This window comes from Chelativorans petroleitrophicus, assembly GCF_025398195.1.
Classification (GTDB): Bacteria; Pseudomonadota; Alphaproteobacteria; order Rhizobiales; family Rhizobiaceae; genus Chelativorans; species Chelativorans petroleitrophicus.
In genome coordinates, this window is record NZ_JAODNV010000006.1 from 110,001 (window position 1) to 166,511 (window position 56,511).

Sequence of the window (56,511 nt, forward strand, 5' to 3'; positions counted from 1 at the left end):
TATAACGGTCCTAAGGTAGCGAAATTCCTTGTCGGGTAAGTTCCGACCTGCACGAATGGCGTAACGACCTCCCCGCTGTCTCCAGCAGAGACTCAGTGAAATTGAATTCCCCGTGAAGATGCGGGGTACCTGCGGTTAGACGGAAAGACCCCGTGCACCTTTACTATAGCTTTACACTGGCATTCGTGTTCGCATGTGTAGGATAGGTGGTAGGCTTTGAAGCCCGGGCGCCAGCCTGGGTGGAGCCGCCCTTGAAATACCACCCTTGTGGACATGGATGTCTAACTGCGGCCCGTCATCCGGGTCCAGGACAGTGTATGGTGGGTAGTTTGACTGGGGCGGTCGCCTCCTAAAGAGTAACGGAGGCGCGCGATGGTGGGCTCAGAACGGTCGGAAATCGTTCGTCGAGTGCAATGGCATAAGCCTGCCTGACTGCGAGACAGACAAGTCGAGCAGAGACGAAAGTCGGTCATAGTGATCCGGTGGTCCCGCGTGGAAGGGCCATCGCTCAACGGATAAAAGGTACGCCGGGGATAACAGGCTGATGACCCCCAAGAGTCCATATCGACGGGGTTGTTTGGCACCTCGATGTCGACTCATCGCATCCTGGGGCTGGAGCAGGTCCCAAGGGTATGGCTGTTCGCCATTTAAAGCGGTACGTGAGTTGGGTTCAGAACGTCGTGAGACAGTTCGGTCCCTATCTGCCGTGGGTGTAGGAACATTGACAGGATCTGTCCCTAGTACGAGAGGACCGGGATGGACGTACCTCTGGTGGACCTGTTGTGGCGCCAGCCGCAGTGCAGGGTAGCTATGTACGGACGGGATAACCGCTGAAGGCATCTAAGCGGGAAACCCACCTGGAAACGAGTGTTCCCTGAGAGCCGTGGAAGACGACCACGTTGATAGGCCGGGTGTGGAAGCGCAGCAATGCGTGAAGCTTACCGGTACTAATAGCTCGATCGGCTTGATCGTTCTCATTGCTTGTGCCCATCGCAGCACGATGGTGGGTGAATGGAATAGCAGGCCGCAAATAGAACGCGCGGTTTGGGTGTGTATCTATTCGCTATTCGTCAATTCCAGCTTCTCGATACAGAATATGCGCTTGGCCGACCTGGTGGTTATGGCGGGGTGGCTGCACCCGTTCCCATTCCGAACACGGCCGTGAAACGCCCCAGCGCCGATGGTACTTCGTCTTAAGACGCGGGAGAGTAGGTCGCTGCCAGGTCTGCCAAACGCATGTTCTGTTGTTCTCTTCTTGAGCGGTTTGAACTTATTTTGCAGTCATAGCTGCACGACGCGGGGTGGAGCAGCCCGGTAGCTCGTCAGGCTCATAACCTGAAGGTCGCAGGTTCAAATCCTGCCCCCGCAACCAAATTCGCCAGGAAATCAGCAAATTAGAAAGCCCGGCCCATGCCGGGCTTTGTCGTATTGGCGTTCTGGTGTTTGCCGTATAACCCACCGGGCGGAGGACGCCCGAACCGTGGGATATCTCCGCCTGGGTTGCCGCGCAACGCGGTGACGCGGCGCTCCGCGTCGCCTGTCGGCTGCCTGATTACGGTGTTGCTGGTAATTGCGGCCCCTGTTGCGGCTTGTTCATGGGCGGATCTGCCGCGTAGCTGCTTCTTGTTGGATTGGGGAAGAGGCAAAGTGTAGCCGGCCCGGAGCAGCCATGGCTTCCGGAGCCTTCCGCCCGCCTGTGTATTCATGCGCATAATGCTTAATGAGCGTTGCTTCTTTGCCCAATCGAGGCGGCCGTCCTGCTCCGCCCACCGCAGAAAGCCTACGCCCGACGAGGATCCCCCGCGGCATGGGCTCCTAAAAGAAGCAGTGCCATGGCCTCGTCGATGAAGTCTTCAAGCGGCACATAGCTCGTCGCGTGTAGACCGGGCGGGTGGCCAGCCGGCGCGAACCGCAGGCGGCGCAAGCTCCGCGTCCCCCGCCATCGAGCGGGGGCGTCAGAGCCTGTCACTGCCTCTTTGTGAAAGGCTTCACGATCAGTCGTCCACCGCGGGAATTTCCACCCGCCGCTGTGCCACAGCCGGCAGAATTGCGGTCACGATGATGACGATGGAAAGCGCGAGCAGCGAGAGGGTGAGCGGGTCGCTCAGAAAGGCAATCACGTCGCCGCGCGCCAGAACGAGCCCGCGCCTCAAGTTGTTTTCCAGCAGGGAGCCGAGCACCAGTCCAAGAAGCAGTGGCGCCGCCTCCAGTCTCAGCTTTGAGAGCAGATAGCCGGCCAGACCGAATATCGCCACCTGGATCACATGCGCCGGCTGTAGTCCGACCGAGAAGATGCCGACGCAGCACACGAAGACTATGGCGGGAAACAAAAGCCGGTAGGGCACGCGCAGGAGCCGCACCCAGATGCCGATCAAGGGCAGGTTGATGATGACCAGCATGGCGTTGCCCAGCCACATGGAGGTAACCACGCCCCAGAACGTGTCCGGGTGCTGGTCCATCATCTGCGGGCCGGGCAGCACGCCGTGCAGGGTCATTGCGCCGGCCATCAAGGCCATGGTCGCTGTCGCGGGCAAACCCATGGTAAGCAGAGGCACGAAGGCGGTCTGTGCTCCCGCGTTGTTGGCTGCCTCGGGCCCCGCCACGCCCTCGATTGCTCCTTTCCCGAAGCGAGAGGGATCCTTCGCGATACGCTTTTCAAGCGCATAGGAGGCGAAGGACGAGAGGATAACGCCATTGCCGGGCAGGATGCCGAGAATGGCGCCTAAGACCGAGCCGCGTCCGATCGCTCCGGCCGATTGGCGGAAATCTTTGCGATCGGGCAGCAGCTTTCCAACCACTGGCGTTATTGCCGGGCGCTTGTGCTGCAGTTCGAGATTGCGCAGGATTTCGGCAATGCCGAACAGGCCCATGGCTACGATGCCGAGGTCGAAGCGGTCGTAAAGGGTCTGCAGGCCGAAGGTGAGCCGCGGCTCGGCGGTGAGCGGATCCGCTCCAACCAGCGCCATTGTCACACCGATGACAAGCATGCAGCCAGCCTTGAGCAGAGACCCGCCCGCAAGTACCACGGCGAGCGTGAGGCCCAGCACCATCAGCGCGAAGAAGTGGGCGGCGGTGAAGCTGAGCGCGATGGCGGCAAGCGGCGTGGCGAGGGCAGCAACCACCAGCACGCCGAAGGTGCCGGCAATGAAGGAGCCGATCGCAGCAATGCCCAGCGCCTTGCCCGCGCGCCCGTCCTTGGCCATGGCATGGCCGTCGAGCGTCGTGACGACGGAGGACGCTTCACCCGGCATGTTGACAAGGATGGCGGCCGTGGAGCCGCCATATTGCGCGCCGTAATAGATGCCCGCCAGCATGATCAGCGCTCCGACCGGATCGACGCTGTAAGTGAGCGGCAGCAGAATGGCGATCGTCGCCAGCGGCCCGATGCCGGGCAGAACCCCGATGAGCGTGCCGACCAGGCACCCCAGGAGGCAGAGAAGCAGGTTCTGGAAAGAGAAGGAGATCGAGAAGCCGAGGGCAAGGTGGTCGAACAGCTGTTCCATTATTGATCCGCCTCCTTCATGTCCTCGCTATGCGAATTGTCGGCAGCGCGGAAAGCCCAGGCCAGCCCGCCCGCAGCTGAGAGGAGGATAATTGCAGCGATGCGCGGTGGCCAATCGATGCCCCAGCTCTGTGGAATGCCGCGCTCGATGAAGGAAGGCAGCACGGGAAGGGCCACATTAAGAAGGTCCACGAAGACGAGAATGCCGAGGCCTGTAAGCCCGAGCGCCAGCACGATCAGCTCGCCCGGGCGGGCCTCGACGGTGCCGAAGCCCGAAATGAAGATGGAAAGCGGCCCCGCCACCACCAGCCCCAGCTGCGGAATGGTCAAAGGCCCGACGGCATAGCCCTTGATCGTCAAGGCGAAGATCAGAATGGCGAATCCGACGAAGAACGGCCCCCGCACGGCGAGGACAAGCTTCTCAGCTTCCGAAGAGGGTTGCGTTACTCCGCGAAAAAGCAGGCTCAGCCCGCCGATCAGCAGCGCCGCGGCGCATACCCTCGGCATGAAGCCGGAGCCGAAATAGCTGAGTTCCCCTACGGGAAGAGGGACCGCCTCGTACCAGATGAGTACCGCAAGCGCGCTGAGCAGAATACCTGCCACGATATCGATGCGCATGAGAAATTCCACGGCCTGTTCTTTACGATTCAAAGGCGCCCCCCTCAGTCTGGTGTGAAAAACGTCCTGGCGATGTGACGCACCCCGCCGTTCATCTGGATGGGATCGTCGGCGGTGTTCATGTAATAGATACAGAGCAGCCGCCCCGGCTCGACTTCGATGACGCGCGGATAGCCGAGGTCCCAGCTTCCGCCGTCGTCGCGCAGGATGAGCTCACCACCCCATGTTTCGCCGCCGTCCTCGCTGACGCGGGCGCGGATGCCCCACGGCCTGACGCGATAGCCGTAGACGCAGACGACCCTGCCGTCCTGCATCTGGACGAGGTCGCCCGGCGCGCCCCAATCGGTCACGCGCGAAAGAAAATGCCATGTCAGACCGCCATCGCGGGAACGGTAGATGTCCGTCCAGATCACGTCGCGCGCCTCGCGCTGAAAGCGCACTGAGGCAAGGATCGTCCCGTCATGAAGCTCGATCAGGCGCGGGTAGAATTGGCGGATGGCTCCGAAAATGAAAGGTCCGGCGCGGTCGCTGACAGCGGAGCCTTCATCGCCCTTGGGCGTGATGAAGGAGAGGAAGCGCCACTCGACCCCATCGCGGCTCCCATAGACCAGTGGCCGGTTCACCCAGCCGCCGTCGGTGGTCATCGCAAGGCCGATGAGGTTCATGCCATCGGAACGTACCATCGAGGATCCGTTGCCTGAAAGGCTGGGCAGCCCGCAATTCGGCAGCAATATGTGACGCCGCCACGTCCGCCCCCCGTCGGTTGAGGCGCGAAGCCAGGCCTGGCTGTCCGGCTTGAGGAAAGCGGGAACCGCGCCCGTCATGATTAGCGTATCTGGGCTCGTCAGATCGAGCGGCCCTTCGGGCTCATAGGAGCGGGGACCTTGGGCCAGTATCTCCTCGGCGGTGATGTCGAGCCGATGCACGTGTGAAAGTGTTTCCTGAGGCCACGTGCGGCCGTTGTCGGATGAGCGGATCAGGTAAAGGTCGCCGCGGCGAAAGGTGAGTTTCTCGTGTGAGACCGCTTCGGGTTCGCCATAGGTATTGGCGATGCGCTTGAAGCCGGCGACAATGTCACCATTGGCGATCCGCCACAGGCCGCAGTAAAACGGCCAGCCGGAAAACTCATTGTCATTTCTGTAGACGATACCGTGGTCGCAGTCCTTTGCCGGCCGCGGCATCGGTTGACGGTAGGTTTTCACGTTCTGCCTTCCGGATGAAAAAGCCGGCCGCGTTGCGCGCGCGGCCGGCGAAACCGTCACTTGACGGAACTGACTTCCTCGATCGCCTTCTTCCAGAGCTCGCTCTGATCGGCGACGAACTTTTCCCATTCCTCCGGGCTCCAGGTGTAGACGTCGGCGCCGAGGTCGGCGAGGCGGGCCCGCACCTCCGGATCGGAGAACACCTTGTTGGTTTCCTCGTTCAGCTTCGCCACGATGTCATCGGGCGTGCCGGCAGGGGCGAACAGGCCGGCCCAGGAATTGACGTCGACATCCTTGACGCCCGAGTCCCCGAAGGACGGCAGGTCGGGCAAAAGATCGGTCCTGTTGGCGCCTGTCACCGCCAAGGCCTTCACGTCTCCAGATTCGACGAAGGGCCGGGCGGAGGTATAGTCCAGTGTGGCGAGCGCCGTCCGGCCCGCCACGAGGTCGTTCATCGCAGCCACCGCGCCGTCATAGGGCACCTGCTGGATTTCAATACCTGTCCGCAGGCTGAACAGCTTGCGGGCGATTTCGCCGGTGGACGTCCACCCGCCCCAGGTCAGCTCTCCCGGGTGCTCCTTTCCATAGGCGATCAGCTCCTCGATGCTGTTCACCCCCAGTTTCGCGGATGCGACCAGGATCCAAGGCGTATAGGCGAAAAGTGCCACCGGTTTCAGGTCGGTTAGCGGCTGATAGCCGATCTCGGCACCCATCACGTGCGGATTGATGGCGATTGTCGAGGCCGTGCCCGCCACCACCGTATAGCCGTCAGGTTCGGCGGCGATGCCTGCCTTGGTGCCGATGGCACCCGCCGCGCCAGGCTGGTTCTCGACAATGAAGCGCTGCCCCAGCGCCTTGCCCATACCCTCGCTCCAGATACGGGCGAAGATGTCCGTCCCACCGCCGGCGGCGAAGGGCACGATGATGCGGACAGGCTTGTTCGGGTAATCCTGTGCGGCGGCCGGAGCTATCAGCGGCAACGACAGCGCCACTGCCGCGCCGGCGGCTACGATGTGCCTCAAGAGTCGCGAAATCATATCAAATATCCTCCCAGTTGTTTCCCGGGCTGTGCAGTGCCTGTCGCATTCTGGAGCAGACAATCCGGCATACAGAGCCCTCCCGCCGGCAAGTGTGCACCGGACCGGCTAGTAGAAGGCAGTTCGACGGGCGTTTTATTTCGCTTGCGACCGACCGGCCTAGCCTTCTCAATGAAGCGAGACTATGGCAGTTGCTGCGGGTCCTCATCGCCCCAATAAAACTATTTCAAGTACCGAAACTGAGGTTTTGCGATATTGCGCGGCGCGCGCAGGAGGTCGCGCACCCTCCTTGATTGCAGGATGGACTCGGAATCCGGGCTTTGTGCGATCGCCCGCGAATGGACGAACGCGTGCTGTCTCTCCGCGCCGATTCAGCGGTCAGTTCCTGTCCGCCCGATCCTGCGCGCGAAGATGGGCCACCAGAGCGGCGAGCCGCCGGTCGCGCCAGGCCGAACGCTCCGGGATCTTTTCAAGCGGCAGACTTTGCCGCCTTTCCTCCGTCACCCTGCGGATCAGATCGGCAGACCAGCCGCGCGGTTCTGTGCGCGAAAGCGCGATGCTGTGATAGAGCGGTGCAAGCCGCTCGGCATAGTCGGCCACGCCGCCCGGAGCGTTGAGATCGATGGTCTCGAACGGCCCCATGAACGCCCAGCGCAGGCCGAGTCCGTGCGACACCGTCGCGTCGATGTCCTCGATGCTGGCATAGCCCTCCTCGTAGAGCGCCCATGCCTCGTTCAGCAGGGCGCCCTGGAGCCTGTTCAGGATAAAGCCCTCGATCTCGCGCCGCACCTCTACCGGCACCTTGCCCATTGCCGCCAGCGCGTGACGCACGGTAAGCACGACATCGGGCGCGGTCCAGGGCGCGGGCACCAGCTCCACGACCGGCGCCAGATGCGGTGGGTTCACGGGATGGGCGATCAGAAACCGCTCGCGCTTCGGCACCTCCTGCGTGAAAGCCGATGCCGGGATGCCGGAACTCGAGCTGCCAACAATGGTTTGCGGGCCGATAAGCGCCCCGATGTCTTTCGAGACGGTAGCCTTCACCTCCACACGTTCGAACACGCTTTCCTGTACATAGTCCGCGCCGTCGAGTGCTTGCGCCAGCGTTTCGCAGACGCGCATGCGGCTGAACGCTTCCGCCGTGTGGTTGGCAAGCCCGGCCTTCTCCAGATCATCCAGCATGCCGCGCAGGCGCTCGGGAAGATTCTGCCGCGCCTCCGCGCGCTCGTCATAGAGGGTGACGGTTGAGCCCGCCAATGCGAATGTCACCGCCCAGCCGCAGCCCACCAAGCCGGCGCCGACGATGGCGGTATGCCTGAATCCATTTTCCATGTGCCTCCCTCCTCAGGGCTAATGCGCCTGGCGTTTTGAACTACGCGCGGCCGGAGAGAGGCACGACAGCGATGGCAACGATTTTCAGGCTACGAAACTGCTGCGGGCCAGAACCGTCAACATTGGCCCTGAATTTCACCTCTCGAAAATGTGCCGCAACATGCCCCTCATGATGAAGCGCACGTTATTCTAGGTGTTCCGCTCCACTTGAAGGAAAGATCATCGTCATGCCGACCTGGTTCATTACAGGATGCTCTACGGGCTTCGGCCGTGAACTTGCAAAGGCTGTTCTGGCACGCGGCTGGAACGCAGTGGTCACCGCACGCGATCCCGCTTCCGTCGCCGATATCGTGGCGGATTACTCTGACACCGCGATTTCCGCGCCTCTCGACGTGAGGGACAAAGGTCAGATCGGGGAGGCGGTGAGCGCGGCGGTCGAGCGGTTCGGTACCATCGACGTGCTGGTCAACAATGCAGGCTATGGCTATCGCGCCGCGCTGGAAGAGGCTGAGGAAGACGAAATTCGCCGTCTTTTCGATACCAATGTCTTCGGAGTGATCGACGTTACACGGGCCGTGCTGCCCATCATGCGGCGGCAGCGCAGCGGCCACATCGTCAATATTTCCTCTGTTGCAGGCCGCGTCGCAAATCCCGGCTCGTCGCTTTATTCCGCCACGAAATTCGCGGTCAATGGCCTGTCCAAGGGGCTCGCCAAGGAGGTGAAGCCGCTTGGCATCAAGGTGACGATCGTGGAGCCTTCCGGCTTCCGCACGGACTTCGCCGGGCGGTCCATCCGGGAGACCAAGCGGTCGATGGAAGAATATGCGGATACCGCCGGCAAGTTCCGCGCCACGACCGCGGCGCAGCACGGCAAGCAGCCGGGCGATCCGGTGCGAGCGGCCGAGGCAATCATCAAGGCGGTCCAGCAGGCGGAGCCGCCGCTGCATCTCCTGCTCGGCGTCAACGCGGTCGAGCGCACGCGTGCCGAGCTTGAAGAACGCATGGCCGAGCTCAAGGCATGGGAGGATATCTCCCGCGGTGCCGATTTTCCAGCCGGCTGAACCGAACCCGCCGGGGAGGACGATGTAGCGGAAACTGACGGCTTCTTCCCCGCGCATCTCCATATGTGCCAGGTCAATCTGCAGGGACACCTTCATGCCTGAAGTCGTTATCGTAACCGGCGCTAGCAGCGGCATCGGCGCGGCAACAGCACGATTGCTGGGCGCCTCCGGCGCAAAGGTGGTGGTGAACTACAAGAGTTCTCGGGATCTCGCCGAGCAGGTGGTGGCAGATGTGAAAGCCGCTGGCGGTGAGGCGATCGCGGTCGGTGCCGACATGGGCAAGGAGGCGGACATCCTCCGCCTGTTTGAAGAGACGGACAGGGCTTTTGGCCCTCTCACTGGTCTCGTCAACAATGCAGGCATCAACAGCTCGCAACATCGCTCCGCTCACAATTACGATTTTCAGGAGACGATGGACATTCTCGCCGTCAATACGGCCGGAGTGCTCATTGCCTGCCGTGAAGCCATCAAGCGCATGTCCACACGGTTCGGCGGCAAGGGCGGGAGTATCGTGAACATCTCGTCCATCGGGGCGCTCACCGGGTCGCCCGGCCGATTTGTTCACTACGCCGGGTCGAAAGCTGCCGTCGACACCATGACGAAGGGTCTCGCCGTTGAGGTCGCCCGTGACGGCATCCGCATCAATGCGATCCGCCCGGGGATGATCGATACGCCCATTCATGCAAAGGCCGGGCAGGCCGACAGGGTAAAGGAGTTCGCATCGAAAACCCCGCTGGGCCGCGCGGGCCGTCCCGAAGAGGTTGCCGAGGCCATCGTCTGGCTGCTTTCGGACAAGGCATCGCTGGTTACCGGCGCTGTTCTCGATGTGATGGGCGCCCAGCGATAAGCGTACGGGACCGTTTTCGAATGCGACCTGTCAGCTGGGCAGGGTGACGACGGCCGGGCCGTTTCGGGTCACCACTACCGTATGTTCATACTGCACGGTCGGGGCATGAGGGTCGCTGAACAGTGTCCAGGGATCGTCGCCGTCGATGGCCCGTTCTGCGCCCAAGGAAAGGAACGGCTCTACCGTGAAGACGAGCCCTTCGTGCATTTTTCTGCGTTCCGAAGGGTCCGGCCAGGTGGCGACTTCGCTCGGCTCTTCATGCAACGAACGGCCGACGCCATGGCTGGCCAGATTCTGCACGAGCGTATAGTGGTGCTTGCGCACGAAGGCACCGATTGCGAAACCGATATTCGCTAGAGGTCTGTTGGGGGCGATCTGCCTTATGCCCGTCCACATGGCGCGGCGCCGGCGATTTCAGCCCTGTCGCGCCGCGCGCTGCGGCTGTGCACCCTACTGGCGTCAGAGGTTTCCGGCACCTAAATCGGAACAGGCGGTGCTTGCCTGATCCGCACCTTCCTCACCCATGCTCGCCTCGAGCGACTTACGGGCCGCGGCGATGTGGCGGCGCATTAGCATCTCCGCAAGATCGCGATCGTGATCGGCAATGGCATCGACAATCCGCTCATGTTCCAGGAGCGCGCGCCTGGCGCGGCCGGGCACCAGCCGGTGCTGCATGCGGTAGAGCCGGAACAGCGTGTAGTATTCGCCCGAAAGCAGTGCGAAAAGCTGCTCGTTGCGGGCGATGCGGGCAATGAGGAAGTGAAAATCCGAATTGGCCCTCGCCTGCCAGTAAACCATGGCATCGGGGCGGGCGAGCGCCTGCCCGTGCTGCCTGAGCATGGCTTGCAGAGCCTCGATCTCGTCCGGCGTAGCGTGGCGTGCGGCTTCTCGGGCGGCAAGACCCTCCAGCACCTCGCGGATGTGGAAGAGCTCGACGGCGCGCTTGCGCGAGGGCACGATCACGCGCACGCCCTGGCGCGGGGTGCGCGTGACGAGCTTGCGCTCCTCAAGCCTGCGGATCGCTTCGCGCAGCGGTCCGCGGCTGACGCCGTATCGCGCGGCAAGGCGCGGCTCGCTGAGTTTGGCGCCGGGAGAGAACTCGCCGCGGACGATCGCCTCGCTCAACTGCTCGAACAGCGAGTCGGAGAGCGACCGGAAATCCTCCTCCGCTTCGAACGTCCCGGCGTGGTTTACCATCAGGCTCCGTCCGTGGAATAGCGCTTTTCGAGCTCGTCGAAGAACGGCTTGTTCACAAGCCGCTGGCGCTCCTTGAAGCTCGCCACCGGCCCGGATTCATCTAGCCTGCCCTCGGCCTTGAGCTTCTCCAATGCTGCCTGCATGCCATAAACCGCGCCCTGCAGGCTGACATTGGCGTAAAGCACGAGGGAAAAGCCCATGTCTCCCAGCTCGTCGAAACCAATGATCGGCGTGCGGCCGCCGACCACGAGATTGACAAGCTGCGGCGTGCCTTTGAGGCGGGCCGGAATGGCGCGGATTTCCTCTATGCTCTCGGGCGCCTCGACGAATGTTATGTCCGCGCCGTCCTCGATGAAGGCCTCCGCGCGCTCGATCGCCGCATCGAAGCCCAGGGTCGAGCGCGCATCGGTACGGGCGAGAATGAGGAGGTTTTCATCCTGCCGGGCATCGACGGCGGCCCTGATGCGGCTGCGGGCCTCGGCAAGGTCCACCACGTCCTTTCCGGAAAAGTGGCCGCAGCGTTTCGGGCTCACCTGATCCTCGATCTGCACCGCACTCGCGCCCGCGCGCTCTAGGGTGCGGATGGTATGGCGCACATTGAGCGCGTTGCCGAAGCCCGTATCGGCATCGACCACGATGGGCAGGTCCGTCGCATCGCGAATGGTCGCCGTGTGCTGGGCGATCTCCGGCAGGCTGATGAAGCCGAGATCGGGCATTCCCAGGAAAGTGTTGGTGAGGCCTGCACCCGAAAGATAGATCGCCTCGAAGCCGAGATCGGCGATGATGCGCGCGGAGAGGGCGTTCGCGGCTCCCGGCAGAAGGACCGGCCCGCCCTCCGCCAGCCGCTTCCGGAACGCCTTGTTGATCTCGTGATTCAGCATGGGACTGCTCGCGTGCTTGGAAAACGAGGAACAGCGGGTGTCATCGTCAAGCGTCCAATCCGCGGTCGAAGATGCCTTCGCCCGTGGGCCGGGAAGGCGTCACGGTACCCTCCGGCAGGGCCGGCACGAGCGCATCGAGCGAGCCGGCGGGAAGATTCGCCACATCCCTTGCGGCGGACAGGAACGCGTCACGCTCGGCGGAGTCTATGATCTCGCCGGTGAGCCCGTCGAACTTGCCGACATAGTCCGGCCAGGTCCAGGGCCGCGCGCCGTTCGGGTGCGCGTCGGCCACCGCGCGTTCGCCCGTAATGACGCGGCCATCCTTCATGGTGACGATCAGCCGGCCGCCGAAGGCGCGCTTGGCAGGGTTGGGATCGTGATAACGCGCTGTCCAGGCCGGATCCTCCACCGTCCTGATCTTGTGCCAGAGCTCCACGGTCGAGGGGCGCCTTGCGCGTTCGCGCGTGTAGGAATCCACATGGTGCCATTTGCGGTCCTCAAGCGCGACGGCGAGGATATACATGATCGAATGGTCGAGCGTCTCGCGGCTTGCCTCCGGGTCCATCTTCTGTGGATCGTTGGCGCCGGTGCCGATCACGTAGTGGGTGTGATGGCTGGTCTCGAGAAGTACGTCCTTGACCTCTGAAAGATCGCCGATCTGGCCGGAAAGCTCGATGGCAAGATCGATGAGCGCCTGCGCCTGATATTCGGCCGAATGCGCCTTCGTATAGGTCTCGAGGATGGCCCGCGGGCTTTCGCCCGGCTCGGGCAGAACGACCTCGTAGCTCGTCTCGGGTCCGCCCAGCATCCATGCGATGACCGAGTCCTCCCCCTCGTAGATGGGCGAGGGGGCAGCTTCGCCGCGCATGGCGCGATCGATGCATTCGATGGCGAGCTTGCCGGAAAAGCCGGGCACATAGGCTTTCCAGGAGCTGATCTCACCCTTGCGTGACTGGCGCGTGGAGAAGGCGAGGTGGACCGCCTGGTTGATCGCCTGAAAGATGATCTCGGTGGGAAGCCCGAGCATGGTGCCGATGCCGGCGGTGGTCGCCGGGGCCAGATGGGCCACGTGATCCTTCTTGTACTTGTGGAGGGAGATCGCCTTCACCAGTGCGACATGGATTTCGTAGGCGGCCGCGATGCCGCGGGCAAGGGCCGCCCCGTCGAGGCCCATTTGCTGAGCCACGGCAACCAGCGGCGAGATGGAATCGCCAGGATGCGAATAGTCGGCCGCGAGGAACGTGTCGTGGAAGTCGAGCTCGCGCACCGCCGTGGCATTGGCCCAGGCCGCCCATTCGGCATCGACGCGGGTCCGCGCCGGAAGGCCGAAGAGCGTGGCGCCGCCCTTGCGCGGGTGGGCGAGCGCCATTGCCCGTGCGGCGGCGACGGGTTTGCGGTTGATCGCCGCGAGCGCCACTGCCGCGTTGTCGACGATGCGGCAGGCGATCATGTCGATCACGTCGGCGTCGAGCGGGCCGCAATGGGCGGCGAAATCCGCAATGCGCCAGGCAAGCTGCTCTTCGCGCGGAAGCCGCGCGGCGGACGGATGAACCTTCACCAGATACTTTTTCATCTTACCAGAACGATGCCTTTTGTTCTTGTTGTTCAAGCATTGGCCCGCAGACGGCGGATGAGAACCGGCGCGAGCAGGAAGAGTGCCGCGATCACCAGAAAGACCACCGAAAGCGGCGTGGAGACGAGCACGAGCGGGTTGCCCTGGCCCGCCGCGAGCGCGGTGCGAAGCTGCTGCTCGGCCATGGGGCCCAAGATCAGTCCGATCAGCACGGGCGCGATGGGAAAGTCATAGACCCGCATGACATAGCCCGCGATGCCGACGAGCACCATGACGACCAGGTCCACCACGGAATTGGCCACGCCCCAGATGCCGATGGTCGCGAAGACGAGAATGCCGGCATAAAGCTGCGGCGCGGGAATGGAGAGAAGCCTCACCCATATGCCGACAAGCGGCAGGTTGAGCACCAGCAGCACCGTATTCCCCACATAGAGCGAGGCGATCAGGCCCCAGACGAGGTCCGGGTTCGAGGTGAAAAGAAAGGGGCCCGGCTGCAGTCCGTAGTTCTGGAAGGCCGCGAGCAGCACGGCCGCGGTGGCGGATGTCGGCAGCCCAAGCGTCAGGAGCGGGATGAGGATGCCGGCGGCAGCCGCATTGTTGGCGGCTTCCGGGCCCGCCACGCCCTCGATTGCGCCCTTGCCGAACTCCTCCGGATGCTTGGTGAGCTTCCGCTCCAGCGTGTAGGAAAGCATGGTCGGAATTTCGGAGCCGCCGCCCGGCAGTGCGCCGATGGGAAAGCCGAGCGCCGTGCCCCTCAGCCAGGGTTTCCAGGAACGTTTCCAGTCCTCGCGCGACATCCAGACCTGGCCGCGGATGGGCGTCATCTCGGAACCGTCCTTGCGGTAGCGGCTGGCGACATAGAGGATTTCGCCCACGGCAAAGAGTGATACCAGCACCACTGTAAGCTCGATCCCGTCGAAGAGAGCGGGGATGCCGAAGGTGAGGCGCGCCTGGCCCGTCATCTGGTCGATGCCGACAAGTCCGAGGGCAAGCCCGAGGAAAAGGGAGATGAAGCCGCGTACGCGTGACGTGCCCATCACCACCGCGACGGAAGTGAAGGCGAGCACCGTCAGCGCGAAATAGTCCGCGGGGCGGAAGTAGAAGGCAAGTTCCGCGATCGCCGGAGCGCTGAAGGTCAGAAGCACGGTGGAGATCGTGCCGGCGATGAAGGAGCCGATCGCGGCAGTGGCAAGCGCTGCTGCGCCACGCCCAGCGCGGGCCATCTTGTTTCCCTCCAGCGCCGTCATCATCGATCCGGCTTCGCCGGGCGTGTTGATCAGGATCGAGGTGGTGGAGCCGCCATACATGGCGCCGTAGAGCACCCCCGCGAACATGATGAAGGCGGAGGTGGGCGCGATGCTGATCGTGACCGGCAGCAGAAGCGCGATGGTGAGCGCCGGGCCGATGCCCGGCAGGACGCCGATCGCCGTACCGAGCAACGAGCCGAGAAAGGCCCAGAACAGGTTGATCGGCTGAAGGGCGATACCGAAGCCCTGAAGGAGAAGCGAAAAGGTTTCCATCTAGATCCCCGCGAAGGGCATGAACCCACCAAGCTGCAGGCCGAGCCGCGTGAAGAGGAACCAGGCAAGGCTCCCCAGGATCGCGCCTGTTGCGATGTCGATCATTGTGCGGCGGGAGCCGAAGGCCCGGGCGACGAGCGTGAAGGAGAGCAGGGCCGTAAGGGGTACGCCGAGCGCTCGCATGGTGAGCACCGGCACGGTGGCTGCCGCGAGCGCGGTGAGCAGGGCTGTCAGATTGGCTTTCTCGGAACCCGAGGCGTCCTCGGTGTCCTGGGGCGTAAAGGTTTCGCCCTGCGCGATCTGGATGAGAAGGAGAAGGCCGAGCAGGACCAGGCCGCTTCCCACCAGCGTAACGAAGAGCCCGGGTCCTATACCGGCATAGCGTGCCACCTGCGGCAGGCTGAATGCGCCATAAAGGCAGAGGCAGCCGAGCGCGACGACGAGGCCGCCCAGCCACCAGGGGCGGGGGACAGCCGCCTTCGCGCTGTCCCCGACCGCTGCGGCGTGCCCGCGTTCATTCGGCAAGGCCGGCCTCTTTCAGGATGGCGCCGATCCGCTCGTTTTCCTCCTGGATGAAGCTGCCGAACTCCTCGCCCGCTATGAAGAACTGGTCCCAGCCCTGCGTTTCCAGCACCTTCGCCCAGGCCTCGCTCTCGTTCAGCTGCGTGAAGCGGTCGACCCAGGTTTGATAGTTGTCTTCCGGCATGTCCGGCGAACCGAGGATACCGCGCCAGTTGGCGATCTCGATGTCGTAGCCCGCTTCCTTGAAAGTTGGGACATCAAGCCCTTCCTTGCGCTCGGCGGAGGTGATGCCGAGGATGCGGATGCGGCCCTGTTCGGCGAACTGCTGGAATTCCGAAATGCCGGAGATGCCGGCCGCCAGCGTGCCGTTGACGATGCCGGTCACGGTTTCCGCGCCGCTTGCCTGCGGGATGTAGTTGAGGTCGCTCACCGGAATGTCGGCCGCTTGGGCGAGGAGGGCCAGCGCGATATGGTCGACGCCGCCCGCCGAACCGCCGCCGATAGGCGTTGCGCCCGGATCGGCCTTCATCGCCTCGACTAGATCCTGAAGGGACTGATGCGGCGAGCTGTCGGCAACCGCGATCACCAGATACTCCGCCGTCAGGCGGGCAACCGGGCGGAAGTCGGCCAGATCGATGGGCGACTTGTTGAGGATGATCGAGCCGACGGTGATGGCGCCGAACACCGCGAGCGCGTCAGGCTTGCCGGTATACGCGCCCTGAAATTCGGCAAGGCCGATGGTGCCGCCGGCACCGCCCTTGTTGGTGAAATTCACGGCGCCGGTATAGATGCCGGCATCGTTCATTGCCTGGAATGCCTGGCGCCCGGTTGAATCCCAGCCGCCGCCGGGATTGGCCGGCAGCATGACATTGACCTGAGCCTGGGCGCTGCCTGCCACCATGGCGGCAAGCACGGCAAGCGGCAGAAGTGCCTTCCTGAAATTCATTGCGATTTCCTCCCGTCGAACAGGGTGGCGGCAAGACCTCTTGCACGCCGGTTTGTCGATTTCGACTGATATGTCGACAACTGCGCTTGAGAGTAGAACAAATCGCCCAGGAAAGGTCAAGGACCGAAAAATTCTGTCGACAAAATGAGAGGATGCCGTTCGCGCTTTGCTCCGCCAGCGCAGCGCGTTCAGGCTCGCCTACACTTACAGCATCAGTTGCACCAGCACTACGCCGGGCTCTTCGGGGTGTGGCGTAAGCTCGAACCCGAACTGCCGCGCCATGGCAAGCATCTTCGTATTTTCCGCAAAGACATAGCCCTCCATCTGCTTCAGCCCGTCCGCGCGCGCATATTCGATCAGATGGTGGAGGAGAGCCCATCCGATCCCTCGCCCCTGCAGGTCCGTGCGCACCAGAACGCCGTATTCCGCCTTCTGGCGGTCGGGATCGGCGGAAAGTCTCACGATGCCGCAAAGCTCGCCCGTGTCCTCGCGAAGGGCAAGGAACGCCATCTCCCGCTCGTAGTCGATCTGGGTCAGGCGCAGGAGCATCTCGTTCGGGAAGTGCTTGCGCGGGGCGAGGAAGCGGAAGCGGATGTCCTGCGGCGAGACCTTGGCCAGAAAATCCGGGTACAGCGCCACGTCCGCAGGCTTTACCGGCCGGATGAGGAAATCTTCGCCACCCAGCGTGGCGCGCGTTTCCCACTCGGTCGGGTAGGGCCGGATGGCGAGCGCCGGATTGGGGCCGGATTGTTCCACCGTCGCCGGATCGATCTCAATCCGCGCATCGAGCGCGATCACCCCGTTTCTGTCGGCCAGGAGCGGATTGATATCCATGGAGATAATGGCGGGAAAGTCCACCACGAGCTGCGAGAGTGCGTTCAGCGCGCCGACGATAGCCGCGCGGTCGGCGGGCGGACGGTCGCGGTAGCCGGCCAGTAGCCGGCCGATGCGGGTGCTGTCGATCAGGTCCCCCGCCAGCACGCTGTCGATGGGCGGTAGGGCGATGGCCGTATCGTCGAGCACTTCGACCGCTGTTCCGCCGGCGCCGAAAAGCACCGTCGGGCCGAAGATTTCGTCCTGGCCGACTCCCAGGATGAGCTCGTGGGCATCCTTCCGCTCGATCATCGGCTGCACGGCGTAGCCGTCCACCGCGTCGGCCTTTCCCGCCGCAGCCAGCCTGTCGAAGATCGCCTGTGCCGCCTCGGCCGCTTCCTTGGCTCCGGCAATGTTCAGCACCACGCCGCCCACATCGGATTTGTGCGTGATGGTTCTGGACAGAAGCTTGACGGCGACCTTCTTCGCATTGGTCAGAAGCTTCGCCGCGGCCTTTTCGGCTTCCTCCGGCGTGCGGGCGACGATGGTTTCGGGAACGGGAATGCCATAGGCGTCAAGCACGCTCTTGGCCTCCGGCTCGGTCAGCATTCTCCGTCCTTCCGAAGCAGCCTTACGGAACACCGCGCGCACCCTATCGATGTCGCCGCGGGCATCCTCGCTGCGGGTCGAGGGAACGCGCAGAAGCGCCTTCTGGGCGCGCGACCAGCCGCTCAAATAGGAGACGGCTGCGGCCGCGTCGCCAGGCGTGGAAAAGCTCGCAAGCCCCGCTTCCTGCAAGATGCGGCGACCCTTTTGCGCCGTGGCTTGGCCGAGCCAGCAGGTTAGCACCGGCTTGCCGTCGATCATGCCGTTGCGGGTGAGACCCGCGACCGCGCGTGCCGCATTCGCGGGCGAGGAAACGCCAGTAGGGCAGTTCATGACCAGAAGCACATCCGTTCCGGGGTCCGCCGCCACGGCTTCGACCGCTGCAGCATAGCGCTCCGGCGGCGCGTCGCCGATGATGTCGACCGGGTTGGCGCGGGACCAGTTCGCGGGCAGTCGCGCGTCGAGCCGGGAGAGCGTTTCCGGCGCGAGCTCGGCAAGTTCACCCTTGATGTCCATCAGCCGGTCGATGGCGAGCACGCCCGCACCGCCGCCATTCGTCACGATGGCGATGCGCGCGCGTTCGAGCCGCGGGAAACGCGCCACGATCTCGGCGGCGCCGAAAAGTTCTCCGAGCCCGGTGACACGCAGGATGCCGGCGCGGCGCAGGGCGGCTTCCATTACCTTGTCGGAGCCCGAAAGCGCCCCGGTGTGGGTGGAGGCCGCCTTTGCGCCTGCGGCATGCCGGCCCGCCTTGACCGCGATCACCGGCTTCACGCGGGCTGCCGCCCGCGCCGCCGCCATGAATTTGCGCGGGTCCGTCACCGTTTCGAGATAAAGCAGGATCGCGCGGGTCTTCGCATCTCCCGCCAAAAGGTCGAGATAGTCTCCGACATCCACATCGGCCATGTCCCCCAGCGACACGATGTGGGAAAAGCCGATCCCCTCTTCCTCCGCCCAGTCGATCAGCGAGGCGGTGATCGCGCCCGATTGGGAAAGGAGCGCGAGCCCGCCGCGCCGCGGATTGAGATGGCTGAAGCTCGCATTCAGCTTCGCCGGCGGGACAATGAGCCCGATCGTGTTGGGCCCGATGATGCGGAAGAGATGCGGTTTGGCTGCATCCAGCATGGCCTGGCGCAGCCCGTTTTCACGTGTCAGCCCGGCGGAGATGACGACGGCCGCGCGCGTACCTTTTTCGCCGAGCTCCCTGATGATGCCGGGAACGGTCGCCGCTGGCGTGGCGATCACGGCGAGATCCGGCGCGGCGGGCAGCTCGCGCGGATTCGCGTAGCAGCGACGGCCTTCGATATCGCGATATTTCGGGTTGACCGGCCAGACTTCGCCTTCAAAGCCTGCGGCGAGGATATTGTCCAGGACGATCCGGCCGACCGAACCCTCCTTCCCCGACGCGCCGAAGACGGCGAGGGAGTTCGGGTGAGCTGCGTGTTCAAGATTGCGGATCGTCATGGTCGCGCTCTCCTGTCATTGGCCGCTTGCTCGCTTTCTGCAGGGCAAACCCATTCGCGCTCCGCGTCGTCGGCAGGGGTCATTCGCCTGCGGCGCGCCCGGCTGCCTCGCTCACCTCCTCGCGCGCATCGCTTTTCTTCCGAGTTCGGCTTGGCGCGGCAAGTTGCGGTTCCTCACCGATGAGGGTAGTGAGATCCTCTTCGTCCAGCGTCTCCTTCTCAAGCAGGCGCTGCGCGGTCTTTTCCAACAGGTCGCGCCGCTCGGTAAGCAGCGAGACCGTTCGCGAGAATGCATTGTCGATGATCGCGCGCACCTCGGCGTCGATCGCGTCGGCGGTCGCATCGCCGTAATTGTGCTCCTGCGGATAGTTGCCGACCGCGTTCGGGCTGAGGAAGGAGCGCTGATCCTTTTCCAGCGCGACATGACCCAGCTTTTCGGACATGCCGTAGCGGGTCACCATGGCCCGGGCGATATCCGTCACCTTGGCCAGGTCGTCAGCCGCCCCGGTCGAAAGGTGGCCGAACACGATCCATTCGGCGGCCCGGCCGCCGAGCAGCACCGCCATCTTGTTTTCCAGCTCCTCCCGCGTCATCAGGAAACGGTCTTCGGTCGGCCGCTGGATCGTGTAACCCAGCGCGCCTACGCCGCGCGGAATGATGGAAACCTTATGTACGGGATCGACGCCCGGCAGCGACAGGGCGACCAGCGCGTGCCCCATCTCGTGATAGGCGACCACCTCGCGCTCCTTCGGATTGAGAAGACGGTTGCGCTTTTCAAGCCCGGCAACGATGCGCTCGATGGCGTTGTTGAAGTCTTCCATGCTCACCGCATCCGCCCGGCGGCGCGTGGCAAGTAGGGTCGCCTCGTTAACGAGGTTGGCCAGATCGGCCCCCGTGAAGCCGGGTGTGAGTGCTGCCACCTTCTCCGCGTCCACGTCCGGGGCCAGCTTCGCCTTCTTCATATGGACGCGCAGGATTTGGACGCGGCCCTGCTTGTCCGGCCGGTCCACCAACACCTGGCGGTCGAACCGACCCGCCCGCAGCAGTGCAGGATCGAGAATTTCCGGCCGGTTGGTGGCCGCCAGCAGCACAACGCCGATCGTCGGGTCGAAGCCGTCGAGCTCCACGAGAAGCTGGTTCAGCGTCTGCTCCTTTTCGTCGTGTCCGCCCATCATGGGGCCGACGCCGCGCGCGCGGCCGAGCGCGTCCAGCTCATCGATGAAGATGATGGCCGGCGCCTTGGCCCGGGCCTGCTCGAACAGGTCGCGCACCCGCGCCGCGCCCACGCCGACGAACATCTCCACGAATTCCGAGCCGGAGATGGAGAAGAACGGCACCTTCGCCTCGCCCGCTACCGCCCTTGCAAGCAGCGTCTTCCCGGTGCCGGGCGGACCGACCAGCAGCACGCCCTTGGGCATCCGCCCGCCGAGCCTGCCATATTCCTGCGGGTTGCGCAGGAAATCGACGATCTCCTGCAGTTCCGCCTTTGCCTCGTCCACCCCGGCCACGTCGTCGAAGGTCACCTTGATGTCGGTCTCGACATAGACCCTGGCCTTGCTCTTGCCGATCTGGAGAAGCCCGCCGCTCGCGCCGCCCATGCGGCGGATGAGGACCATCCACAGGCCGACGAAAAGCGCCACCGGAACGACCCAGGACAGCAGGTCGCGCAGGAACGTGCTTTCGATCTGGCCGGTCACCACGACGTTGTGCTCTCGCAGAAGCTGCGCGATGTCTGGATCGATGCGCGTCGTGATGAAACGCGACTGCCCGCCTTCGAGCGGCTCCTTTAGCGTGCCCTGGATGAAGCGGTCGGAAACCTGCACCTCGGCGATGCGTCCGCTTTCGAGATAGCTCTCGAACGTACTGTAGGGAATCTCCGCCACCTGCTGGGCGGTGATGAAAATGTACTGGAATATCATGAGGCCGATGAAAGCGGCGATCCAGTACCAGATGTTGAACTGCCTCTTGTTCATCCGTCCAAGTCTCGCGCCACACTGGAACAGACATAGTGCTGCAGCTTCATGTCATCCAGCTAAAGCGCCTGCTCCTGCTTCCGTTCCACGGAGCGTATATGGACGGCGGATGCGCCGGTTTGCGCTGCATCAATCGCCTGAGGAAAGGCGGAACTCGCGTCCGGGATCCAGGATTGCTTGCCGCCAGCAATCATAGCCTCCCGTTCGCGGCTTCATCTGGCCGGTATACGAAGGGGGTGGCTTTCCGTGGGGCCTTTAACGCCGATTTTCAGTGAGGCCGTTCGCAAACGCCTCGCTAATCACCTTGCTAACAGCCCGCCGCGGGCGCTCACCGGTCGCACGACAAGACGGCTGACCCGGGGCGGCTCCGGCAGGCTGTGCAGCGCGCGCAGTCTGCGGATCACCTCGGCGTCGGCCTCGGTGGTGCGCTGGTGATGGCGCAGATACTCGATCCAGTTCGGGACGTGGTAGCTCTCGATCCATTTCTGTGGGTCCGTCACGTCCCGCATCAGCGTCCAGCTGCTCGCCCCGTTGCGCCTGCGAATACGGCGGCGCTCGCGCATGGCGGCGAGAAATTCCGGCAAATCCTCCTCGCGGATGACGTATTCGACCATGACCACGACGGGGCCGCTGCGCGCCTCCAGGTCGATTGCAAGCTCAGGCACAGGCGGCGGCTGGATGGGATCGAGCTTCAGGCGCCCCAGTTCCGGCATGGGAAGCCAGACGCCGATCAGCATGGTCACGAGCGCGGTGCCGGCCGAAATCTGCAGTCCGGCCGCGACACCCCAGTCGGCCGCGACTTCTCCCCACAGCCAGCTGCCAAGAGCCATGCCGCCGAAGGCCGCCGTCTGATAGGTGGCAAGCGCACGGCCGACCACCCAGCGCGGGGCGGAGAGCTGAATCGACATGTTGCAAAAGGCGAAGGACAGAAGCCAGGCAGCACCGCCCACCAGCATGATCGGCAGGGCGGCCAGAATGTTTCCGGCGAACGGAAGGGCGGCGGCGCTGAAGGCAGCGGCCAGATGGTTGAGCCGCATATAGGCCTCGCTGCTGAAGCGTTCGCGCAGCCTGTGCCCGAACAGGCCCGCCAGAATGGCCCCCAGTCCGAATGCGCCGAGAAGGACACCATAGTGCAAAGGTCCTCCGCCGATGAGATCGCGCGCGACGAGCGGCAGTAGAGCCTGTATCGAACTCATCGAAAGGCCCAGGGCGAGGCTTCGCAGCAGGATCGCTTCGATGTTCGGCGACAGGAACACATAGCGCAGACCCGCCGACATTGCGGCGCCCAGATGTTCGGGCGGCAGGGTTGCGTTCACCTTCGCCGGTTTCAGCCGGAAGAGCTGGATGATCAGACCGACATAGGTCGCCGCGTTGAAGGCGAATGCGGCTGCTGCGCCCGCAACAGCCACGATCAGCCCGCCGATGCCCGGCCCGATGCTGCGCATGAGGTTGAAGGCGATCGAGTTCAGCGAGACGGCGGCCGGCAGGTGCTTTCTTGGCAGAAGATCGCCCAGGGAGGACTGCCAGGCGGGATTGTTCAATGCGGTTCCGCTTCCGATCAGGAAGGTGAACAGAAGCAGCAGCCACGGAGTAAGGCCGCCGGCAAAGCTGAGCACCGCGAGAATGGCCGACACCGTGAACATGAAGATCTGCGCGATCAGCATAACGGTACGCCGGTCGAAATTGTCCGCGAGCGCGCCCGCAGCCAGCGAAAAGAGCATGATCGGCAGCGTTGTGGCCGTCTGAACGAGCGCCACCATCGAGGCTTGGCCGCTGAGCGTCGTCATGAGCCAGCCTGCACCGACGGCCTGAACGATGGTGCCGAGATTGGAGACGGTGATCCACAGCCAGAGATTACGGAACGTCGGGGTGGCAAGAGGCTGGAGCGGCGAGCCTTCCTCGTTGATTGCCTTTGCAAGCCGGCGCGCAATGCCGAGCGTCATGGCTGGTTGTTCCTGTTTTCAGCCGAAAGCTGGAATCAAGCCACCTCAGTCATAGGCACTTGCGTCGGCACGGCCAAGAGGCGGCCGCGCTCCAGTCGGAACAATTTCAGATCGGATTGGCCCAATGTCACGCGCGGCAAGACCATTCAGCGCGAAGGGGGAGTGATGATGATTGTGCGGCGTCACCTCCGCTGATGGACGGTATAATATCTTCTAATTCCGGCTCGGCCATGAACATATTCTTTGCCTGAATCTCCGCGGCGCGGCCGGTGCCCAAGAGATGGCAGCCGGCCGGGCAGTCCGCAACATATATGCTGCTTGATTTCATCTGCCGGAAACGCCGGGACGTTCGGCGTAGAACTCAGCCCCAGATGAGAGAAATCAGCATCACGCCGGCCGCGAAGCTCGCCAGCGTTAACGGCCAGCCCACCTTCAGGAATTCGCCGAACCGATAGCCGCCGATGCCGAAGGCCAGTGTATTGTTGTGATGGCCGAACGGGGTGAGGAAGTCGGTCGAGGCACCGAGTGCCACGGCCATCAGCAGTGGCTGCGGCGGGGTGCCGGTCGTCCGTGCCAGTTCGAGCGCGATCGGTGCAAGGACGACGGCGGTGGTGGCATTGTTGATGAACGGCGTGATCGCGAGAGCCAGGGCGAACATCGCGGCCACAAGCGCGGGCGTTGACATGGAGGGCAGCAGGGCGGTGAGCGACTGCGCCAGAACCGCTGCGGCGCCGGATGTCGCCATAGCCTCTCCGACGGGGATCATGGCGGCCAAAAGCAGGATGATCGGCCAGTTCATGTCGGACAGCGCGGTCCTGAGATCGAGCATCCTTCCCATGGACAGAATGAGCACGACCGCGCCGAAAGCAATCGGAGGCTCTATGCGGGTAAAAGCCGCCGCAAGCACGCCCATGAGGAAGATCGCAACCGGCCAATAGGATGCTTTTGCCGGCTCGAACCGGGAAAGAGGCCAAAGCTGCAGCGCATCGGCGTCGTCTAGGGCTTCCTTCACCATCTCCGGCGAGCCATGCAGAAGAATGACGTCGCCAACGCCGAGCTGCACGTCTTCGAGCCGGCCCTCGATCCGGGGATTCTGGGTTGAAACCGCCAATACTTCGATGCCGCGCGAGGACAGGATTTCGAGCCGGCCGATCCTTGAGCCGATCAGCGTGCTCTGGGGAACCACAACGACCTCTGCGCGCCTTTTGGCCAACAAGCCGTCTCCGTGCGCCAGCACGACATTGCCCTGATCGATCTCGGCTTCGAGCCGTTCCAGCTCGGCCTCGACCACGATGAGGTCATTCGGTTCGATAGGCGTGTCGTCGCGGATCGGAAAGACCCGTTGATTGTGGCGGATGATGGTGTGAACGGCGCCGGAAAGCCGTTCTGCGAGCGCGCCCGCGGTTTCGGCTCTGGCGCGTGCGGACCCCGGATGCAGTTCGGTGACCACCCTCCGGACGCCCGCCGGACGGCTGGTGTCGCGCTCGCCATTTCTGGCCTCCTTGAGCGTCAGCGGAGCCCAGAGGACGATGACGGTAAGGCCGACAAGAGCGACCGGCACGCCGACGTAAGCAAAATCGAAAAAGGAAAAGCCCGGTCCGCTCGCGGCGATGAAGAACTCGCTGACGAGGTAGTTGGGCGGCGTGCCGATAATCGAGCAAAGCCCGCCCAGCAGCGTGGCAAACGATACGGGCATTACCAGCATGCGCAGGTTGAGACCCGCCGTCTTGCTGACGCTGATCGTTATGGGCAGCATCAGGGCAAAAGCGCCGATATTGTTCATGAAGACGGAAAGGCCTGCGCCCATTGCGCAAAGGACAAGCATTATGGCGCGCGCATGGGAAAGGCTCTGGCCAATCCGGATCGCAACCGCATCGAGAATGCGGGTGCGCGACAGCGCCTGAACGATGAGCAGGATTTCGACGACGGTGATAACGGCCGCGTTCGAGAATCCGGCAAAGACGTTATCGAGGGGCACCAGCCCCGTTGCCGCGGCAACGCCAAGGCCGCCCAAGGCCACGATCTCGATCCTGAACCGGTCGATCGTGAAAAGGCCGAGCAGGATAATGAGCAGGGCGATGATGCCGAACTGTTCTAGCGTCACGGTCGGTTGTCTCGAGGGTGTGCCTTGTTTCCGGTACGCGAAGATAGATCATGGAAGGCTTCCGCGATCCATTGGACTTTGCTCAACAGTCAGTAACGTTCGTTGATGATGCCGGCCCAGGGAGGCGCGAGCGCAGCATGGATCTTGCGGTTCGCGCTCGCGAGATACGCCGCCAGCTCGTGCGTGCCGCCGCAAAATCCCAGTTGTGAGGCAAATCGGTCTGCGTTTTCGGTGTCCTCATCCGAAGCCGGGTTTCCCGCGATCCGGAAAAGCGCAGGCGCGGCCAGGCAGACCGCGATGGCGCTGCGTTCCACCGTTGTCAGGCGCACCTCGCGGTTGGGCAGAACGATCAGCGGCCAGGAGTGGCCGCGGAGTATCTCGCCGCGCCAGACGACGAAATTGCGCGGAGTCGCCTGCCGGAGGAGCCATCCCCGAGATTTCAGGACCGAAAGGTGGTGGGCGACCGGAATGGTGAGCGGCGGGTTGTTGCGCCAGGGCGAGGTCGTCAACCAGACGAGAAGGCGGGTCGGAGGGCGCAACGGCACGACGGGCAAGGTTTCCGGTGAAGACCGATCCGATCCGTCCCGCTCTTTCTCGTGTGCCGAGAACGACATCGCCATCAACCGCCGCTCATGACGGTTCCTCGATCCGCAGAGCCTTTATCAGATCCGTTCCTGACTGCCCGGCCGCTCCGTCTGGCGAAATACCAGGAGCTGACGCTCGGAAGGGCAGCCCGCGCCAATGTCCCGTGTGGCAAACCTGAGCCTGTTGCAGCCAGGCCTGCGCGGAAATTCCGGCGGCGCGCTGGAGGAGGCTAGGCATGAACGGCCACCTTCCGAGGAGCCGCGTTTTCGCTTGCGCCGGAAAGGTAGAGGCGCCACCGGGTTGGCCGGAACGCGATCCTGGACCCTTCGCCCGCAGGATGGCCGACCGGAAGGTCGATCTCGACGCGATGGCGGCCCGCGCCGATTTCGATCTCCACCCGGCGCGTATCGGCCACGCGCCGGCTGCCGACCACGACGCCTGCGATGCAGCCCGAACAGCCCTCAACCACCTCGATGTGATTGGGCCGGAAATAGAGAATGGCCTCTCCATTTCCCTCGGACCGCAGTCCCGTCGCACGGTCGGCGAGCCAGACCTCGCCATTGGAGAGGGTGACGGGCAGGGAGGACGCCTCGCCGATGAACTGGTGCACAAAGGGCGATGCCGGCGTGTCGTAGATTTCATCCGGCGTGCCCACCTGCTCAATCACCCCCTTGTTGAGCACGACGACGCGGTCAGCCAGTTCGATGGCCTCTTCCTGGTCGTGCGTGACGAAGATGGTGGTATGGCCGGTCTTGTCGTGAAGCTCGCGCAGCCAGCGCCGCAAGTCCTTCCGGACCTTGGCATCGAGCGCCCCGAAGGGCTCGTCGAGCAGAAGCACGCGCGGTTCGATCGCCAACGCGCGCGCCAGCGCGACACGCTGGCGCTGGCCACCCGAAAGTTGCGCGGGAAACCGCTCCCCGTAGCCCGGAAGCTGGACCAGGTCCAGAAGCTCTTCGGCGCGAGCACGGATTTCCCTCCGGCTGGGGCGCTGCGCGCGCGGACGCACGCGCAGGCCGAAGCCGATATTGTCGGCCACGCTCATGTGCTTGAAGAGCGCGTAGTGCTGGAAGACAAAGCCGACATTGCGGGCCTGCACGCTCTTTCTGGACGCGTCTTCGTCGCCGAAGAAAATGCGCCCGCCCGTCGGGTGCTCCAGGCCTGCGATCAGCCGCAGCAGCGTCGTCTTGCCGGAGCCCGAAGGGCCGAGCAGGGCGATGAGCTCGCCCGAGCGGATTTCGAGCGACACGCTGTTCACGGCCGGATGCTGGCCGAACGTTTTGCTGATGTTTTCGATGCGTATATCCATGCGTGAATACCTCAATGGCTGCGTCCGGCAGCAGCGATGCCGTCGGCGAAGCGCCATTCGAGAAACGTTTTGATGGCGAGCGTGACCAGCGCCAGCAGTGCGAGCAGCGAGGCCACGGCGAAGGCCGCGGAGAAGGCGTATTCGTTGTAGAGAATCTCGACATGCAGCGGCATCGTGTTGGTCAGGCCGCGGATCTTGCCCGAGATGACGGCTACAGCGCCGAACTCTCCCATGGCGCGCGCGTTGCAGAGCAGCACGCCATAAAGCAGCGCCCATTTGATATTTGGCAGTGTGACGAACAGGAAGGTCTGCCAGCCATTGGCACCGAGGGAGAGAGCCGCCTCCTCGTCCCCCGTTCCCTGTTCCTGCATGAGCGGGATGAGTTCCCGCGCCACGAAGGGGAAGGTGACGAAGATCGTCGCCAGCACGATGCCGGGGACGGCGAAAGCGATTTGAATGCCGTGCGCGCTGAGCCATGGGCCGAAGTAGCCCTGCGCTCCGAAGAGGAGCACATAGACCAGGCCGGAGATCACGGGCGAGACCGAGAATGGCAAGTCGATCAGGGTCGTAAGCAGGCTCTTGCCCTTGAACTCGAACTTGGCGATCGCCCATGCGGCCGCAACGCCGAAGATGAGATTGCAGGGGACCGCAATCGCGGCAACCGTCAGCGTAAGCCGGATTGCCGCCAGCGCATCCGGTTCGGTTATCGCGGCGAAATATGCCTGGATTCCGCCGCGGAACGCCTCCATGAAGACGGCGGCAAGCGGCAGAAGCAGAAAGAGCGCGAGAAACAGCACCGCAATCGCAATCAGGACAATCCTGACGCCGCGCGTTTCCGAAGTCGCTTCGTAACGATTGGGCGCGGCCGTTCCTGCTGCGCTGGGCACCAGCATGTTCTCAACCGTCATGGCCGAACCTCCTCCGGCTCCAGGCCTGGATGAGATTGATGATCAGAAGCATCGAGAAGGAGATCGCCAGCATGACGGCGGCGATGGCCGTCGCCCCGGCATAGTTGAACTCCTCCAGCCGGATGACGATGAGGAGGGGCGTGATCTCCGAGACATAGGGGATGTTTCCCGCGATGAAGATCACCGAACCATATTCGCCGATCGACCGGGCGAGCGCCAGCGCATAGCCCGTCAGGATCGCCGGCAGCAGGCTTGGCAGGATGACGCGGAAAACGGTCTGCCGGCGGGTGGCGCCGAGCGTTGCGGCCGCTTCTTCCGCCTCCCTGTCGAACTCGCGCAGCACCGGCTCCACGGTGCGCACGACGAAAGGCAGCCCGATGAAGGTTAGCGCGATGACGATACCGATCGGTGTATATGCAACCTTCAGCCCAAGCGTCGCAAGGAACTGCCCGATCCAGCCATTGGGTGCGTAGAGGGTGGTAAGCGCGATGCCGGCAACGGCTGTCGGGAGCGCGAAAGGCAGGTCGATCATCGCGTCGGCCAGCCTTCGCCGGGGGAACGAATACCGCACCAGCACCCAGGCAAGCAGCACGCCGAAAACGGCATTGATCGAAGCGGCAAGGAGCGATGCGCCGAAGCTCAGCCGGATGGCGGCAAGCGTGCGCGGATCGCCCACGATCCGCCAGAATTCGGCCCAGCCAAGCCCGGCGCTTTTCAGGATCATGGCGGCCAGGGGGATCAGGACGATGCCGCTCAGATAGACAAGGGTGAAGCCGAGCGCTATGCCGAAACCCGGCAGGACGCTCGGCTGTCTGAACCGCATGACGGCGGTACCACTCATGGTCAGTTCGCCGGCTGGTAGATCTGATCGAAGATGCCGCCGTCGCCGAAGAAGCGGGGCTGCGCCTCCGCCCAGCCGCCGAAACTGTCAATGGTCACCAGCTCGATCTCGACAAAGCGCTCCAGAGCGGCCGGGTCCACCAATTCCGGCTTGAACGGGCGGTAGTAGTGCTTGGCGGCGATCGTCTGGCCCGTTTCGGTGTAGAGATACTCCAGATAGGCGCGGGCGATTTCCGTCGTGCCCTTCGCCTCGGCATTGCCCTCGACAAGCGCGACCGGCGGTTCCGCGAGGATCGAGATGGACGGCGTGACGATCTCGAACCGGTCCGGCCCCAATTCCTCCAGTGCGAGGAAGGCCTCGTTCTCCCAGGCAAGCAGCACGTCGCCAATGCCGCGCTGCACGAATGTCGTGGTCGAGCCCCGGGCGCCGGTGTCAAGAACGGGCACGTTCCGGTAAAGGGCGCTCACATAGTTCCGGACCTGCTCTTCATCGCCTCCGAATTTTTTCTCGGCCCAGGCCCAGGCGGCGAGGAGGTTCCAGCGCGCTCCGCCGGATGTCTTTGGGTTGGGAGTGATGACCTGAACGTCGTCGCGAACCAGATCATCCCAGTCCTGAATGTTCTTGGGATTGCCGGCGCGGACGAGGAAGACGATTGTGGACGTGTAGGGAGCGCTGTTGTTGGGAAGCTGGCTGCGCCAGTCCGCCGGAATCTTGCCGGTGGCCTCGACGATCGCGTTGATGTCCGCCTCAAGCGCGAGTGACACCACATCCGCATCAAGCCCGTCGATCACGGCGCGGGCCTGGCTTCCCGATCCGCCGTGCGACATGCGGACATTGATGGTTTCGCCGGTTTGCTGCTGCCAGTACTGCGTGAAAGCGGCGCTGAACTCGCGGTAAAGCTCTCTCGTAGGATCGTACGAGACGTTGAGAATGGTCGTCTGCGCCCAACCCGGCACTGCCATGAGGGAGGTGATCACGGCTGCGAAGATTGATCGTCGAAAGCGGGACATGGTTCCTCCTATATCCTATCGGATCAGTAGGCTTTAAAATCCTACTGAACCACTAGAGTTGTCAAGGAGGGATTTGAGAAGGGAGTTTCCGGCCCCTACGCCGCGCCTTGGATGCCGCCTAAAATCCGTCCGACACGCTCCGGGTCCGCCTGCGCGTCGGCTATGGTGGTCTGATCGAGAATGGCTCGCGTGGCGTTTGCGACGTGCCCGAATACCCGACGAATTCGGCAGGAAGCTTCGTCGTGACAGTCTTCGCAGCGGCGGTATGCCACCCGGCTGAGACAGGGCAGCGGCGCAAGCGGGCCGTCTATCAGGCGCAGAACCTGGCCGAATGTTATCGTGTCGGCGGGCTTCAGAAGGGAGTATCCGCCGGCGACACCGCGTCGGCTCTGGACAAGCCCGGCATGCTTGAGATCGAGCAGAATCTGCTCGAGGAACTTTCGCGGCATGCGGTGCTGTTCAGCCATTTCGGCAATGGAAATGGAATCGGTTTTCAGATCGGCTAGAACCAGAAGGGCCCGGAGCGCGTATTTGGCCTTTTGTGAGATCATTCCGTTGTGTTGAGCGAGAGAAGCATAAAAATCCTGTACTCAAGTAGGATATAGCATATCTGACTCTGGCGCGATAGCGGCTAGCTGGCATGTTTTGACGCCGCGTCCGGACCGGAAAATCGGTCCATCGGCGGATTGATGTTGAGAGATCGCGTCAGGCAGCCTTCCGCATCTCGGCATTGAACCAGTCGACGAATGCGGCCTGCTCAGCCCCGGAAAGGCGCAGGCGATGCTTGGTACGCCGCCACAGCACGTCCTCCGCCGTCATCGCCCATTCGTTGTTGACGAGGTAGCGCACCTCGGCTTCGTAAAGGTCTCCGCCGAAATGGCGGCCGAGTTCTTCCACCGAGCTTGCCTTGCCCACGATCTCCGACAGGCGGGTGCCATAGAGCCGCGTGTAGTGGTGGCGCAGCGAACGGGGCATCCACGGATGCTCCGCCTTGATCCGCGCGCGGAAACTCTCGAAATCGGCGTTCTCGATGTCCCCGCCAGGCAGCGTCGCGGCATGCGTCCAGTTCTTCCCCATTGTCGGGAAGAACTTCTTCAGCTTGCCGAGGCCGCGTTCGGCGAGCTCCCGGAAGGTTGTGATCTTGCCGCCGAAGACGTTGAGGAGCGGTGCGCCCCCAGTCTCGTCTAGGTCGAAGACATAGTCGCGTGTCACTGCGGACGGATTGCCCTTGCCATCGTCAAACAGCGGCCGGACGCCGGAATAGGCGGTCAGCACATCCTCTCTGCGGAGCTTTTCCTTGAAGTAGCGGTTCACCGCGGCGAGCAGATATTCGGTCTCGCTTTCGTCGATGCTCACCTGTTCCGCCGCTCCTTCGTAGGGGATGTCCGTCGTTCCGATGAGCGCCAGATCGCCCTCATAGGGATTGACGAAGATCACGCGCCTGTCGTGGTTCTGGATGATATAGGCGTGGGCGCCTTCCCAGAACTTCGGCACGATGATGTGGCTGCCCTTGACCAGCCGCACATTGCGCGTCGAGTTGGCGCCGGCCACCCGGTGCAGCACATCCTTGGCCCAGGGGCCGGCTGCGTTGACCAGAACCCTGGCGCGGAATTCCTGCGTTTCTCCCGTCACGGAGTTTCGCGTGAGTACGGTCCAGGCGCCGTTTTCCCGCCTTGCCGAGATGCAGGGAGTGCGGGTCAGCACCGTTGCGCCGCGCGCCGCCGCGTCGAGAGCGTTGAGCACGACGAGCCGGGCGTCGTCCACCCAGCAGTCGGAATATTCGAAGGCGCGGGTATATTTGTCGAGAAGCGGCGCACCCTCCGGCGCGCGGCGGAGGTCAAGCATGCGTGTGCCGGGAAGCTTCTCCCGCCCGCCCAGATGATCGTAGAGGAAGAGGCCGAGCCGGACCAGCCATGCGGGCCGGTCCTCCGGCGAATGCGGCAGGACGAAGCGCATGGGCCGGATGATATGGGGCGCGGCGTTCATGAGAACCTCGCGCTCCATCAGCGCCTCGCGGACAAGCCGGAACTCGTAATATTCAAGGTAGCGCAGCCCGCCATGCACCATCTTGCTGGAGCGTGAGGACGTTCCCTCGCCCAGATCGTCCTTTTCGCACAGCACCACCGAGAGGCCGCGCCCCGCGGCGTCGCGCGCTATTCCGGCACCGTTGACGCCGCCGCCGATGACGAAAAGATCGACCGTATCCTGTCTGTTCATCCATTAGCCTCTTTACGCCCGTCAGGCGCGGTTCGGCAGGTATGGCTCCCATCGCCGCATAGCAATCGCGTGCGGCCATGCCAAGGCCTTCGACCATTCGGTGCAAAGGTCAGAAAGGGATGAGGCGCGGAAGGCTGATGAAGCCGCTAGTGCGCCGGCATTAGAGGGTGGTGATCGAGTAGACTTGGGTAAAGGAATGTAATTCGTGCTGCGCTTTATTTGGCTTTGAGAATTTCCTGAAGGATCTTCAGAGCTGAGGCGATTTCGGGCCGTTGAGCGGCTTCTTCCGCGTAGACGGCATATGCCGGATAGGTAAACCGGGGCGCATCCTCCACGAGTTCCAGCCGGCCCGCCTCTATGAGCGGCGTTACCATGCCGAGGCGGAAATATCCGTTGCCGCCCGCGCGCAGAATATACGAAAGCCCCAGCGGTCCGAAGCTTGCGAATATGGCGGGATCGCCGAGGATCGGTGCGTGCGTGCCGTGCTGGGCCGCGAAGGCTGGGCCCCAATCGACATAGACGTAATCGTCGCTGGCGTTCTGCACGGATCTCACCAGAACGAGCTGCTCCTCCATGAGGAGTTCCACCTTGAAGTCCGGGATGAGCTGCGGCGCGTAGACGAGAGCGACGTCGAGCGTGCCGGTTCTGAGATCGTCCACGAGCGTTTCGGGCATGCCAACCCGCGCGCGGACCAGCACGCGCGGGTCGCGCTCCTTCATCCCGGCCATCCAGTCTACCAGCAGCGGATTCCAAAGGCTGAGCTCGGCTCCGATGCTGACGACGCCATTCCTGCCCGGGGGCACGGCCAGCTGCTGCCTGGCCCGTTCCCACACCTGAACGAACATCTGCGCGAAACGCTCGAATTCCGCTCCGGCGGCGGTAAGCCGCGCGCCGTTCCGGTTTCGCACGAAGAGCTTGCGCCCCAGATCCTCCTCAAGCGTCCTGATGCGGGCGCTGACTGTCGTTTGTGTGACGTGAAGACGCTCCGCAGCGCGCAGGAAGCTGCCTGTCTGTACGATCTCCAGGAATGTCCGGACGCGGTCGATATCCATCTCAATGCACAAATGCGTGATGGCGAAGGGGGGCGGGCCCCGGCGCCAATATATGAAATTTTCTGATATAATAACGCAGTTAATTCCACTTGTCTTTCATCTTTCCGGCGATAATTTGGAAGAGAAGGGTAGGCGAGGCTAAGCCCTGCCGGTACGGCTGATCTGGATTGGAAAAATGACGCACAGCGAAGCGGCGCATGTGGACCTGGAGCCTGCTGAGTGCGAGGTACCTGAGTTCCAGGGCAGTGCGGAACGGTGGGGCGATATCGCCGCCTGGCGCAAGGCAGCAAGGCAGGCGCTGATCTCGAAGCGGCGCAACATGCAGGCTTCGGAGCGTGAGGCGAAATCCGAAAGGATTGCTGCGGAGCTGGACCGAATCATCGGGCGCCCCGACCGCCACGTCATCGGCCTCTACTGGCCGATCAAGGCGGAGCCCAATCTCTACCACTGGGCCGAACGCATCAGCGGGCAGGGGGCGCGGCTCGCCCTGCCGGTCGTCATCAAGATGGGATGGCCGCTCGAATTCCGCCTCTGGCGTCCGGGAGATAAGCTGGAGCAGGGCCACTGGAACATTCCCGTGCCGGCGAACGGGCCCGCCGTTTTTCCCGATATCTTCATCGCGCCGCTGGTCGGCTTCGATCCGGAGAACTATCGCCTGGGCTATGGCGGAGGCTTCTACGACCGGACGATCGCCGCCGCGCCGCGGCGGCCTTTTCTGATCGGGGTCGGTTTCAGCGAATGCAGCCTTCCCACCATCTACCCGCAGCCGCATGACATCCCGATGGACGCGATCGTGACGGACCGCTGAGCCGAGGACAACAGCACGCGGCTGCGAGGCGCGCGGGTTTACCGCTGGTGGATTGCGGTTCACCGGCCGGGCGTGACGAGCCGCCGTGTCCAGCTCTCCACCGAACGGCTTTCAAGCCTCTTGCGCGCAAGATCGCGCCAGGATTGCGCCAGCACCTCGAGCTCCGCCATCTGCGCAAGCGCGTCGAAGTTGCGGGTGTCGTGATAGAGGATGTGGGAAAGCCTGCTGAGTGACCAGCCTTCGGCGGGGCGGTCGATGATCTCTCCGGCGGCCCCCGCCTCGATAAGGCCTTCCTCCAGCACCCGGTAATACCATCCCGTGCGACCGCTCTCCTGGACGCGGCGCGCCATGGTGGGTTCGCCGAACCGCTCGTTGAGCTTCCAGCAGGGCTGCCGCCCCTGGGACACCTGCACGGTGGCGGTGCCGATGCGGATGACGTCGCCAACGCATATGTCGGCCTCCGTCACGCCCATCGAGGCGATGTTCTCGCCGAACGCTCCGGGCGATCCGAGTTCCGCCCGGTCGCCAAGCTCCGCCCGCCAGAATGCGTAGTGATCCGTCGCGTAATGATGAAGCGCCTTTTCGCGCCCGCCATGGTGCTTGCGGTCGCCCTGTTCGTCTCCGGCAAGACCGCCCGCCGTAACGCGGACGGCTCCCGCCACGGGCTGCTTGCGTATTCCGCTTGGCGTGCCGCGCGGGCCGAGAGGGGCCGTCCGCCCCGTAAGCACAAAGTCAACGATGAACCGCATTCCGGTGTCTGCCTTGATTGTCGAGGGATGACTTCAGAAGATGATGCGCCGGTCAAGAACGCGATTGGTCACAGGTGTATGTCATCGGTTGCAGCAAAATAATTGCTGCGACGGCGCGATTATTTTCATTTGCCCTCATCGCTTGTCCGCCCAAATACTTGTCCAGAGCGCCGCAAGTGACGGCGGACGGCTTCGATGCCGGCAGCTTTTGCGAAGGAAAAGAGCAGTTCCGCAGCGCCATTGTGCCCGAATGCAACTTCAAGGGAGGTGGAGCATGACGAAAAATCAGCCGGAGAGCGCGATGAGCGCCCGTGAGCGCAGGGCCGCGCTGTCTCCCGCCCAGGACAAGGCCTTCAGGGAGTTCAGCCGGGCGGTCTTTGCCGATGGCGCCTTGTCGAGGAAGACGAAGGAACTGATCGCCGTCGCGGTTGCTCACGTGACGCAATGTCCCTATTGCATAAGAGGCCACACGAAAAGCGCGAAGAGGCACGGCGCTACGTCCGAGGAAATTTTGGAAGCGATCTGGGTCGCAAGCGAGATGCGGGCAGGCGCGGCGGTAGCCCATTCGGCATTGGCGTTTGAGGCCCTGGACGAAGCCGAGGATGGTTGAACCGCCATGGGAAACCGGCACGATAATATCCGGGTGAAACGCATCTATGAGGCCGCCGAGGAAGCGGACGGCCGGCGTGTGCTTGTGGATCGCCTCTGGCCTCGCGGCCTGTCCAAGGAGCGGGCGGAAATCCACGCCTGGCTCAAGGACCTGGCGCCGAGCGACGAACTGCGCAAATGGTTCCACGCCCACCCGGAGGAGTGGGACGAATTTCGCAGGCGGTATTTTCACGAACTCGATATGAACCAGGAGGCCGTTTCCTCCCTCGTCGAACTTGTCAAGGAAGGCGTCGTCACGCTGCTTTTCTCAAGCGCGAGGGTGGAAGGGAACAATGCGCACGTTCTGCGCGACTACATTCAGGCCAGGCTTGACGAAGAGCGGTAAGCTGAGCGTCGCCCGTCTCGCCTGGTTTTGTTAGGCTATCCCCCTGTCTGTAACGCGTCCTTTAGCCGCCCCTTCCGGGACCGGAGTTGGCCGGCACTTGCAATTTCATTTCAGCTACTTAGCTTGAGTATATGATTATGGAAACGTTCGTCAGAATATCGAGGCTCGCCGGCGAAACGCATGCCGTTTCCCGGTGTGGCGGCGTGTAAACTGACGGACCGCATCCTGCCTCCACTCCGGGACCTACGAACCATCTAGCCGGTCCGCTTTCTGTTCGCATTCGCTGTGCAGCAAGGAGGTGGTGATGCTCGGACGTGGCCAGGTCCGGATTTGTTCAAAGTGCAATCGTAATCTGCCCAGGGCGGCTGCCCGTTGCCCCTGGTGCGGGAGCGCTCCCGTGTCCCATCCCGGAAGACCGTATCCGGTGTCCGCAACCGCAAGGTACGGCATCGAGCGCTACCATGGTCGCTGACGGGTGCTCATATGAGCGCGGCCATCGCGTGCCTGTTTGCGCCAGCACAAGGAAGGAAAGGCGCATTCCTGCGACAGTTTGTCCTCGATCGATTGGAGGACAAGCATGGCTGCGCCTTCCAGGCTGGATTCCGAGATGACGATGGACGCGCTGATGCGGCGATGGCCCTCGACGATTCCCGTCGTGATCCGTCACGGCATGTTGTGCGTGGGATGCCCCATCGGCCGTTTCCACACCGTCCGTGAAGCATGCCGCGCCCATGAGATGGACGAGGCCTTGCTGATCCGCGACCTCATAGCGGCGGTGGTGGCAAGCAGATGAGACCTAATCTGCCACTACCCCTTGCGGCGATGTTCGGCGACGAGCAGAAGGCTGTGCGCGTCCGTCACGATGACCTTCTGCCGGCCGCTGCGCACCATGCCCTTGTCCTCCCAGGCGCTCAGAAGGCGGCTCACCGTGTGCAAGGTGGTGCCGGTCATTTCCGCGATGTCCTGCCGGGTGATCGGAAAATCGATCTCAATGCCGTCTTGCGTCTTGCGGCCGGACTGCTGCACAAGGCGCAGGAGCGTGTGTGCCACGCGCTGCTCCACCTGCGCGGTGGACATCTCCATCACCCGCTCCTGCGTCTCCTGCAGGCGCGCGCCGATCGTGCGATAGGTTCCGGCGGCGAATTGCGGCACCCGCGCCGTGACTTCCGGCCAGATGCCGTTCGGCCAGCTGAGCGCCACGCAATCCACCGCGGCAATGGCGCTCGCGGGGTAGGCTCGAAGGCCCATAGCGACGGCTATGCCGAACAGCTCGCCCGCGTTGATGTAGCGCGCGATCACCTGCTCGCCCTCAGGCGTGAGCCGCACCACGCGGATGTGCCCGTCGAGCAGGAGGTAGAAGGTTTCGGCCTCCTCCCCCTGCTCGAAGATCGCCGTTTCCTTCGCGTAGCGGGCAGAGCGGGCTTGCGAAAGCAGCCAGTCGAGCTCGGCATTGGCAACCCCCTCGAACAGAGGCAGGCCGGCGATCAGGGATCGGTCGAGTGCCGGCATTCTGGTCTCCGAACAATGTTTCTCCCGGCCTTTCTAGCGGTTGTTCGGGGCAGAGCAAACCGTTTGTGCCGGAGGGACAAGCCGCGCTCGGCAAGGGACCGTCAAGCCGAAGGGCGGCGAACACTCGGGTGCCTTCCTATCTGGAACGGTCAGGAAAACGAAGGAGGGTGACATGCTGGATGACACCACATTCATCGTCCCGGATACATCGAATGAAGTTACGGCCGATCCGCCGGCCGAGGATGCCGTCCGCGCCTGGGCGGCGCGAAACTACGAGCGCTGCCATCCAGGCGATAGCTTCGTCGACCTCGTCCGGCGCACGCGATTCTCCAAGGAAGACCGCCGGCTGATGGAGGATTGGCTGGCCGCCGCGCGCAGGCGGCTTGGGCGCGGCGGCTGACCGATTCCTCGCATCAGCTCTACAGCCTTGGGCCGGTCAGAACACGCCAGTAGCGTAGCACGAAAAGAAGGAAGGCGCCGCTCCACAGCGTGCCCGCCGCCGCCAGAAGCGGCAGATAGCCCTGCGCGGCGAAGGGCGCAATGACGCGCAGGAGGGCGCCGGCATTTGCCATGAGATAGATCGCGGCGGTCCAGCCATCCGCCCGGATGTCCCGCCCCGTGTGGCCGAGGCTCGCGCGCGTCATCACCGCCAGAGTCATGGTCGCAATGGCGCCAGCGGTGAGCGCATGTATGGCCGCGCTCGCGGGTATTGTGCCGGGTGCGAGGATACCCGCGCCGATAAGGAGGAGCGCGCCTGCGAGCCAGGCGTAGCCGATATGAAGGATGAGAAGGATGGCTTCCCGCCCCGTCTGCCATCCCTGCCATCGCGAAAGCCTTGCGAAAAGCAGAATTCCCGCAAGCAGCAGAGCCGTGCCGGTGAAGGTCGTCTCCGGTAGCGTGATCCAGCCGACCAGGGCGATTGCGGTCGTTCCCAGCGCGGCCTTGTCGAGCAGGCCGAAGGCAGCGGGCAGGGCTCGCGCGCCCCGTTTTACGAGCCAGTTGCGGGTGAAGCTCGGCACGATGCGTCCGCCGATAAGCGCCATCAGCATCGCCGCGACAGAAAGGGCCAGCCGGATCGCCAGCCCCTCCTGCAGAAGCCCGGCGGCCTCGCCGTGGTGCAGGCCGTTGGCTAGGGCGAACAGGGTAAGCATGAGGGCCACCGGCGCGTTGCGCCAGTTGCGTCCGGCCAGGATCTCGCGCCAGACCGCGCCCGCCAACACCACGGGAAATGACAGGTCGATGAAGGTGGCGGCAAGAGGTACCGAAACGGAGGCCGTGGCAAGCCGGCCTGCCAGCCACAGGAGTGCCAGAACGGCAAGCGGCGTTCCGCTCAAGGGCAGCCGTCCGGTCCAGTTGGGGATCGCCGTCAGGATGAAGCCTGCAATGACGGCGCCGAGATAGCCGAACAGCATTTCATGGACATGCCAGGAAAGCGGCGGAAAGGGGCCGGGCAGGGCGGCGCCGTTCGCGAAAAACCAGAGCCAGAGCGGGATAGCGGCCGCTGCGTGGATGCCGGCAAGCAGGAAGAAGGGACGAAACCCGTAATGCAGCAGGGGACGCGCCGAGCGGAGGCGCCCGCGCCCGTCCCGCGTGCGCTCACCCTCGCGCAGCCTTCGCCTCGGCACGGAGCGATCCCGTGCGGGTGCGGCTTCGTCTTCAAGTGGGCGAGATGGAGCGGTGTTCATCTTGCGTCATTTCTCCACATAAGTACGGCCCGCCCGTGAGCGGGGCGGGCCGCATCTGCCGGCAGGCTCAGTTCATCAGCATTTCCGGCTGGCCCTCGATCCCTTCCTTGAAGATTTCGGGCCGCTCTTCCCCTTCGACGATCAGAGTCCCCACCAGACCGCGCATCGCGCGCGAAAGAGCATGATCGACCAGCATAAATTCGCCGGGCACCTCAAGCTTCATGTCCACCGCCACTGCCCCGCCGGGAGGCACGGTGACCGTCTGCACGTCTGGCAAAGGCTCTCCCGTGAGCGATCCGAGATTGTAGACCGCATCGAAGATTTCGCCGATCACGTGGAAGCTCGACGTCTTGTTGGGGCCGCCCACGCCGAAATAGATGCGGATGGTTTCGCCCACCTTGGCCCTGAGCGCATTGTCGCCTGTCAGCGCCTCGGCGGCCCCGTTGAAGACGAAGTACTCCGGCTCCTCATTCATCAGCTTGTCGTAGCTCTCCGTCAGCAGGCCGCCAGTGCCGAAGCTCTCCTCAGTATAGAGCTCGCCCTGCATGACGTAGAACTCGCGATCCACCGGCGGCAGCCCTCCTTCAGGCTCGACGAGGATAAGGCCGTACATGCCGTTAGCGATGTGCTGGGCGGCGGGGCCGACGGCGCAGTGATAGACATAGAGCCCGGGCTTCAGCGCCTTGAAGGTGAAGCCCTTCTGCTCGCCGGGCGCCGCCAGTGTGGCGCTTCCGCCGCCATGGAGGCCGGTGGCGGCGTGAAAGTCCACATTGTGCATGAACATGTTCCCGTCGTGGTTTTCGAGCGAGACCTCGACGGTATCGCCGACACGCACCCGCACGAAGGGACCGGGCACTTTGCCGTTGAAGGTCCAGTAGTTGTAGCTGCTCCCGTTATCCAGCCGGCCGACGAGTTCAACCGTTTCCAGCTTGATCCGCACCGCCTCCGGCGCCCGCCTGCCTGACGCTTCTGGCACATCGGTGGCCGGGCGTACGATGTCCGCGGGCGTCTCGGCGGTGCCGTATCCATCGGCGGCAAAAGCCGGTTGGAATGCTAGCCCGCCCATCGCCAGGACGGCGGCGACCGTGGTGAGTAGATGCTTGCGGGTGGTCATGGCGTGTCCCTTTCGACCGCTTTGTTGACGGCCTCACGTTACGCGCATTTACGAAGTCTTCTTTGCGTTGCTGCAAACAGAATGTGACAGAAGCGGATACAACGCGTTGCGCCTTGGCTGCGAGGAAGCACGCCCTAGATGCTTAGGTGTTCGCGATGGGAGTGGACCATGGATCGGGAATTTGAAGACAAGGTCGCGGTGGTCACCGGCGCGGCGTCGGGGATCGGTGCCGAATGTGCGCGCCAGCTTGCGGCGGCAGGCGCGAAGGTGATCGTGGCCGATCTTGACGAAGGTGGTGCTGAGAAAGTCGCAAACGAGATCAAGGAAGGGGGCGGCGAGGCTGCACCCTTTCGCATCGACGTAGCCGTGGCTGAAGAGGCGGAGGCCATGGTCGCCTTTGCTAAATCCACCTTTGGCGGGCTGCATCTGGCCGTCAACAATGCCGGGATTGGTGGCCCCTCCGCCCCGGTGGGCGAGTATCCGCTCGACGGCTGGCAGCAGGTTATCGATATAAACCTGAACAGCGTTTTCTACTGCATGCGCTACGAAATCCCGGCAATGCTGGAGGCTGGCGGCGGCGCCATCGTCAACATGTCGTCCATTCTGGGTACGAACGGCTTTGCCAATTCAAGCGCGTATGTGGCGGCCAAGCATGGCATCGTCGGGCTCACCAAGACGGCGGCAATCGAGTATGCCCCTCAAGGCATCCGCATCAACGCGGTCGGGCCCGGCTTCATTCTGACCCCGCTTCTGTCAAAGAATCTGGAGCCGGAAGCTCTGGAGCAGATCGTCGGGCTTCATCCGGTCGGGCGGCTCGGCCGTTCCGACGAAGTGGCGGCACTCACCTGTTTCCTGCTGTCGGAGAAGGCCTCCTTCATCACCGGGAGCTATCATCTCGTCGATGGCGGCTATTCCGCGCCGTAGCGCGGATCGCCGCCATACGCGCGCACCCGCAGAAGAATCTCGCTCTCGCTCGCCGCGTGCAGCAAACGGCAGGCCTCATTGAACGATTTGAGCTTCATGAAGCGGCCTGCCGAATGTATCCGCTTGCCTTGCCGGCCGATTTGTATCCACAATGGGCGCTGGAAAACGACCTGACCTGACCCCCGCAAGGAGGTTCGCGGCCCGCAACGTGCCTCCTGAGGTATTCCGACCCGGGGTTATTGGCCAACGCGGATGGCAAGGGGGAGGATGGTGCGTATGGAGTTTCCTGTCGAAGGCGGCGGCGAGACGGGAGCCCTCATCCAGTCGCACGATTGGGCATCGACCAGCCTCGGGCCCATCTGCCGGTGGCCTGATTGCCTGCGCTTTGCCGTCCGTCTGATGCTTCCGGCAAGGTCTCAGATGGTCATCTTCTGGGGCCCGGAGTTTGTGGCGATCTACAACGACGCCTATGCGGAGGTTATCGGGAACAAGCATCCAGGGGCTCTTGGCCGTCCCGCACGGGAGATCTGGACCGAGCTGTGGGGTGACCTGGGCCCTCTGCTTCAGCGCGTATACGACGAGGGCGAAACGATCTTTGCGGAGGACCGTTCTTTCCGTCTCGAGCGTTACGGATATCCCGAAGATGTCTCCTTCGACATCTCCTATTCGCCCCTTCGGGACGAGACAAACGCCATCCGTGGCGTGATCTGCATTGTGAACGAGACGACCGATCGGGTCGAGGCGCGCCGTGCTCTGGCGAAAGCGCAGGAACGGCTCTCCTATGCGCTGAGCGCGTCCGGAATGATCGGAACCTTCGACTGGCATATTCAATCCGATGAGTTCTTTTCGGACGCCCAGTTCGCGGCGATGTTTTCCGTCGATCCCCACAGGGACACGACCAGCGTCTCGGTTATGGAATATCTGGCCAGGATTCATCCCGATGACCGCGAAAGGATCGCAGCCGCTGTCGACCACGCGATCGAGACGGGCGAGAAATACGCGCAGGAGTGCCGCTATCTGCAGCCGGACGGGACCGTGCGCTGGATAGAGGTGCGCGGGGGGATTGTCTACGATGCCTCCGGAAAGGCCGAACGGTTCGCGGGTGCGGCGGTCGATATCACCGACCGGAAGGAGCGCGAGGAGGCGTTGCACCGGCTTGCCGCCATTGTGGCCTCGTCCGAGGACGCCATCATGAGTACCGATCTGGACGTCCGGATAACGAGCTGGAACCGAGGCGCGGAGCGGCTTTACGGCTATTCGGCCGAGGAGGCGATCGGCAGGCCCGCTACATTCCTGCTGCCGGAGGACCGGGCGGACGAGGAGCCCATGATCATCGAGCGCATCCGCCGGGGCGAGCGTATCGAGACCTATGAGACCAAGCGGCGGCGCAGGGATGGGACGCTGGTGGACGTATCTCTCACCGTCTCTCCGGTTCATGATTTCTCCGGCCGGATCGTCGGCGCCTCGAAGATCGCGCGGGACATTACCGAACGCAAGAAGGCGGAGCGGCTGGAGCGCTATCTGATCGGTGAACTGAAACATCGGGTGAAAAATACCCTGGCGACGGTGCGCGCCATCGCGCGCCAGACCTTCGGCAAGGAAAGCAGCAGGGAAGTGCGCGAGGCTTTCGATGCGCGCCTGCTCTCGCTTTCCAGAGCGCACGACCTTTTGACGGCCAGGAACTGGAATGGCGCCGAGCTGTCGGCCGTCATTGCCGAGGTGCTTGCCCCTTACGAGAAGGAGCGTTTCGAGATCGCAGGGCCGGCGGTGCTGCTTCCCGCCAAGTCGGTGCTGACCTTCTCGCTGGCTCTGCACGAACTGGCGACGAACGCCGCCAAATATGGCGCCCTCTCACACTCCTCGGGCAAGGTTTCGATCACCTGGACGTTGGGCGCGGGCGCCGTCCCACAGCTTGATCTTCGCTGGGAGGAACGCGGAGGGCCCCTGGTCTCCGAGCCGGTCCAGAAGGGTTTCGGATCGAAGCTGATCGAGGAGATTTTGTCGGCGGAACTCGATGGCGAAGCGGGAATCTTTTTTGAACCGTCCGGGGTGGTGTGCAAGGTCCGCGCGCCGATGAGTGTCGATGAAGACCCGGCCGTGCCGGGCCGATCACAAGCCGCAGGCAGCGGGAGATAAAGCGGCAAGCCTTGGCTGCGCAAGTTCTTCTGCCGTTCCCGGATCCGCTTCGGCTGATGCGGCTTGCGTCCTTCGATGCTCTCACCCGTTTACGCCCATTTGGCGTCGGGAAGCAGATCAAGCGGAATCTTGAGATAACGCCGCCCGTTCGCCTCGGGTTCGGGCAGCCGCCCGGCATTGATATTGACCTGCAATGCGTGGAGGATCAGGCGCGGCATCGGAAGTGTCCTGTCGCGCGCTTCACGCATGCTCACGAAATTCTCGCGCCCTTCGAGCGCCGCCCGATGGATGTTTCCGGCCTTCTGTTCCGCAACGGTGCTTTCCCATCGGGGTTCGCGCCCACCTGGCTGATAGTCGTGCCCGGTAAACAGGCGCGTGTCATCCGGCAGGGCGAGGATATCCTGAATGGATTGCCAGAGTTCACCGGCGTCCCCGCCCGGAAAGTCGGCCCGGGCCGTGCCGCCGTCGGGCATGAACAGCGTGTCGTGCACGAAAGCCGCGTCGCCGACGACATAGGTGATCGAGGCCAGCGTATGGCCGGGCGAAAACATCACCCGTGCCTCGAAGCCGCCGATTTCGAAAGTGTCGCCATCAGCAAAAAGCCTGTCCCATTGCGAGCCGTCCGCAGGCGCCTCGGGCTGGTTATAGAAGCCGTTCCAGAGCTTCTGTACCTCGGTTATCTTTTCCCCGATGGCCGTCGGGGCCCCGGTCTTTCTCTTGAGATAGTCGGCGGCCGAGAAATGGTCGGCGTGGGGATGGGTGTCGAGGATCCACTGAACCTTATAGCCCTTCTCGGCGATGAAACGCAGGATGTGATCGGCATTCATGGTGCCCGTCGCGCCGGAATTGGGATCATAGTCCAGCACCGGATCGATGATGGCGCAGCACCGCTTTTCCGTGTCGGCGACAACATACTGGATCGAGAAGGTTCTCTTGTCGAAGAACCCGGTGACTTCCGGCTTTCGTGTCATGCCGTTCTCCCGTCCCGCTTCAAGCACAGGGAGCGTAGCAGAAGACGCTTGCGCCTTGCGAGCGCCCTCGACCGCTATCCAGTATTACGTGCGGCAGTTCTTGGGATAATAACGCCTATCAGACGGGCTGCCCGTGCTTGTTACGAGTTATGTCCGCCGTTCGGGTGTTGCGTGTCCACCGTTCGGAGAGGGGTATACGCCGCCCGTGGTTCTCACTCGGGCAGCACCTGGCGGGACGACAGCGCTCTCGGATCGATCTTCAGATCGAGGATTGCGGGGGAACCGGCTTCGAGCGCCCGCGTGAGCGCGGGGGCGAAGTCCGCCGTTCGGGTGACGGTCTCGCCATAGGCCCCATAGGCGCGGGCGAAAGCGGCGAAGTCCGGATTGCGGATGGTCGTGCCCGAGACGCGGCCCGGATATACACGCTCCTGATGCATGCGGATCGTCCCGTACATGCCGTTGTTGACGACCAGAACCACGATATTCGCGCCGTACTGGCAGGCGGTTCCGAACTCCTGCATGGTCATTTGCAGGCAGCCGTCACCGGCGAGGCAGATCACCTGCCGGTTGGGGCAGGCGAGCTTTGCCGCCACGGCTGCGGGCAGGCCATAGCCCATGGAGCCGGAGGTCGGCGCAAGCTGCGTGCGCCAGCGCTTGTAGCGGAAATAGCGGTGAAGCCAGGTGGCGTAGTTGCCCGCGCCATTGGTGACGATGGCGTCTTCGTCGAGAGTGGCTGAAAGATGGTGGATGACCTGTTCCATCTTCAGCTCGCCCGGTGTTTCCTGAGGCTCCTGCCAGCGCTCGTAATCCGCCCGCGCGGCCTCAAGCCAGGCGGTTCTGCGCGTCGGCTTGCCCGAGGGACGCGCGGCAAGGCGCGCCAGCACGTCGGCAGGGCGTGCGGCGATTGCCAGATCAGGCCGGTACACACGGCCGAGTTCCGATGGATCGGGATGGATGTGAACGAGGCGCTGGCGCGGTGCCGGCACGTCGACAAGCGTGTATCCGCTGGTAGTGATCTCGCCGAGCCTTGCGCCGAGTACCAGCAGAAGATCAGCCTCCTTCACCCGGCTGGCGAGGGCAGGGTTTATGCCGACCCCGACATCGCCCGCATAACAGGGGTGGCGGTTGTCGATGTAGTCCTGGCAGCGGAACGAGGTTCCGACGGGAAGATCGTGCGCCTCGGCGAACCGGGCCAGATGCTCTGCCGCTTCGGCAGACCACCCGCCGCCACCCGCAATGGCCAGAGGGCGTTCCGCCTTGGCGAGTTCTTCCAGGATCATGTCCACCGCTTCGTCGGCTGTCTGGTTGAGCACGAGGGACGCGGGCGGCGCATCGGAGACCTCTGCCGTGGTCGAAAGCATGTCTTCCGGCAGCGCGAGCACCACCGGCCCGGGCCTGCCCGACTGGGCCACGTGGAAGGCTCGGCTCACATATTCGGGTATGCGCTCGGTAAGGTCGATCTCCGCCACCCATTTGGCGAGCGGGCCATACATCGCGCGATAATCCACTTCCTGGAAGGCTTCCCGGTCCCGCTGATCCCGGGCCACTTGTCCGACGAAAAGCACCATCGGCGTGGAGTCCTGAAAGGCGACATGCACGCCGGCCGAAGCATTGGTGGCGCCGGGACCCCGGGTGACGAAGGCAACGCCGGGCTTTCCGGTAAGCTTGCCGGTCGCCTCCGCCATTATCGCGGCCCCGCCTTCCTGGCGGCATATGATCGTCTGGATGCCGCTGTCATAAAGCCCGTCGAGTGCGGCAAGGTAACTTTCCCCCGGAACGCAGAACACCCGCTCGACACCTTGAAGCGCGAGCTGGTCGATCAGGATCCGGCCGCCATGACGCAGGCGGCTCGAGGTTGAAAGTTCCGTATTGGCGGCGTCAGCCATAAGTCTCTCCGGGTAACGTCAAATCCCTCAATATGCGTCTGCTGCCGGTTGGCTCGATGCGGCCTGTCGGCGCATATGCCTTCGCGGGCGTGCGGCGTGCGACTTTATACAATCCGACGTGTCTCTGCATCCTATGGTTTCGCTAAGGAAAGGCAGTTTGCATTGCCGCCGTCGCTGCGCCACAAATCGGCGATCACGCGGGAGAATCACATGGATCCAATCTGGGCTGCCGGTCTGATGACCGGCACCGTGCTCGACGGCAATATCGATGTGGCGCTGCTTTCGACCGATGGCGAGACGGTTTCGCAATTCGGGCCCTACACGCTCTCGCCCTATGACGCGGAGACCCGCGCGCTGCTTGAGGAGGCGGTGATGGCGGCGCGCAAGTGGAATTTCGAGGGCCCGGAGCCGGAAATCTTCGCACGCGCCGAGGCCGCACTGACGAGGGCGCAGGCCCATGCCGTGCGGGCGCTGGTCGAGTCGAGCGGTCTCTCGCTGTCCGACATCGGCATTGTCGGCTTCCATGGCCAAACGGTGCTGCACCGTGCGCCCAGTGCGGGCCGCATCGGCAATACACGCCAATTGGGCGACGGCGAACTGATGACCCGCATGCTTGGCGTGAAGGTTGCCTACGATTTCCGCACGGCGGATGTGCGCGCCGGCGGGCAGGGCGCGCCGCTTTCGGCATGCTACCACGCCGCGCTTCTGAAGCGTCTCGGCGCCTCGGGTGAGACGGCCGTTCTCAATCTCGGCGGCGTCGGAAACATCACCTGGACCGACGGCGAGCGGCTTGTCGCCTTCGACACCGGCCCCGCCAACGCGCCGATCAACGATTTCGTGCGCGCATCGGGCCACGGCGAAATGGATGTGGACGGGCAGCTTGCACGCGCGGGCAGGGTCGATGAAGAGAGGCTGGCGAGGCTTTTGGAGCACGCCTACTTCACCGCTCCCTACCCGAAATCGCTCGATCGCTTCGATTTCTCCTCCGCCATGGCGGAAGGGTGTAGCCTGGAAGATGGTGCCGCCCTTTTGACGGCCTTTGCCGCAGCCGCCGTCGGCAAGGCGCTCGACCTGCTGCCCATGCGCCCGCGGCGGCTCATCGTCTGCGGAGGAGGGCGGCGCAACCCCGCCATCATGGAGGCGCTCGAGGCCCGTGCGCAGGTGGAGGCCGTGCCTGCCGAAGCGGTGGGATGGCGGGGTGATGCGATCGAGGCGGAGTGCTTCGCCTTTCTGGCGGTGCGGACGCTGCGCAGCCTGCCGATCAGCTTTCCGGGGACGACGGGGGTATCGCAGCCGCTTCCGGGTGGACGGGTGGCGGGGTGATGGGCACTGGCCGCGGCCTGCGCGCGAACTGCACGCCGATGAAGCACGCGGTGATGATCAGCGCGCCGCCCAGCCACAGGCTGGCGTCCGGCACTTCCGAAAAGATGATGTAGCCGAAGAAGGCGGCCCACAGCAGCGCCGTGTAGTCCACGAGCGCGAAGACCGATGCCGGAAGCGAACGCAGGGCTGCGATGAACAGCAGATAGCCGAATGCGCCCAGAATCCCTAGGAGCGCCACCAGCGGCCACTGGCCGGCCGCAGGCGTCACGAAGCCGGGAACGGCAAAGGGCAGCGCGATCAGCCCCGACACGGCGGCCTGCGCGAAGGTGATCGCGGCTGCCCCTTCGTCGGCCGAGGCCGAATGCGACTTCAGCAGCACGATGCCCGTCGCATAGGTGAGCGGCGCCAGGACCGCCGCCGCCCAGGCAAGCGGGCTGGGCTCGCCCGTGGCCGAGACAGGCTCGCCTCCTGCGAAGATGATGATCATTGACCCGGCAACGCCCAGCGCGATGGCCACGCCGATGCTGCGGCCCATCGGTTCTTTAAGGAACAGCACGCTGAGAATGGCGACATAGATCGGGGCGCTCATGGCCAGCGCGGTGGCGATGGCAAGCGGCAGATGCGTCACGCCGTAGAAGAACAGGAAGGCGGTCATGCACATGACCACCGCCCTGAGCGCATGCCGTTTCAGATAGCGCGGTTTGGGCCACGCCCTGCCGGTGAACCAGATAAACAGGCCGAGCCAGACCGCCGTGCCGGCAAAGCGGAAGAAGACGATCTGTGCCGTGGTGAGCGTCGCGCCAAGATGCTTCGCCAGCGCATCCATGCCTGACAGGCCGGCGATCCCCAGCACCGCGACAAGCAGTGCGTGCGCCGCACCGAGATTACCGTGCATCACCGGCCAAACCTCCTGCGTGGCGAGGTGGTGCGGCTGTTCCGCGGCAATTCTTCAAGGGTTTCGAGCACTGCCTTGTCTGCCTGCATTGGTAGAAAACTTTGCTTGAGAAACAGGCGGAGATCCTCGCGTAGCGGGTAACTCCGGCGTTTTGCTGGCCGATTCGGTGTCCCGGAGAGCCTTGCCTGAGCGTCACATGTCCGGATAGAGCCAGCCGGGCCCGCATAGCTGGCCAGGCTCGCCATCTGTTGCGATCTTCGTCCGCGCCAAGCTTTTCCCGAAAATCGGGGACAAATCCGGCATCTTGTAGTATCATATTTTTATGGCTGGGGGTTGCGGGTTCCGCGCGACCGGCCATGGCGTGCGCACCGCTGCCCTCTCCGACCACCCAACCGGGAGGGGAATGGTATGACGGGTTTTCATGTCATAGCGGGCGCGAGCAGAAGCACCGCCCACCCGAAAGTACGGCAGATCAGTTTCGCGGATGTTCTCGACGCGTTGCGTCGCGGCTTCGAGGATTTCTGGGAGAAGCCGTCGCATTATGTCTTCCTGTGCCTCATCTATCCGATCGCCGGTGCGTTCCTGATCACTTGGGCTTCGACGGGAAACGCGCTGCAGATCATTTTCCCGCTTGTTGCCGGTTTCGCGCTTCTGGGGCCGGTGGCCGCTGTTGGCCTTTATGAGGTGAGCCGGCGCCGCGAGTTCGGTCTGGACGCTTCCTGGTCTCATGCCTTCGAGGTGCTGCGCTCTCCGGCCATTCCGGCCATGGTTGCGGTGGGCTTCATGCTGCTGGTGATCTTCGCCGCATGGCTTCTGGCGGCCCAGGGTCTATACACTTGGTTCTACGGCCCGACCGCGCCGGAATCCCTGTCCGGTTTTATCCTCGAGGTGCTCACCACCCGGCAGGGCTGGGCGCTGCTTATCACCGGCAATCTGGTGGGCTTCCTCTTTGCTCTTGTCGTGCTCAGCACGACCTCAGTGGCCTTCCCGCTGCTGCTTGACCGGGATTGCGGAGCCTATGCGGCCATCCAGACCTCGGCGCGCGTCATGCTCGCCAATCCGCTGCAGATGCTCTTCTGGGGTTTGATCGTCGCCGTGCTTCTGGTGATCGGGTCCATCCCGCTTTTTGTGGGGCTTGCGGTGGTGATCCCGGTGTTGGGGCATTCGACCTGGCATCTTTACCGGAAGACGGTGCATTCCCCGACCGCCCGCAAGCCACGCTCGCGCGGCATCCAGGAGAGGATGGTGTAGGCAGACCGGCTGTCAGCCGCCGCTGAAGACCGTTCGGGTGAAGAATGTGTAGTCGGATTCGATCGCCATGATGGCGACGAAGACGAGCACCGCAATGGGCGGCAGGAGGATGGCGTAGGCGAGCGCCAGGCGCTCCCAGACCATGTGCATGAAGACAGCCACGATCAGTCCGGCCTTAAGCAGCATGAAGACGACGATCAGCGTCCAGCGCAGAAGGCCCACGAAGCCGAAATAGTCGACGAGATATGAGCAGGCGCTGAGCACGAACAGCCAGAACCAGACGATCAGGTAGATGCGGATGGGGTGCTGCTGCCCTTCCGCGTGCATGGCGATGGCGGTTTGCGAGTAGCCGTGACGGGACTCTTCCACGTGGGATGGCATGGCCGTTCCTCACCAAAGATAGAAGAATGCGAAGATGAATACCCATACGAGATCGACGAAGTGCCAGTAGAGGCCCATGATCTCCACATGCTCGTAGTCGCCTCGGCGGCTCGTGAAGAAGCCGCGCTCGCCGCGGTCGTAGTGGCCGCGCCAGACCTTGTAGGCGACGATCAGCAGGAAGATCACGCCGAAGGTGACATGGGTGCCGTGGAAGCCGGTGATCATGAAGAAGGTGGCGCCGAACTGCGGCGCGCCCCAGGGATTGCTCCACGGGCGCACGCCCTCCGTGATGAGCTTCGTCCACTCGAAGGCCTGCATGCCGACGAAGGTGGCGCCCAGAACCGCGGTGCACAGAAGAAACACGATGGTGACAGCGCGGTTGCGCCGGTAGGCGTAGTTGACCGCCAGCGCCATGGTGCCGCTCGAGGAGATGAGCACGAAGGTCATGATCGCGATCAGCAGGAGCGGAAAGTTGGTTTCGCCGATGTGAAGCGCGAAGACTTCGCTCGTGTTCGGCCACGGCTCGACGGTCGACATGCGAACGGTCATGTAGCCGAGCAGGAAGCAGGAGAAGATGAAGGTGTCCGACAGGAGGAAGATCCACATCATGGCCTTCCCCCAGGAGGCGCTCTTGAAAGCGCGCTGATCGGAAGCCCAGTCGGCGGCCACGCCGCGCAGTCCGCTCTCGCGGGCTGCCTTTGCGCCAAAGCCGTTCAGCGTGGTCTCCGCCATGATGACCTCCTTCACGTCAGCAGTTGCCGGCAGAGCGCGACAAGATCGCCGGCCCAGCCGGCGAGAAGAACGAAGACGCCCAGCCAGACGAGGAGCAGAAAGTGCCAGTAGGTGGCGCACAGTTCGACGCCGAGGCGCAGGCGCTCGTCGATCCGTTCCTCGGTCCATGCCCGGACGGTCGCGCGCGCAAGGGCGGCAAGTCCGCCCAATATGTGCAGGCCGTGTATGCCGGTCATGAGATAGAAGAAGCCGTTGGCGGGATTGGTGTCGAGAAAATAGCCGCCCGCCGTAAGCTCCCGCCAGGCGGTGAGCTGGCCGGCGAGAAAAAGCAGGCTGGCAAGCCCCGCTGCAGCGAGTGCAAGGCGCGCCACGTCAGGCCGGCCTTCGCGCACTGCACGCACCGCGAAGTGCAGCGCCAGGCTGGCAAGCACGAGAATGACGGTGTTGAACCACAGGATCCGCGGCAGGGGCGGCGACTGCCAGTCGGCATACTCCATGCGCATGAAATAGGCGCTGGCAAAGAGGGCAAAGAGGCTGGCGACAACGGCAAGGAAGATGCCGAGGCCGATCTTGGCCGTCGGCATGTGGGAGACGTCCGTCTCGGGTAGGGCCGTGTGGACGCCGTACTCCAGCCAGGGCTTTGCCAGCACTCGTTGCTGGAGAAGCCACCAGAAGGAGAAGCCGGCCACCACCACAATGAGGACGAGGATGACGCTCATGCCTGCCTCGCTGCCGGGACCTTCTGCGGCCACGGGTCATTCTGCGGGATGAAGTCCTGGGGCGCGTCGGGCACCGAATAGTCATAGGCCCAGCGATAGACCACCGGGCGCTCGTCGCCCCAGTTGCCGTGCGGCGGCGGGGTGGTCGGCGTCTGCCATTCGAGGCTCGTGGCCCGCCACGGGTTGGGTCCCGCCTCCTTGCCGTGGCGCAGACTCCAGAAAATGTTGAAGAGGAACACCATCTGGGCGAAGCCGACGATCAGGGCGGCGATGGTGATGAAGGCGTTAAGGTCATGCACCGACGCCGGAATGAAGGCGGAATCGCCAAGCTCCGGATAGCGCCGCGGCACACCGACGAGCCCCACGTAGTGCATGGGGAAGAAAATGGCGTAGGCGCCGACGAATGTGACCCAGAAATGGAACCGGCCCATGCGCTCGTCGAGCATGCGGCCGGTCATCTTGGGATACCAGTGATAGATGGCGCCGAAGATGACGAGGATGGGCGCCACGCCCATGACCATGTGGAAATGGGCCACCACGAACATGGTGTCGGAGAGCGGTACGTCCACCACCACATTGCCGAGGAAAAGGCCCGTCAGCCCGCCATTGACGAAAGTGACGATGAAGGCGAGGGCGAACAGCATCGGAACGGTGAGATGGATGTCGCCGCGCCAGAGCGTGAGTACCCAGTTGTAGACCTTGATGGCGGTGGGAATGGCGATGATCAGCGTGGTCGTGGCGAAGAAGAAACCGAACCAGGGATGCATGCCGGAGACGTACATGTGGTGCGCCCAGACGATGAAGGAGAGCGCGCCGATGACGACTATGGCCCACACCATCATGCGGTAGCCGAAGATGTTCTTGCGGGCGTGAGTGGAGATCAGGTCCGAGACGATGCCGAAGGCGGGCAGCGCCACGATGTAGACCTCCGGATGGCCGAAGAACCAGAAGAGGTGCTGGAACAGGATCGGGCTGCCGCCGCCGTAGGATAGTTGCTGGCCCATCTCGACCAGCGCCGGCATGAAGAACGACGTGCCGAGCACGCGGTCGAACAGCATCATCACGCAGGCCACGAAGAGCGCGGGGAAGGCAAGCAGCGCCATGACCGTTGCGGTGAAGATGCCCCACACGGTTAGCGGCATGCGCATCAGCGTCATGCCCCGCGTGCGCCCCTGGATGACGGTGACCACATAGTTAAGGCCGCCCATCGTGAAGCCGATGATGAAGATGATGAGCGAGACGAGCATCAGGATGATGCCCCAGCTCTGCCCGCCTGGCGTGCCGGAAAGGATCGCCTGCGGCGGATAGAGCGTCCAGCCCGCGCCGGTCGGTCCGCCGGACGCGAAGAAGCTCGCCACCAGCACGAGGACCGCGAGAAGGTAGACCCAGTAGCTCAGCATGTTGACATAGGGGAAGACCATGTCGCGGGCGCCGACCATGAGCGGGATGAGGTAGTTGCCGAAGCCACCGAGGAAGAGGGCGGTGAGCAGGTAGATCACCATGATCATGCCGTGCATGGTGACAAACTGGTAATAGGCTTCCGGCGTGATGAAACTGAAGGTGCCGGGGAAGCCGAGCTGCAGGCGCATGAGCCATGAAAGGACGAGCGCCACGAGACCGATGGCGATCGCCGTGCCGGCATACTGGATGGCGATGACCTTAGCGTCCTGCGAGAAGACATAGGTCGTCCACCAGCTTTTCGGATGGTACAGCTCAAGCTCGGGCACTTCTGCGGGCGGGATGATGTCGTCCGCGCGAGGTGTGGCATCGACCATCGCTTCGTCTCCTCCTCCGTCCGGGCCGGAGACCGGATCCGCCCGGCGGCTGTTTGCCTACGCTTTCACCTCCTGCTCACGGCTTACCTGCTGCCAGCTTGCGGGCGCCGGCAAGCTCGGCAAAGGTCGTCTGCTCCTCAAGCCAGGCTTGGTAGTCCTCCTCGGTGTCCACCAGCACCGTGCCGCGCATGTAGCCGTGGCCCGTGCCGCACAGCTCCGCGCAGAGAACCTCGAAGGTTCCGGTGCGCGTCGGGGTGAACCAGAAATAGGTGACCATGCCCGGAACCAGGTCCATCTTGGCGCGGAACTCGGGCACGTAGAAATCATGCAGGACGTCGATGGAGCGCAAAAGCATCCTTACCGGCTTGCCGACGGGCAGATGCAGCTCTCCTGCCTCGATGACGAGATCATCTTGCCCGGCGGGATCCTCCGGGTTGATGCCGAGCGGATTCTCGAAGGTGACAAGCCTGTTGTCGGCCTTGCCGAGCTTTCCGTCCGCGCCGGGCAAGCGATAGTTCCACTGCCATTGCTGACCGACCACCTCGATGTCGGTGGCATCCTCCGGCACGGTGACGAATTGCGACCATACATAAAGCCCCGGCGCCAGCATGGCGGCCACACCCACTGCGGTGGCGATGGTGAGCCAGGATTCGAGTTTCTTGCTTTCCGGCTCGTAGGCGGCCTTCTGTCCGTCCTTGTGGCGGAAGCGCCAGACGCAATAGGCCAGGAACAGGACGACGGCCGAAAATACCGCGCCGGTGATCCAGAAGGTGATGATGAGGGTGTTGTCGATATAGCCCCAGTTGGAGGCAATAGGCGGCCACCACCATGGGCTCAACACGTGGAACAGGATCGAGCCCACGACGACGAGAACGAGCACTAGCGCGGCGGCCATCCTCCGTTCCTCCCGCGCATCCTCCGATGCGCTGACGGGCAACCAAGGGGCATAATACCTTAAAAAGCGCGCAGATATCTAGAGTATGACCCTGCATCGGAATGGTGGTTGCAAGTCCTCTTTTTGTTAGCCGGAAAAATATTTTCATGAGGCCTATATGACAATTTGCCCGGTGCAATCATCAAATATTCATTTACTGGCCTATTCCTTTGTAGGAAAAAACCGATAGGATCTGCTCTATGGATAAGGTCATGAAAAATAAGAAATCCTTTAATGAATTCTCTCGCCAGACGCGCTGCGAGAGCATGTATTTAAAGTTGGAAATTCATGGTCACGGTGCCGTTTTCGATGTGTCTGCTTGTCGGGATGAAAGTGTGTGCTACGCCACAGGCATGGTCACTACGGCAGTACTTTTGCGACAGGGGGTGCGACAATTTGCCCATTGAGGCATTGTATGTGTTTGTTGGGGAATGAAGTTGGGAGCGAGGGGCAGTAACCGCCAACGCGCCGAAAGAGGAGGAGAGTTCGTCATGCAACCGACACCTCGACGCATCTGGGCCAGTCTTGCCGTCACCCTGTTTGCGGTGACGCCAGCCGCGGCTCAGGATGCAGCCGCCGGAAAAACGGCGTTCAACAAATGCAGGGCCTGCCACGAAGCCGAAGCGGACAGGAACAAGGTCGGCCCGTCGCTCCTCGGTGTGGTTGGCCGTACCGCCGGCACGCTGGAGTCCTTCGAGTCGCGCTACTCCCCCGCGATGAAAGAGGCGGGTTCGGGAGGACTCGTTTGGGATGAAGAAAATCTCACCGCCTATCTGCGCGATCCGAAAGGATTCATTCCGGGAAACAAGATGGCTTTTGCCGGTCTGAAGGACGATGCCGAGATCGCGAATGTGATCGCCTATCTCAAGGCTGATCCCAAGCCGTAAAAGGAAGACAGTCAGCTCTCTTTACTCGCGGCTTCGCCTGCGGTGCCGCGGCGGCCTGTGTTAGCCGCCGCGCAGGCACGGGAAATTGTCTTTCATTGCACGGTACGGGATAGCACTTCCCACAGGCTGGGTGTATCATCGCCACAAATCAGCCGCGTTGTCCCGCGTTACTACGCGGTGCCGGTAGTGAACGTCCAAAGTACATCGAGAAAAGAGAAAGTCGAAGGTTCGGCAAAGGAACCTTGGACCAGGGAAACCGTTCACAACAGACAGGAGCCGATGGGTAGCTTTGCCGTGCACCATCAGGCCCGGCGAGAGAGAGTGCGATGCAAAGGAGAGAATCCGAGGTCTTCGACCTCTTTTCGGAAATCTACGCCAGCACAAAGCGGGAGGAGATGAGCCTGCAGGAATACCTGCTGGCATGCCGCGACGACCCATCCATGTATGCCACCGCCGCGGAGCGGATGGTGGACGCGATAGGCGAGCCCACTCTCGTCGATACCAGCAAGGACGAGCGGCTTGGGCGTATCTTCGCCAACCGTACGATAAAGATTTACCCCACTTTCTCCGATTTCTACGGAATGGAAGACACGATCGAACGGATCGTGGGCTACTTCCGCTACGCGGCTCAAGGATTGGAGGAACGCAAGCAGATCCTTTATCTGCTTGGCCCCGTTGGCGGCGGCAAATCCTCTCTAGCCGAGCGGCTGAAGAAGCTGATGGAGCAGCGTCCGATCTACACGCTCGCCGTTGACGGAAAGATCAGCCCCGTTTTCGAGTCGCCGCTGGGACTCTTCCACCCGGAGCGAATGGCCGATCTTCTGGAGGACAAATACGGCATTGCCCGGCGGCGCCTCACCGGGTTGATCTCGCCTTGGGCCGCCAAGCGGCTTGACGAGGTTGGCGGGGACATTTCCAAGTTCAGCGTCGTCAAGCTGATGCCCTCGCGCCTGCGTCAGATCGGCATCGCCAAGACCGAACCGGGCGATGAAAACAATCAGGACGTCTCCGCGCTGGTCGGCAAGGTGGATATCCGCCAGCTCGAAAACTACAGCCAGCACGACCCGGATGCCTATTCCTACAGCGGCGGTCTCAACCGCACGACGCAGGGCCTTCTCGAATTCGTGGAGATGTTCAAGGCGCCCATCAAAGTGCTGCATCCTCTGCTGACCGCAACCCAGGAAGGCAATTACAATGGCACCGAAAATTTCGGCGCCTTCCCCTATCAGGGCATCGTGGTCGCTCACTCCAACGAGTCTGAGTGGCTGCAGTTCAAGAACAACAAGAACAACGAGGCGTTCCTCGACCGCATTCTCGTGGTCAAGGTGCCCTACTGCCTGCGGGTGACCGAAGAGAAGAAGATTTATGAGAAGCTGCTTCGGGAAAGCGAGCTCGCCGCCAATCCCTGCGCGCCCGAAGTGCTGGAGATCCTGAGCCGCTTCACCGTCTCCACCCGGCTGGCCGAGCATGAGAACTCGCCGCTCTACACCAAGATGCGCGTCTATGACGGCGAGAACCTGAAGGACATCGATCCCAAGGCGAAATCGGTTCAGGAATACCGGGACGCTGCAGGGGTGGACGAGGGTATGACCGGTGTTTCCACACGCTTTGCCTTCAAGGTGCTGTCGGAAACCTTCAACTACGACACCAAGGAGGTTGCGGCCGATCCGGTGCACCTCATGTACATCTTGGAGCAGGCAATTCGCCGCGAGCAGTTCCCAAAGGAGGTTGAGTCTGCCTATCTCGACTTCATCAAGACGGAGCTGGCCCCGCGCTATG

The 56,511-nt window shown here is 63.2% G+C and carries 50 protein-coding genes, 1 tRNA gene, 2 rRNA genes and 1 pseudogene (2 of these 54 running past the window's edge); 18 read left to right on the forward strand and 36 right to left on the reverse strand.

Translation table 11 applies throughout. The features are described from left to right. The 3 genes from NYR54_RS05310 to NYR54_RS05320 form a co-directional block, all read left to right on the forward strand. Positions 1–972, forward strand: a 23S ribosomal RNA gene (locus tag NYR54_RS05310); it begins 1,864 nt to the left of the window's first position. Positions 973–1,110: 138 nt separating this feature from the next. Next, positions 1,111–1,225, forward strand: a 5S ribosomal RNA gene (gene rrf, locus NYR54_RS05315). A 70-nt stretch (positions 1,226–1,295) separates the two neighbouring features. Then, positions 1,296–1,372: transfer RNA gene (locus NYR54_RS05320), tRNA-Met, on the forward strand. Between the two features lie 622 nt (positions 1,373–1,994). On the opposite strand, the gene NYR54_RS05325 is transcribed toward NYR54_RS05320, so the two are convergent. The 5 genes from NYR54_RS05325 to NYR54_RS05345 form a co-directional block, all read right to left on the reverse strand. Further along, entirely contained in the window at positions 1,995–3,503 is a 1,509-nt protein-coding gene (locus NYR54_RS05325) for a tripartite tricarboxylate transporter permease (RefSeq protein ID WP_261514567.1), read from the reverse strand. Then, on the reverse strand, positions 3,503–4,153 hold the full coding sequence (locus tag NYR54_RS05330) for a tripartite tricarboxylate transporter TctB family protein (RefSeq protein WP_261514568.1): 651 nt from the start codon (positions 4,151–4,153) through the stop codon (positions 3,503–3,505). Before NYR54_RS05330 ends, NYR54_RS05325 begins: the two co-directional genes overlap by 1 nt. Before the next feature lie 11 nt (positions 4,154–4,164). Beyond that, positions 4,165–5,322, reverse strand: a complete 1,158-nt coding sequence (locus NYR54_RS05335; protein ID WP_261514569.1) for a sialidase family protein — start codon at positions 5,320–5,322, stop codon at positions 4,165–4,167. 56 nt (positions 5,323–5,378) lie between these two features. After that, positions 5,379–6,359 carry a Bug family tripartite tricarboxylate transporter substrate binding protein gene (locus NYR54_RS05340; RefSeq protein WP_261514570.1) on the reverse strand — a complete coding sequence of 327 codons (981 nt, stop codon included), beginning with the start codon at positions 6,357–6,359 and terminating at the stop codon, positions 5,379–5,381. A gap of 378 nt (positions 6,360–6,737) precedes the next feature. Continuing rightward, entirely contained in the window at positions 6,738–7,691 is a 954-nt protein-coding gene (locus NYR54_RS05345; RefSeq protein WP_261514571.1) for a 3-hydroxyacyl-CoA dehydrogenase, read from the reverse strand. 227 nt (positions 7,692–7,918) lie between these two features. On the opposite strand from NYR54_RS05345, the gene NYR54_RS05350 reads away from it, so the two are divergent. Then, complete coding sequence (locus tag NYR54_RS05350; protein WP_261514572.1) at positions 7,919–8,752, forward strand: oxidoreductase; 834 nt, start codon at positions 7,919–7,921, stop codon at positions 8,750–8,752. 94 nt (positions 8,753–8,846) lie between these two features. Then, positions 8,847–9,599: an SDR family oxidoreductase gene (locus tag NYR54_RS05355; protein WP_261514573.1), complete on the forward strand. Its 753-nt coding sequence runs from the start codon at positions 8,847–8,849 to the stop codon at positions 9,597–9,599. A gap of 30 nt (positions 9,600–9,629) precedes the next feature. On the opposite strand, the pseudogene NYR54_RS05360 reads toward NYR54_RS05355, so the two are convergent. The 19 genes and pseudogenes from NYR54_RS05360 to NYR54_RS05450 all read right to left on the reverse strand — a co-directional run. Further along, positions 9,630–10,004 (reverse strand): annotated as a pseudogene (locus tag NYR54_RS05360) (M24 family metallopeptidase); the annotation flags it as partial. Positions 10,005–10,058: 54 nt separating this feature from the next. Further along, positions 10,059–10,796, reverse strand: coding sequence for a GntR family transcriptional regulator (locus NYR54_RS05365; protein WP_261514574.1), 738 nt, complete (start codon positions 10,794–10,796; stop codon positions 10,059–10,061). Continuing rightward, the gene (locus NYR54_RS05370) at positions 10,796–11,677 is read right to left on the reverse strand and encodes an isocitrate lyase/PEP mutase family protein (protein WP_261514575.1); all 882 of its coding nucleotides are present in this window, start codon (positions 11,675–11,677) and stop codon (positions 10,796–10,798) included. The genes NYR54_RS05365 and NYR54_RS05370 overlap by 1 nt, the downstream gene beginning before the upstream one ends. A 46-nt stretch (positions 11,678–11,723) precedes the next feature. Continuing rightward, the gene (locus NYR54_RS05375) at positions 11,724–13,250 is read right to left on the reverse strand and encodes an MmgE/PrpD family protein (protein ID WP_261514576.1); all 1,527 of its coding nucleotides are present in this window, start codon (positions 13,248–13,250) and stop codon (positions 11,724–11,726) included. 32 nt (positions 13,251–13,282) lie between these two features. Further along, a complete protein-coding gene (locus NYR54_RS05380) occupies positions 13,283–14,770 on the reverse strand; it encodes a tripartite tricarboxylate transporter permease (protein ID WP_261514577.1) in 1,488 nt (495 codons plus the stop codon). Then, complete coding sequence (locus NYR54_RS05385) at positions 14,771–15,295, reverse strand: tripartite tricarboxylate transporter TctB family protein (protein WP_261514578.1); 525 nt, start codon at positions 15,293–15,295, stop codon at positions 14,771–14,773. Next, complete coding sequence (locus tag NYR54_RS05390) at positions 15,285–16,238, reverse strand: Bug family tripartite tricarboxylate transporter substrate binding protein (RefSeq protein WP_261514579.1); 954 nt, start codon at positions 16,236–16,238, stop codon at positions 15,285–15,287. The genes NYR54_RS05385 and NYR54_RS05390 overlap by 11 nt, the downstream gene beginning before the upstream one ends. Positions 16,239–16,442: 204 nt before the next feature. Further along, the gene (locus tag NYR54_RS05395; RefSeq protein WP_261514580.1) at positions 16,443–19,121 is read right to left on the reverse strand and encodes a bifunctional acetate--CoA ligase family protein/GNAT family N-acetyltransferase; all 2,679 of its coding nucleotides are present in this window, start codon (positions 19,119–19,121) and stop codon (positions 16,443–16,445) included. A 79-nt stretch (positions 19,122–19,200) separates the two neighbouring features. Beyond that, positions 19,201–21,093, reverse strand: coding sequence for an ATP-dependent zinc metalloprotease FtsH (gene ftsH, locus NYR54_RS05400; protein WP_261514581.1), 1,893 nt, complete (start codon positions 21,091–21,093; stop codon positions 19,201–19,203). Between the two features lie 299 nt (positions 21,094–21,392). Then, entirely contained in the window at positions 21,393–23,000 is a 1,608-nt protein-coding gene (locus NYR54_RS05405; protein WP_423738574.1) for an MFS transporter, read from the reverse strand. Between the two features lie 397 nt (positions 23,001–23,397). Further along, positions 23,398–25,140: an SLC13 family permease gene (locus NYR54_RS05410; RefSeq protein WP_261514583.1), complete on the reverse strand. Its 1,743-nt coding sequence runs from the start codon at positions 25,138–25,140 to the stop codon at positions 23,398–23,400. An 89-nt stretch (positions 25,141–25,229) separates the two neighbouring features. After that, entirely contained in the window at positions 25,230–25,760 is a 531-nt protein-coding gene (locus NYR54_RS05415; RefSeq protein ID WP_261514584.1) for a hypothetical protein, read from the reverse strand. 194 nt (positions 25,761–25,954) lie between these two features. Beyond that, a complete protein-coding gene (locus NYR54_RS05420) occupies positions 25,955–27,031 on the reverse strand; it encodes a sulfate/molybdate ABC transporter ATP-binding protein (protein ID WP_261514585.1) in 1,077 nt (358 codons plus the stop codon). 11 nt (positions 27,032–27,042) lie between these two features. Beyond that, entirely contained in the window at positions 27,043–27,939 is an 897-nt protein-coding gene (gene cysW, locus NYR54_RS05425) for a sulfate ABC transporter permease subunit CysW (RefSeq protein WP_423738569.1), read from the reverse strand. After that, positions 27,929–28,780, reverse strand: coding sequence for a sulfate ABC transporter permease subunit CysT (gene cysT / locus NYR54_RS05430; RefSeq protein ID WP_261514586.1), 852 nt, complete (start codon positions 28,778–28,780; stop codon positions 27,929–27,931). Before cysT ends, cysW begins: the two co-directional genes overlap by 11 nt. Before the next feature lie 2 nt (positions 28,781–28,782). Beyond that, a complete protein-coding gene (locus NYR54_RS05435) occupies positions 28,783–29,790 on the reverse strand; it encodes a sulfate ABC transporter substrate-binding protein (protein WP_261514587.1) in 1,008 nt (335 codons plus the stop codon). 95 nt (positions 29,791–29,885) lie between these two features. Continuing rightward, positions 29,886–30,341 carry an RrF2 family transcriptional regulator gene (locus NYR54_RS05440; RefSeq protein ID WP_261514588.1) on the reverse strand — a complete coding sequence of 152 codons (456 nt, stop codon included), beginning with the start codon at positions 30,339–30,341 and terminating at the stop codon, positions 29,886–29,888. 154 nt (positions 30,342–30,495) lie between these two features. Further along, complete coding sequence (locus NYR54_RS05445) at positions 30,496–32,007, reverse strand: glycerol-3-phosphate dehydrogenase (protein WP_261514589.1); 1,512 nt, start codon at positions 32,005–32,007, stop codon at positions 30,496–30,498. A gap of 215 nt (positions 32,008–32,222) precedes the next feature. Beyond that, entirely contained in the window at positions 32,223–33,059 is an 837-nt protein-coding gene (locus tag NYR54_RS05450) for a LysR family transcriptional regulator (protein ID WP_261514590.1), read from the reverse strand. Positions 33,060–33,234: 175 nt separating this feature from the next. Between NYR54_RS05450 and NYR54_RS05455 the strand changes: the two genes are divergently transcribed. Then, entirely contained in the window at positions 33,235–33,867 is a 633-nt protein-coding gene (locus tag NYR54_RS05455) for a 5-formyltetrahydrofolate cyclo-ligase (RefSeq protein ID WP_261514591.1), read from the forward strand. Between the two features lie 59 nt (positions 33,868–33,926). On the opposite strand, the gene NYR54_RS05460 is transcribed toward NYR54_RS05455, so the two are convergent. Continuing rightward, entirely contained in the window at positions 33,927–34,616 is a 690-nt protein-coding gene (locus NYR54_RS05460) for an MOSC domain-containing protein (RefSeq protein WP_261514592.1), read from the reverse strand. Between the two features lie 74 nt (positions 34,617–34,690). Between NYR54_RS05460 and NYR54_RS05465 the strand changes: the two genes are divergently transcribed. From NYR54_RS05465 to NYR54_RS05480, 4 genes are all read left to right on the forward strand, one after another. After that, positions 34,691–34,894: a hypothetical protein gene (locus NYR54_RS05465; RefSeq protein ID WP_261514593.1), complete on the forward strand. Its 204-nt coding sequence runs from the start codon at positions 34,691–34,693 to the stop codon at positions 34,892–34,894. After that, positions 34,891–35,226 (forward strand): carboxymuconolactone decarboxylase family protein, encoded by a 336-nt coding sequence (locus NYR54_RS05470; RefSeq protein WP_423738570.1) that lies wholly within the window; start codon positions 34,891–34,893, stop codon positions 35,224–35,226. The genes NYR54_RS05465 and NYR54_RS05470 overlap by 4 nt, the downstream gene beginning before the upstream one ends. A gap of 33 nt (positions 35,227–35,259) precedes the next feature. Continuing rightward, on the forward strand, positions 35,260–35,610 hold the full coding sequence (locus NYR54_RS05475; protein WP_261514594.1) for a DUF488 domain-containing protein: 351 nt from the start codon (positions 35,260–35,262) through the stop codon (positions 35,608–35,610). 577 nt (positions 35,611–36,187) lie between these two features. Continuing rightward, positions 36,188–36,403, forward strand: coding sequence for a DUF1858 domain-containing protein (locus tag NYR54_RS05480; protein WP_261514595.1), 216 nt, complete (start codon positions 36,188–36,190; stop codon positions 36,401–36,403). A gap of 14 nt (positions 36,404–36,417) precedes the next feature. Here the strand turns inward: NYR54_RS05480 and NYR54_RS05485 are convergent, their stop codons facing one another. Beyond that, positions 36,418–37,119 carry a Crp/Fnr family transcriptional regulator gene (locus NYR54_RS05485; protein WP_261514596.1) on the reverse strand — a complete coding sequence of 234 codons (702 nt, stop codon included), beginning with the start codon at positions 37,117–37,119 and terminating at the stop codon, positions 36,418–36,420. A 172-nt stretch (positions 37,120–37,291) separates the two neighbouring features. Here NYR54_RS05485 and NYR54_RS05490 point away from each other — a divergent pair, with 172 nt between their 5' ends. Next, positions 37,292–37,519, forward strand: a complete 228-nt coding sequence (locus NYR54_RS05490) for a hypothetical protein (protein WP_261514597.1) — start codon at positions 37,292–37,294, stop codon at positions 37,517–37,519. A 19-nt stretch (positions 37,520–37,538) separates the two neighbouring features. Here the strand turns inward: NYR54_RS05490 and NYR54_RS05495 are convergent, their stop codons facing one another. Both NYR54_RS05495 and nirK read right to left on the reverse strand, forming a co-directional pair. Beyond that, complete coding sequence (locus NYR54_RS05495; RefSeq protein ID WP_261514598.1) at positions 37,539–38,744, reverse strand: NnrS family protein; 1,206 nt, start codon at positions 38,742–38,744, stop codon at positions 37,539–37,541. 127 nt (positions 38,745–38,871) lie between these two features. Next, positions 38,872–39,918 (reverse strand): copper-containing nitrite reductase, encoded by a 1,047-nt coding sequence (gene nirK, locus NYR54_RS05500; protein ID WP_261514599.1) that lies wholly within the window; start codon positions 39,916–39,918, stop codon positions 38,872–38,874. A 168-nt stretch (positions 39,919–40,086) separates the two neighbouring features. On the opposite strand from nirK, the gene NYR54_RS05505 reads away from it, so the two are divergent. Together NYR54_RS05505 and NYR54_RS05510 are read left to right on the forward strand one after the other, a co-directional pair. Beyond that, positions 40,087–40,842: an SDR family NAD(P)-dependent oxidoreductase gene (locus NYR54_RS05505; protein WP_261514600.1), complete on the forward strand. Its 756-nt coding sequence runs from the start codon at positions 40,087–40,089 to the stop codon at positions 40,840–40,842. Positions 40,843–41,118: 276 nt separating this feature from the next. Continuing rightward, complete coding sequence (locus NYR54_RS05510; RefSeq protein ID WP_261514601.1) at positions 41,119–42,978, forward strand: PAS domain-containing sensor histidine kinase; 1,860 nt, start codon at positions 41,119–41,121, stop codon at positions 42,976–42,978. 89 nt (positions 42,979–43,067) lie between these two features. Here the strand turns inward: NYR54_RS05510 and NYR54_RS05515 are convergent, their stop codons facing one another. Together NYR54_RS05515 and NYR54_RS05520 are read right to left on the reverse strand one after the other, a co-directional pair. Then, complete coding sequence (locus NYR54_RS05515) at positions 43,068–43,949, reverse strand: MBL fold metallo-hydrolase (protein WP_261514602.1); 882 nt, start codon at positions 43,947–43,949, stop codon at positions 43,068–43,070. Positions 43,950–44,161: 212 nt separating this feature from the next. Beyond that, the gene (locus tag NYR54_RS05520; protein ID WP_261514603.1) at positions 44,162–45,835 is read right to left on the reverse strand and encodes a thiamine pyrophosphate-binding protein; all 1,674 of its coding nucleotides are present in this window, start codon (positions 45,833–45,835) and stop codon (positions 44,162–44,164) included. Between the two features lie 210 nt (positions 45,836–46,045). On the opposite strand from NYR54_RS05520, the gene NYR54_RS05525 reads away from it, so the two are divergent. Further along, a complete protein-coding gene (locus tag NYR54_RS05525) occupies positions 46,046–47,158 on the forward strand; it encodes an anhydro-N-acetylmuramic acid kinase (RefSeq protein WP_261514604.1) in 1,113 nt (370 codons plus the stop codon). On the opposite strand, the gene NYR54_RS05530 is transcribed toward NYR54_RS05525, so the two are convergent. Then, positions 47,097–48,053 carry a DMT family transporter gene (locus NYR54_RS05530; protein ID WP_261514605.1) on the reverse strand — a complete coding sequence of 319 codons (957 nt, stop codon included), beginning with the start codon at positions 48,051–48,053 and terminating at the stop codon, positions 47,097–47,099. The two genes, NYR54_RS05525 and NYR54_RS05530, sit on opposite strands and share 62 nt — an antisense overlap. A gap of 408 nt (positions 48,054–48,461) precedes the next feature. On the opposite strand from NYR54_RS05530, the gene NYR54_RS05535 reads away from it, so the two are divergent. Next, positions 48,462–49,304 carry a DUF2189 domain-containing protein gene (locus NYR54_RS05535; protein ID WP_261514606.1) on the forward strand — a complete coding sequence of 281 codons (843 nt, stop codon included), beginning with the start codon at positions 48,462–48,464 and terminating at the stop codon, positions 49,302–49,304. 12 nt (positions 49,305–49,316) lie between these two features. Here the strand turns inward: NYR54_RS05535 and NYR54_RS05540 are convergent, their stop codons facing one another. The 5 genes from NYR54_RS05540 to coxB form a co-directional block, all read right to left on the reverse strand. After that, complete coding sequence (locus NYR54_RS05540) at positions 49,317–49,685, reverse strand: cytochrome C oxidase subunit IV family protein (protein WP_261514607.1); 369 nt, start codon at positions 49,683–49,685, stop codon at positions 49,317–49,319. Between the two features lie 9 nt (positions 49,686–49,694). Continuing rightward, entirely contained in the window at positions 49,695–50,417 is a 723-nt protein-coding gene (locus tag NYR54_RS05545) for a heme-copper oxidase subunit III family protein (RefSeq protein WP_261514608.1), read from the reverse strand. Between the two features lie 11 nt (positions 50,418–50,428). Next, positions 50,429–51,136 (reverse strand): cytochrome c oxidase subunit 3, encoded by a 708-nt coding sequence (locus tag NYR54_RS05550; protein ID WP_261514609.1) that lies wholly within the window; start codon positions 51,134–51,136, stop codon positions 50,429–50,431. Beyond that, positions 51,133–52,911: a cytochrome c oxidase subunit I gene (gene ctaD, locus NYR54_RS05555; RefSeq protein WP_261514610.1), complete on the reverse strand. Its 1,779-nt coding sequence runs from the start codon at positions 52,909–52,911 to the stop codon at positions 51,133–51,135. Before ctaD ends, NYR54_RS05550 begins: the two co-directional genes overlap by 4 nt. A 76-nt stretch (positions 52,912–52,987) precedes the next feature. Then, positions 52,988–53,806 (reverse strand): cytochrome c oxidase subunit II, encoded by an 819-nt coding sequence (gene coxB / locus NYR54_RS05560; RefSeq protein ID WP_261514611.1) that lies wholly within the window; start codon positions 53,804–53,806, stop codon positions 52,988–52,990. A gap of 239 nt (positions 53,807–54,045) precedes the next feature. Here coxB and NYR54_RS05565 point away from each other — a divergent pair, with 239 nt between their 5' ends. The 3 genes from NYR54_RS05565 to NYR54_RS05575 form a co-directional block, all read left to right on the forward strand. Continuing rightward, positions 54,046–54,252 (forward strand): hypothetical protein, encoded by a 207-nt coding sequence (locus tag NYR54_RS05565; protein WP_261514612.1) that lies wholly within the window; start codon positions 54,046–54,048, stop codon positions 54,250–54,252. An 84-nt stretch (positions 54,253–54,336) separates the two neighbouring features. Further along, positions 54,337–54,732, forward strand: a complete 396-nt coding sequence (locus tag NYR54_RS05570) for a c-type cytochrome (RefSeq protein WP_261514613.1) — start codon at positions 54,337–54,339, stop codon at positions 54,730–54,732. 326 nt (positions 54,733–55,058) lie between these two features. Further along, positions 55,059–56,511, forward strand: the 5' portion of a protein-coding gene (locus NYR54_RS05575; RefSeq protein ID WP_261514614.1) for a PrkA family serine protein kinase. 497 nt of this gene lie beyond the right edge of the window; the window shows 1,453 of its 1,950 coding nt (coding positions 1–1,453); the start codon lies at positions 55,059–55,061; its stop codon lies beyond the right edge, outside the window.

What these genes read in the sequence shown, in the direction of transcription:
- NYR54_RS05480 (WP_261514595.1), top strand. Translation starts at nt 36,188, where the DNA reads ATGGCTGCGCCTTCCAGGCTGGATTCCGAGATGACGATGGACGCGCTG.
- NYR54_RS05325 (WP_261514567.1), bottom strand. Translation starts at nt 3,503, where the DNA reads ATGGAACAGCTGTTCGACCACCTTGCCCTCGGCTTCTCGATCTCCTTC.
- ctaD (WP_261514610.1), bottom strand. Translation starts at nt 52,911, where the DNA reads ATGGTCGATGCCACACCTCGCGCGGACGACATCATCCCGCCCGCAGAA.
- NYR54_RS05470 (WP_423738570.1), top strand. Translation starts at nt 34,891, where the DNA reads ATGACGAAAAATCAGCCGGAGAGCGCGATGAGCGCCCGTGAGCGCAGG.
- NYR54_RS05435 (WP_261514587.1), bottom strand. Translation starts at nt 29,790, where the DNA reads ATGTCCCGCTTTCGACGATCAATCTTCGCAGCCGTGATCACCTCCCTC.
- NYR54_RS05535 (WP_261514606.1), top strand. Translation starts at nt 48,462, where the DNA reads ATGACGGGTTTTCATGTCATAGCGGGCGCGAGCAGAAGCACCGCCCAC.
- NYR54_RS05350 (WP_261514572.1), top strand. Translation starts at nt 7,919, where the DNA reads ATGCCGACCTGGTTCATTACAGGATGCTCTACGGGCTTCGGCCGTGAA.
- NYR54_RS05415 (WP_261514584.1), bottom strand. Translation starts at nt 25,760, where the DNA reads ATGGCGATGTCGTTCTCGGCACACGAGAAAGAGCGGGACGGATCGGAT.
- NYR54_RS05520 (WP_261514603.1), bottom strand. Translation starts at nt 45,835, where the DNA reads ATGGCTGACGCCGCCAATACGGAACTTTCAACCTCGAGCCGCCTGCGT.
- cysT (WP_261514586.1), bottom strand. Translation starts at nt 28,780, where the DNA reads ATGAGTGGTACCGCCGTCATGCGGTTCAGACAGCCGAGCGTCCTGCCG.
- NYR54_RS05395 (WP_261514580.1), bottom strand. Translation starts at nt 19,121, where the DNA reads ATGACGATCCGCAATCTTGAACACGCAGCTCACCCGAACTCCCTCGCC.
- NYR54_RS05440 (WP_261514588.1), bottom strand. Translation starts at nt 30,341, where the DNA reads ATGATCTCACAAAAGGCCAAATACGCGCTCCGGGCCCTTCTGGTTCTA.
- coxB (WP_261514611.1), bottom strand. Translation starts at nt 53,806, where the DNA reads ATGGCCGCCGCGCTAGTGCTCGTTCTCGTCGTCGTGGGCTCGATCCTG.
- NYR54_RS05570 (WP_261514613.1), top strand. Translation starts at nt 54,337, where the DNA reads ATGCAACCGACACCTCGACGCATCTGGGCCAGTCTTGCCGTCACCCTG.
- NYR54_RS05390 (WP_261514579.1), bottom strand. Translation starts at nt 16,238, where the DNA reads ATGAATTTCAGGAAGGCACTTCTGCCGCTTGCCGTGCTTGCCGCCATG.
- NYR54_RS05565 (WP_261514612.1), top strand. Translation starts at nt 54,046, where the DNA reads ATGGATAAGGTCATGAAAAATAAGAAATCCTTTAATGAATTCTCTCGC.
- NYR54_RS05380 (WP_261514577.1), bottom strand. Translation starts at nt 14,770, where the DNA reads ATGGAAACCTTTTCGCTTCTCCTTCAGGGCTTCGGTATCGCCCTTCAG.
- NYR54_RS05525 (WP_261514604.1), top strand. Translation starts at nt 46,046, where the DNA reads ATGGATCCAATCTGGGCTGCCGGTCTGATGACCGGCACCGTGCTCGAC.
- NYR54_RS05510 (WP_261514601.1), top strand. Translation starts at nt 41,119, where the DNA reads ATGGAGTTTCCTGTCGAAGGCGGCGGCGAGACGGGAGCCCTCATCCAG.
- NYR54_RS05345 (WP_261514571.1), bottom strand. Translation starts at nt 7,691, where the DNA reads ATGGAAAATGGATTCAGGCATACCGCCATCGTCGGCGCCGGCTTGGTG.
- NYR54_RS05450 (WP_261514590.1), bottom strand. Translation starts at nt 33,059, where the DNA reads ATGGATATCGACCGCGTCCGGACATTCCTGGAGATCGTACAGACAGGC.
- NYR54_RS05550 (WP_261514609.1), bottom strand. Translation starts at nt 51,136, where the DNA reads ATGAGCGTCATCCTCGTCCTCATTGTGGTGGTGGCCGGCTTCTCCTTC.
- NYR54_RS05375 (WP_261514576.1), bottom strand. Translation starts at nt 13,250, where the DNA reads ATGAAAAAGTATCTGGTGAAGGTTCATCCGTCCGCCGCGCGGCTTCCG.
- NYR54_RS05515 (WP_261514602.1), bottom strand. Translation starts at nt 43,949, where the DNA reads ATGACACGAAAGCCGGAAGTCACCGGGTTCTTCGACAAGAGAACCTTC.
- ftsH (WP_261514581.1), bottom strand. Translation starts at nt 21,093, where the DNA reads ATGAACAAGAGGCAGTTCAACATCTGGTACTGGATCGCCGCTTTCATC.
- NYR54_RS05420 (WP_261514585.1), bottom strand. Translation starts at nt 27,031, where the DNA reads ATGGATATACGCATCGAAAACATCAGCAAAACGTTCGGCCAGCATCCG.
- NYR54_RS05545 (WP_261514608.1), bottom strand. Translation starts at nt 50,417, where the DNA reads ATGGCGGAGACCACGCTGAACGGCTTTGGCGCAAAGGCAGCCCGCGAG.
- NYR54_RS05460 (WP_261514592.1), bottom strand. Translation starts at nt 34,616, where the DNA reads ATGCGGTTCATCGTTGACTTTGTGCTTACGGGGCGGACGGCCCCTCTC.
- NYR54_RS05490 (WP_261514597.1), top strand. Translation starts at nt 37,292, where the DNA reads ATGCTGGATGACACCACATTCATCGTCCCGGATACATCGAATGAAGTT.
- nirK (WP_261514599.1), bottom strand. Translation starts at nt 39,918, where the DNA reads ATGACCACCCGCAAGCATCTACTCACCACGGTCGCCGCCGTCCTGGCG.
- cysW (WP_423738569.1), bottom strand. Translation starts at nt 27,939, where the DNA reads ATGACGGTTGAGAACATGCTGGTGCCCAGCGCAGCAGGAACGGCCGCG.
- NYR54_RS05455 (WP_261514591.1), top strand. Translation starts at nt 33,235, where the DNA reads ATGACGCACAGCGAAGCGGCGCATGTGGACCTGGAGCCTGCTGAGTGC.
- NYR54_RS05505 (WP_261514600.1), top strand. Translation starts at nt 40,087, where the DNA reads ATGGATCGGGAATTTGAAGACAAGGTCGCGGTGGTCACCGGCGCGGCG.
- NYR54_RS05540 (WP_261514607.1), bottom strand. Translation starts at nt 49,685, where the DNA reads ATGCCATCCCACGTGGAAGAGTCCCGTCACGGCTACTCGCAAACCGCC.
- NYR54_RS05445 (WP_261514589.1), bottom strand. Translation starts at nt 32,007, where the DNA reads ATGAACAGACAGGATACGGTCGATCTTTTCGTCATCGGCGGCGGCGTC.
- NYR54_RS05355 (WP_261514573.1), top strand. Translation starts at nt 8,847, where the DNA reads ATGCCTGAAGTCGTTATCGTAACCGGCGCTAGCAGCGGCATCGGCGCG.
- NYR54_RS05485 (WP_261514596.1), bottom strand. Translation starts at nt 37,119, where the DNA reads ATGCCGGCACTCGACCGATCCCTGATCGCCGGCCTGCCTCTGTTCGAG.
- NYR54_RS05530 (WP_261514605.1), bottom strand. Translation starts at nt 48,053, where the DNA reads ATGCACGGTAATCTCGGTGCGGCGCACGCACTGCTTGTCGCGGTGCTG.
- NYR54_RS05365 (WP_261514574.1), bottom strand. Translation starts at nt 10,796, where the DNA reads ATGGTAAACCACGCCGGGACGTTCGAAGCGGAGGAGGATTTCCGGTCG.
- NYR54_RS05370 (WP_261514575.1), bottom strand. Translation starts at nt 11,677, where the DNA reads ATGCTGAATCACGAGATCAACAAGGCGTTCCGGAAGCGGCTGGCGGAG.
- NYR54_RS05340 (WP_261514570.1), bottom strand. Translation starts at nt 6,359, where the DNA reads ATGATTTCGCGACTCTTGAGGCACATCGTAGCCGCCGGCGCGGCAGTG.